At 40.5% G+C, this 57,671-nt stretch carries 63 protein-coding genes, 2 tRNA genes and 1 other annotated feature (2 of these 66 only partly in view); of the genes, 7 read left to right on the top strand and 58 right to left on the bottom strand.

Translation table 11 applies throughout. The annotated features are described in order from the left end of the window. From AC0QUU_RS08615 to AC0QUU_RS08550, 14 genes are all read right to left on the bottom strand, one after another. Positions 1–5,006 carry the 5' portion of a phage tail tape measure protein gene (locus tag AC0QUU_RS08615; RefSeq protein WP_474542130.1) on the bottom strand. 2,920 nt of this gene lie to the left of the window's left edge, so only the first 5,006 of its 7,926 coding nucleotides appear in the window; the start codon lies at positions 5,004–5,006; the stop codon falls past the left edge of the window. Between the two features lie 10 nt (positions 5,007–5,016). Then, entirely contained in the window at positions 5,017–5,406 is a 390-nt protein-coding gene (locus AC0QUU_RS08610) for a hypothetical protein (protein ID WP_474542129.1), read from the bottom strand. 5 nt (positions 5,407–5,411) lie between these two features. Then, positions 5,412–6,020, bottom strand: coding sequence for a hypothetical protein (locus AC0QUU_RS08605; RefSeq protein ID WP_474542127.1), 609 nt, complete (start codon positions 6,018–6,020; stop codon positions 5,412–5,414). A 95-nt stretch (positions 6,021–6,115) separates the two neighbouring features. Beyond that, a complete protein-coding gene (locus tag AC0QUU_RS08600) occupies positions 6,116–6,271 on the bottom strand; it encodes a hypothetical protein (RefSeq protein ID WP_474542125.1) in 156 nt (51 codons plus the stop codon). Positions 6,272–6,275: 4 nt separating this feature from the next. After that, positions 6,276–6,500, bottom strand: a complete 225-nt coding sequence (locus AC0QUU_RS08595) for a hypothetical protein (protein ID WP_474542124.1) — start codon at positions 6,498–6,500, stop codon at positions 6,276–6,278. 164 nt (positions 6,501–6,664) lie between these two features. After that, complete coding sequence (locus AC0QUU_RS08590) at positions 6,665–9,784, bottom strand: hypothetical protein (RefSeq protein WP_474542123.1); 3,120 nt, start codon at positions 9,782–9,784, stop codon at positions 6,665–6,667. Positions 9,785–10,305: 521 nt separating this feature from the next. Then, complete coding sequence (locus AC0QUU_RS08585) at positions 10,306–10,494, bottom strand: hypothetical protein (RefSeq protein WP_474542122.1); 189 nt, start codon at positions 10,492–10,494, stop codon at positions 10,306–10,308. Between the two features lie 333 nt (positions 10,495–10,827). After that, the gene (locus AC0QUU_RS08580; RefSeq protein ID WP_474542121.1) at positions 10,828–12,621 is read right to left on the bottom strand and encodes a hypothetical protein; all 1,794 of its coding nucleotides are present in this window, start codon (positions 12,619–12,621) and stop codon (positions 10,828–10,830) included. Positions 12,622–12,831: 210 nt separating this feature from the next. Further along, complete coding sequence (locus AC0QUU_RS08575) at positions 12,832–13,344, bottom strand: hypothetical protein (RefSeq protein ID WP_474542120.1); 513 nt, start codon at positions 13,342–13,344, stop codon at positions 12,832–12,834. Between the two features lie 74 nt (positions 13,345–13,418). Then, positions 13,419–13,808, bottom strand: a complete 390-nt coding sequence (locus tag AC0QUU_RS08570) for a cold shock domain-containing protein (RefSeq protein WP_474542119.1) — start codon at positions 13,806–13,808, stop codon at positions 13,419–13,421. Positions 13,809–13,824: 16 nt separating this feature from the next. Continuing rightward, complete coding sequence (locus tag AC0QUU_RS08565; protein ID WP_474542118.1) at positions 13,825–14,328, bottom strand: hypothetical protein; 504 nt, start codon at positions 14,326–14,328, stop codon at positions 13,825–13,827. Positions 14,329–14,386: 58 nt separating this feature from the next. Then, complete coding sequence (locus tag AC0QUU_RS08560; protein WP_474542116.1) at positions 14,387–15,061, bottom strand: hypothetical protein; 675 nt, start codon at positions 15,059–15,061, stop codon at positions 14,387–14,389. Between the two features lie 97 nt (positions 15,062–15,158). Then, entirely contained in the window at positions 15,159–16,211 is a 1,053-nt protein-coding gene (locus tag AC0QUU_RS08555; RefSeq protein ID WP_474542115.1) for an FtsZ/tubulin family protein, read from the bottom strand. Beyond that, the gene (locus AC0QUU_RS08550; protein ID WP_474542114.1) at positions 16,204–16,470 is read right to left on the bottom strand and encodes a hypothetical protein; all 267 of its coding nucleotides are present in this window, start codon (positions 16,468–16,470) and stop codon (positions 16,204–16,206) included. Before AC0QUU_RS08550 ends, AC0QUU_RS08555 begins: the two co-directional genes overlap by 8 nt. 860 nt (positions 16,471–17,330) lie before the next feature. Here AC0QUU_RS08550 and AC0QUU_RS08545 point away from each other — a divergent pair. Then, positions 17,331–18,122, top strand: coding sequence for a hypothetical protein (locus AC0QUU_RS08545; RefSeq protein ID WP_474542113.1), 792 nt, complete (start codon positions 17,331–17,333; stop codon positions 18,120–18,122). A 60-nt stretch (positions 18,123–18,182) separates the two neighbouring features. On the opposite strand, the gene AC0QUU_RS08540 is transcribed toward AC0QUU_RS08545, so the two are convergent. The 5 genes from AC0QUU_RS08540 to AC0QUU_RS08520 all read right to left on the bottom strand — a co-directional run bounded on the left by AC0QUU_RS08540 (position 18,183) and on the right by AC0QUU_RS08520 (position 20,793). Next, complete coding sequence (locus tag AC0QUU_RS08540) at positions 18,183–18,713, bottom strand: hypothetical protein (RefSeq protein WP_474542111.1); 531 nt, start codon at positions 18,711–18,713, stop codon at positions 18,183–18,185. Beyond that, entirely contained in the window at positions 18,714–18,887 is a 174-nt protein-coding gene (locus AC0QUU_RS08535) for a hypothetical protein (protein WP_474542110.1), read from the bottom strand. A 58-nt stretch (positions 18,888–18,945) separates the two neighbouring features. After that, on the bottom strand, positions 18,946–19,335 hold the full coding sequence (locus AC0QUU_RS08530) for a hypothetical protein (protein ID WP_474542109.1): 390 nt from the start codon (positions 19,333–19,335) through the stop codon (positions 18,946–18,948). Between the two features lie 558 nt (positions 19,336–19,893). Beyond that, positions 19,894–20,082 carry a hypothetical protein gene (locus AC0QUU_RS08525; RefSeq protein WP_474542108.1) on the bottom strand — a complete coding sequence of 63 codons (189 nt, stop codon included), beginning with the start codon at positions 20,080–20,082 and terminating at the stop codon, positions 19,894–19,896. 132 nt (positions 20,083–20,214) lie between these two features. Then, on the bottom strand, positions 20,215–20,793 hold the full coding sequence (locus AC0QUU_RS08520; protein WP_474542106.1) for a tyrosine-type recombinase/integrase: 579 nt from the start codon (positions 20,791–20,793) through the stop codon (positions 20,215–20,217). A 232-nt stretch (positions 20,794–21,025) separates the two neighbouring features. Here AC0QUU_RS08520 and AC0QUU_RS08515 point away from each other — a divergent pair, with 232 nt between their 5' ends. Continuing rightward, positions 21,026–21,304 (top strand): hypothetical protein, encoded by a 279-nt coding sequence (locus tag AC0QUU_RS08515; protein ID WP_474542105.1) that lies wholly within the window; start codon positions 21,026–21,028, stop codon positions 21,302–21,304. A 37-nt stretch (positions 21,305–21,341) separates the two neighbouring features. On the opposite strand, the gene AC0QUU_RS08510 is transcribed toward AC0QUU_RS08515, so the two are convergent. The 9 genes from AC0QUU_RS08510 to AC0QUU_RS08470 all read right to left on the bottom strand — a co-directional run bounded on the left by AC0QUU_RS08510 (position 21,342) and on the right by AC0QUU_RS08470 (position 25,206). Then, positions 21,342–21,563, bottom strand: coding sequence for a type II toxin-antitoxin system MqsA family antitoxin (locus tag AC0QUU_RS08510; protein ID WP_474542103.1), 222 nt, complete (start codon positions 21,561–21,563; stop codon positions 21,342–21,344). An 8-nt stretch (positions 21,564–21,571) separates the two neighbouring features. Further along, positions 21,572–21,889, bottom strand: coding sequence for a DUF4258 domain-containing protein (locus AC0QUU_RS08505; protein ID WP_474542101.1), 318 nt, complete (start codon positions 21,887–21,889; stop codon positions 21,572–21,574). Between the two features lie 21 nt (positions 21,890–21,910). Continuing rightward, positions 21,911–22,270 (bottom strand): helix-turn-helix domain-containing protein, encoded by a 360-nt coding sequence (locus AC0QUU_RS08500; protein ID WP_474542099.1) that lies wholly within the window; start codon positions 22,268–22,270, stop codon positions 21,911–21,913. A 126-nt stretch (positions 22,271–22,396) separates the two neighbouring features. After that, positions 22,397–22,915: an HNH endonuclease gene (locus AC0QUU_RS08495; RefSeq protein ID WP_474542097.1), complete on the bottom strand. Its 519-nt coding sequence runs from the start codon at positions 22,913–22,915 to the stop codon at positions 22,397–22,399. Positions 22,916–22,935: 20 nt separating this feature from the next. After that, positions 22,936–23,433: a hypothetical protein gene (locus AC0QUU_RS08490; RefSeq protein WP_474542095.1), complete on the bottom strand. Its 498-nt coding sequence runs from the start codon at positions 23,431–23,433 to the stop codon at positions 22,936–22,938. A gap of 126 nt (positions 23,434–23,559) precedes the next feature. Then, the gene (locus AC0QUU_RS08485) at positions 23,560–23,973 is read right to left on the bottom strand and encodes a hypothetical protein (protein ID WP_474542093.1); all 414 of its coding nucleotides are present in this window, start codon (positions 23,971–23,973) and stop codon (positions 23,560–23,562) included. Between the two features lie 67 nt (positions 23,974–24,040). Further along, complete coding sequence (locus AC0QUU_RS08480) at positions 24,041–24,460, bottom strand: hypothetical protein (protein WP_474542091.1); 420 nt, start codon at positions 24,458–24,460, stop codon at positions 24,041–24,043. 99 nt (positions 24,461–24,559) lie between these two features. After that, positions 24,560–24,877, bottom strand: a complete 318-nt coding sequence (locus tag AC0QUU_RS08475; protein WP_474542089.1) for a hypothetical protein — start codon at positions 24,875–24,877, stop codon at positions 24,560–24,562. A 47-nt stretch (positions 24,878–24,924) separates the two neighbouring features. Next, positions 24,925–25,206 (bottom strand): hypothetical protein, encoded by a 282-nt coding sequence (locus tag AC0QUU_RS08470; protein ID WP_474542087.1) that lies wholly within the window; start codon positions 25,204–25,206, stop codon positions 24,925–24,927. Positions 25,207–25,521: 315 nt separating this feature from the next. On the opposite strand from AC0QUU_RS08470, the gene AC0QUU_RS08465 reads away from it, so the two are divergent. Next, positions 25,522–26,034, top strand: coding sequence for a J domain-containing protein (locus AC0QUU_RS08465; RefSeq protein ID WP_474542085.1), 513 nt, complete (start codon positions 25,522–25,524; stop codon positions 26,032–26,034). Positions 26,035–26,104: 70 nt separating this feature from the next. After that, positions 26,105–26,593, top strand: a complete 489-nt coding sequence (locus AC0QUU_RS08460; protein ID WP_474542083.1) for a hypothetical protein — start codon at positions 26,105–26,107, stop codon at positions 26,591–26,593. 330 nt (positions 26,594–26,923) lie between these two features. On the opposite strand, the gene AC0QUU_RS08455 is transcribed toward AC0QUU_RS08460, so the two are convergent. From AC0QUU_RS08455 to AC0QUU_RS08435, 5 genes are all read right to left on the bottom strand, one after another. After that, a complete protein-coding gene (locus AC0QUU_RS08455; RefSeq protein ID WP_474542081.1) occupies positions 26,924–27,412 on the bottom strand; it encodes a YbjQ family protein in 489 nt (162 codons plus the stop codon). Positions 27,413–27,460: 48 nt separating this feature from the next. Beyond that, a complete protein-coding gene (locus AC0QUU_RS08450) occupies positions 27,461–28,132 on the bottom strand; it encodes a YbjQ family protein (RefSeq protein ID WP_474542079.1) in 672 nt (223 codons plus the stop codon). An 18-nt stretch (positions 28,133–28,150) separates the two neighbouring features. Continuing rightward, complete coding sequence (locus AC0QUU_RS08445; RefSeq protein ID WP_474542077.1) at positions 28,151–28,888, bottom strand: hypothetical protein; 738 nt, start codon at positions 28,886–28,888, stop codon at positions 28,151–28,153. Positions 28,889–29,034: 146 nt separating this feature from the next. Next, on the bottom strand, positions 29,035–29,370 hold the full coding sequence (locus tag AC0QUU_RS08440; protein WP_474542075.1) for a hypothetical protein: 336 nt from the start codon (positions 29,368–29,370) through the stop codon (positions 29,035–29,037). Beyond that, on the bottom strand, positions 29,352–29,612 hold the full coding sequence (locus AC0QUU_RS08435) for a hypothetical protein (protein WP_474542074.1): 261 nt from the start codon (positions 29,610–29,612) through the stop codon (positions 29,352–29,354). Before AC0QUU_RS08435 ends, AC0QUU_RS08440 begins: the two co-directional genes overlap by 19 nt. A gap of 102 nt (positions 29,613–29,714) precedes the next feature. On the opposite strand from AC0QUU_RS08435, the gene AC0QUU_RS08430 reads away from it, so the two are divergent. Beyond that, entirely contained in the window at positions 29,715–29,933 is a 219-nt protein-coding gene (locus AC0QUU_RS08430) for a helix-turn-helix domain-containing protein (protein WP_474542072.1), read from the top strand. A gap of 514 nt (positions 29,934–30,447) precedes the next feature. Here AC0QUU_RS08430 and dtd read toward each other — a convergent pair. The 14 genes from dtd to AC0QUU_RS08360 all read right to left on the bottom strand — a co-directional run bounded on the left by dtd (position 30,448) and on the right by AC0QUU_RS08360 (position 43,570). Then, positions 30,448–30,894 (bottom strand): D-aminoacyl-tRNA deacylase, encoded by a 447-nt coding sequence (gene dtd, locus AC0QUU_RS08425; RefSeq protein ID WP_474542070.1) that lies wholly within the window; start codon positions 30,892–30,894, stop codon positions 30,448–30,450. Between the two features lie 74 nt (positions 30,895–30,968). Further along, positions 30,969–31,589, bottom strand: a complete 621-nt coding sequence (locus AC0QUU_RS08420; protein ID WP_474542068.1) for a sigma-70 family RNA polymerase sigma factor — start codon at positions 31,587–31,589, stop codon at positions 30,969–30,971. A gap of 14 nt (positions 31,590–31,603) precedes the next feature. Continuing rightward, positions 31,604–32,386: a 23S rRNA (guanosine(2251)-2'-O)-methyltransferase RlmB gene (gene rlmB / locus AC0QUU_RS08415; RefSeq protein ID WP_474542066.1), complete on the bottom strand. Its 783-nt coding sequence runs from the start codon at positions 32,384–32,386 to the stop codon at positions 31,604–31,606. 2 nt (positions 32,387–32,388) lie between these two features. Then, positions 32,389–32,883: a Mini-ribonuclease 3 gene (locus AC0QUU_RS08410; RefSeq protein WP_474542064.1), complete on the bottom strand. Its 495-nt coding sequence runs from the start codon at positions 32,881–32,883 to the stop codon at positions 32,389–32,391. Beyond that, complete coding sequence (cysS, locus tag AC0QUU_RS08405) at positions 32,868–34,274, bottom strand: cysteine--tRNA ligase (protein ID WP_474542062.1); 1,407 nt, start codon at positions 34,272–34,274, stop codon at positions 32,868–32,870. The genes AC0QUU_RS08410 and cysS overlap by 16 nt, the downstream gene beginning before the upstream one ends. Beyond that, positions 34,261–34,947, bottom strand: a complete 687-nt coding sequence (gene epsC / locus AC0QUU_RS08400; RefSeq protein WP_474542060.1) for a serine O-acetyltransferase EpsC — start codon at positions 34,945–34,947, stop codon at positions 34,261–34,263. Before epsC ends, cysS begins: the two co-directional genes overlap by 14 nt. 60 nt (positions 34,948–35,007) lie before the next feature. Further along, positions 35,008–35,228 (bottom strand) — a binding site (T-box leader). A gap of 90 nt (positions 35,229–35,318) precedes the next feature. Beyond that, positions 35,319–35,942: a hypothetical protein gene (locus AC0QUU_RS08395; RefSeq protein WP_474542058.1), complete on the bottom strand. Its 624-nt coding sequence runs from the start codon at positions 35,940–35,942 to the stop codon at positions 35,319–35,321. An 81-nt stretch (positions 35,943–36,023) separates the two neighbouring features. Then, positions 36,024–37,217, bottom strand: coding sequence for a GNAT family N-acetyltransferase (locus AC0QUU_RS08390; RefSeq protein ID WP_474542056.1), 1,194 nt, complete (start codon positions 37,215–37,217; stop codon positions 36,024–36,026). Beyond that, positions 37,214–37,762, bottom strand: coding sequence for a 2-C-methyl-D-erythritol 2,4-cyclodiphosphate synthase (ispF, locus tag AC0QUU_RS08385; protein ID WP_474542054.1), 549 nt, complete (start codon positions 37,760–37,762; stop codon positions 37,214–37,216). Before ispF ends, AC0QUU_RS08390 begins: the two co-directional genes overlap by 4 nt. 2 nt (positions 37,763–37,764) lie before the next feature. After that, positions 37,765–38,412, bottom strand: a complete 648-nt coding sequence (locus AC0QUU_RS08380) for a hypothetical protein (RefSeq protein ID WP_474542052.1) — start codon at positions 38,410–38,412, stop codon at positions 37,765–37,767. Positions 38,413–38,521: 109 nt separating this feature from the next. Then, positions 38,522–38,595 (bottom strand) — tRNA-Met (locus AC0QUU_RS08375). Between the two features lie 15 nt (positions 38,596–38,610). Then, a tRNA-Val gene (locus tag AC0QUU_RS08370) sits at positions 38,611–38,683 on the bottom strand. 265 nt (positions 38,684–38,948) lie between these two features. Continuing rightward, positions 38,949–42,704 (bottom strand): phosphoribosylformylglycinamidine synthase, encoded by a 3,756-nt coding sequence (locus tag AC0QUU_RS08365; RefSeq protein WP_474542050.1) that lies wholly within the window; start codon positions 42,702–42,704, stop codon positions 38,949–38,951. A gap of 170 nt (positions 42,705–42,874) precedes the next feature. Then, positions 42,875–43,570 carry a TIGR01906 family membrane protein gene (locus AC0QUU_RS08360; protein WP_474542048.1) on the bottom strand — a complete coding sequence of 232 codons (696 nt, stop codon included), beginning with the start codon at positions 43,568–43,570 and terminating at the stop codon, positions 42,875–42,877. A 91-nt stretch (positions 43,571–43,661) separates the two neighbouring features. On the opposite strand from AC0QUU_RS08360, the gene AC0QUU_RS08355 reads away from it, so the two are divergent. Beyond that, the gene (locus tag AC0QUU_RS08355; protein ID WP_474542046.1) at positions 43,662–44,552 is read left to right on the top strand and encodes a LysR family transcriptional regulator; all 891 of its coding nucleotides are present in this window, start codon (positions 43,662–43,664) and stop codon (positions 44,550–44,552) included. Here AC0QUU_RS08355 and AC0QUU_RS08350 read toward each other — a convergent pair. The 9 genes from AC0QUU_RS08350 to cysK all read right to left on the bottom strand — a co-directional run bounded on the left by AC0QUU_RS08350 (position 44,528) and on the right by cysK (position 56,159). Continuing rightward, the gene (locus tag AC0QUU_RS08350) at positions 44,528–46,894 is read right to left on the bottom strand and encodes an ATP-dependent DNA helicase (RefSeq protein WP_474542044.1); all 2,367 of its coding nucleotides are present in this window, start codon (positions 46,892–46,894) and stop codon (positions 44,528–44,530) included. The two genes, AC0QUU_RS08355 and AC0QUU_RS08350, sit on opposite strands and share 25 nt — an antisense overlap. 162 nt (positions 46,895–47,056) lie before the next feature. Continuing rightward, positions 47,057–47,821, bottom strand: coding sequence for a TIGR03915 family putative DNA repair protein (locus AC0QUU_RS08345; protein WP_474542042.1), 765 nt, complete (start codon positions 47,819–47,821; stop codon positions 47,057–47,059). Next, a complete protein-coding gene (locus tag AC0QUU_RS08340; RefSeq protein ID WP_474542040.1) occupies positions 47,818–49,143 on the bottom strand; it encodes a putative DNA modification/repair radical SAM protein in 1,326 nt (441 codons plus the stop codon). The genes AC0QUU_RS08345 and AC0QUU_RS08340 overlap by 4 nt, the downstream gene beginning before the upstream one ends. Before the next feature lie 180 nt (positions 49,144–49,323). After that, positions 49,324–50,946 carry a phosphoenolpyruvate--protein phosphotransferase gene (gene ptsP / locus AC0QUU_RS08335; protein WP_474542038.1) on the bottom strand — a complete coding sequence of 541 codons (1,623 nt, stop codon included), beginning with the start codon at positions 50,944–50,946 and terminating at the stop codon, positions 49,324–49,326. A 1-nt stretch (position 50,947) separates the two neighbouring features. Further along, positions 50,948–51,205 carry an HPr family phosphocarrier protein gene (locus AC0QUU_RS08330; protein ID WP_474542036.1) on the bottom strand — a complete coding sequence of 86 codons (258 nt, stop codon included), beginning with the start codon at positions 51,203–51,205 and terminating at the stop codon, positions 50,948–50,950. A 77-nt stretch (positions 51,206–51,282) separates the two neighbouring features. Continuing rightward, positions 51,283–53,208: a PTS fructose transporter subunit IIABC gene (locus AC0QUU_RS08325; RefSeq protein ID WP_474542034.1), complete on the bottom strand. Its 1,926-nt coding sequence runs from the start codon at positions 53,206–53,208 to the stop codon at positions 51,283–51,285. Further along, positions 53,205–54,140, bottom strand: a complete 936-nt coding sequence (gene pfkB, locus AC0QUU_RS08320; RefSeq protein ID WP_474542032.1) for a 1-phosphofructokinase — start codon at positions 54,138–54,140, stop codon at positions 53,205–53,207. The genes AC0QUU_RS08325 and pfkB overlap by 4 nt, the downstream gene beginning before the upstream one ends. Next, positions 54,137–54,886 carry a DeoR/GlpR family DNA-binding transcription regulator gene (locus AC0QUU_RS08315; RefSeq protein ID WP_474542030.1) on the bottom strand — a complete coding sequence of 250 codons (750 nt, stop codon included), beginning with the start codon at positions 54,884–54,886 and terminating at the stop codon, positions 54,137–54,139. The genes pfkB and AC0QUU_RS08315 overlap by 4 nt, the downstream gene beginning before the upstream one ends. 331 nt (positions 54,887–55,217) lie before the next feature. After that, the gene (gene cysK / locus AC0QUU_RS08310) at positions 55,218–56,159 is read right to left on the bottom strand and encodes a cysteine synthase A (protein ID WP_474542028.1); all 942 of its coding nucleotides are present in this window, start codon (positions 56,157–56,159) and stop codon (positions 55,218–55,220) included. A 233-nt stretch (positions 56,160–56,392) separates the two neighbouring features. Here cysK and AC0QUU_RS08305 point away from each other — a divergent pair, with 233 nt between their 5' ends. Beyond that, entirely contained in the window at positions 56,393–56,590 is a 198-nt protein-coding gene (locus tag AC0QUU_RS08305) for a cold-shock protein (RefSeq protein ID WP_005609555.1), read from the top strand. A gap of 208 nt (positions 56,591–56,798) precedes the next feature. Here the strand turns inward: AC0QUU_RS08305 and AC0QUU_RS08300 are convergent, their stop codons facing one another. Together AC0QUU_RS08300 and AC0QUU_RS08295 are read right to left on the bottom strand one after the other, a co-directional pair. Continuing rightward, entirely contained in the window at positions 56,799–57,026 is a 228-nt protein-coding gene (locus AC0QUU_RS08300; RefSeq protein ID WP_474542026.1) for a DUF2712 domain-containing protein, read from the bottom strand. A gap of 268 nt (positions 57,027–57,294) precedes the next feature. Then, positions 57,295–57,671 carry the final stretch of an IS110 family RNA-guided transposase gene (locus AC0QUU_RS08295; protein ID WP_474542024.1) on the bottom strand. The gene runs 1,054 nt beyond the window's last position, so 377 of the gene's 1,431 nt are visible here — the last part of the coding sequence; the start codon falls outside the window, past its right edge — the gene reads right to left on this strand; the stop codon is at positions 57,295–57,297.

Here is a 57,671-nt window from a genome sequence, read left to right as displayed (position 1 = left end):
TTGGATGCATAAGAATCGTCCATACCATATGAAGGTCTGCTTGGTCTGCCAAGTCCACCGCTACCAGAAGAGTACGCAGAACCATTTACATTGGCATTACTGCCAATCATCTTGCCACGACTTGTTACATATCCATTCTTTAACAATGCTTCAGTTTGTTTGTGATTGAAGATAATATCCCCAGGCCGAGTCTGGATAAATTCAGCTCCGTTATCTCCAATTGTATGGAATTCTGAGCCTCTTACAAGAATTTCCTGACCGAGTTCTCCGACAAGAGAAGTGCCGCCTTCCCTTATTCCCCAATTTCCAGAAGCATTCGCCTGACCATGCCAGTTATTAAAGCGATAAGATTTTACTGTAGATCCATTTGCATGTGCAGTACCATTAACTTCTGGAACGTTGCCATTAGTCCTAATATTATAAGTAAGTGTCCGCTCTCTATTTCCAGGCAAAGTACCAATAGTAGTAATTGTATACTCTAATTTAGCTGTTCTGTCTGGCGGATCCCATGCATCTACCGCACTTGAGTCAACCTTAAATCTTACCTTTGACTCTTTCTCTGCTGGTGTATAGTTAGCAATCGCCGTAGAATCTACTCCAGCTTTTACAAGTATTTCTGGCGTCATTCCCTGCAGAGAAGCGTTAATGGTTTGCACACTTGTGGTATCGATATTAAGCTTCGCTGTTATATCCGGATTAATTCCGCGTATTTCTTCAGCAAGAGTATTCACCTTTTCCTGCGCAGCGGAAGTGTCAATAGATACTCCCTGTAATTTCAATTCGTTTTGTACAGAAAGTTCTTGTACTGCAGATTGATATTCTTGTATTTTTGACAGGGCATCGCCAAGCTCACCATCCACTTTCGACGTGTCAACAGCCATTACGGCAGGAGAATTCAGTTGTTCTTTCTGCATGAGCAGAGTTTGAAGATTAGTGATAGCCTCTTCGGTATTATCATTTATAGTAATGCTTCCATCTTCGTTTCTCAGTTCATCCAACGCTGCTTTTGCATCCGATATTTTCTGATCAAGCTCTTCTTCGCTTATATTAATTTCAATGCTATTATTCCCTGCTTCATTCTGTAATTGTACAAGGTATTCAAGAATGGCATTTGCATTTTCTAATTTCTCAGTCTTTACCTCTGGATCAAGGTCAGAATCACTTATTTCATCTATATAATTTTCAACTTGTGCAATATCATCAGTAATCTCTGTAAATGAAGTGGATTCGAGATTAATATCCCCTAGTGACGTATCCTTCATGTTTGCCAGTGCTTCCTGTGCTGACTGAGCAGAAGTTTTCAGCTCTTCCATGGATGCGATAGGTTGATCCAAATTAACTTCAAAACCTGCTTCACTTGCAGCACGTAAAATAGATTGCACTGCCTCGACATCCATACCAAGTTTGTCCGCCACTATCTGATCTCGTCCATCACCAAAATCAAAAGTATATTGTCCGTCTTCTAATTTTGCATATTCTTCTCCGAGAACACTATTGACTGTATCGAAAAAGTTGTAAATACCATCCGTTGTTGTATTTCCGTCTTCGTCTACAGTAAAGAAGTCCAGAATACTATAACCGCTATTTCCAATTGTTTTTCCTAACCTGTCATATGCATCTATAACTTCTTCGACACTCGCAGTGCTTAAATCTGCGCTGGAAAGTAGATCGACATAAGTTCTTACTTCGTCCGATCCGCCCCATCCACGTTCAATTAGATCTGTAACTGTATCATATCCAGACTGGATATTATCATACATGTCCCGCTCATTACCATTTGACTGTGCGTTAATCCAATCCTGATATGCACTTGTTGCAGCCTCATACTGTAACTTAAGGTCTTCCAAGGAAGAAATTTGATCAAGGATTCCCTGACGGGTTGATTCAAGACCACTTGTATCTTCTCCCAGAAATTGTGCACGGGCAAGTTGCTCTGCATTTTCATACAGCAACTCATATTGATCACTAAGGGCGGTAAGATAGTCTGATTTTGTAAGTGTTTCCTGCTGTTTTCGTAAGTCACGTAAAGCATCTACGTTTAAATGATAGCCGTTGGCTGTTTTCTCCAATGCCTTTTCTGCATCGTCTCCGAACATATCACGGAATGCCTGTACATTATCGGCAGAAATTCCGGCACCAGAAGCAGACTCCGACATAATACTTTGTAATGCAGAAAGATCATCTTTTGCATTTGTGACTGCAGAAGAGAAGGTATCATATGAAGCTGCCGCCGTTTCAGCAGCACTTCCCACCTGTCCCGTAATTATACCAGCTTCTTCTAAGACAGACAGAAACTCATTTATTTCCTCTTCGGATGAATCAGCCGCAACTCCCCAGGCATCTGCCAAAGCAAGAATCTGCTCTTCCCCTGTTTGTACACCATCAGTAATTAAAGCATTTCTAACTTCCTGTACATCAAGATTTAATCCCTTAAGTCCATCAGAAGCCGCCTTTATATCATCTGCAGTATCTTTAAAAGTGTTATAATTTCCTGCCTTCCCCTGAAGTGCCTCATTAAAATCATTAAGTTTAATAGCTGCCTCATCCAAAGTCTCTTCTACGCCATCAAACAATGAAGCAAATTTTGCATTATCGTCTTTTTCTAGGACAGAATCTACCTCTTCACCTAACTTTTGAAATTCTGTACGGGTTTTATTAATTGCATTGCTATCACCGGAGGACAACGCTTCATTGTAATTCTGTACAGCTTCTGTATATTTATTGTATACATCTGCTACAGATCCTTCGCCTGTTCCCCGTGACAACATATCCATTTCAAGAAATTTGTTATATGATTCCTGATAATCATCAAGAATTTTCTGATTTTCTTTTAAGGCATCAGCGGCGTAATAATTAGAATCATCAATAAAACTGATTGCGCCAACATCATCACGATATTTCTCTTTAAGTTCTGATACACGGTTCATAAAGTCAGATACAACTTTATCGGCCTGGGTAGCATCGCCATCAAAATATATCTCAAAACTTGTGCCCTCTTGCTGGCCTGCTGCCTCAGATACATCTTTAATAGATATGCCCAACTCTTCATATTCTTTTGCAAGGTCATAGATATCTTTAGCATAAGCATTTTCGTCAATAAATGATGTTGCACCAACTAAATAAGAACGTTCCTTCTCCATTTGCCGTGAAACGTTCTTGTATTCATCCATTCCTTTATTGAGTTCTGTTTTAGCATTTTCGGCCGCTATCTGCTGTAAAATAGCAAGCTGTTGCTCAAGACTGCCATTAACAAGAGAAACACCTTCAGCCTGTTCGTCGTATTGTGATGTGATCTGCGTCTGGATATCAAGGATCTGCTGACGTGTCGAATAATCCTCATCCGGTGTGAGAGTACCGGAATCAAGCTGAGACTTTAGTTCTTTGTATTTTGATATCTGTTCGTTTAACGATGAGTTGGACTCGTCCCAGGCGGATGTTATATCCTTTGCTCTCTGGATACTTTCTTCAACGGCTTGATTATACGCTGACCATGCTGCCGTCGCCAAGCCAATTACTGTAGATACCGTAGCAATAGGATTTGCTTTCAAAGCGGAAAAAGCTTTTTTCGCCGCATCACCAAAACTTGTAATACCTACTGTTGCTTTCGCAATTCCTGCGCTAATAAGGGAAAAACCTTTGATCACTGCACCTGCAGCCAATCCGGCAAGCGCACCTTTAACAAGGCTTGTCTTATCCAGAAATTCGACAAGTGCTTGTGTTGCTTCTAAAATTCCATTTATCGTATCACGGGAAATTAAATTGGAAGATAAGCCTTCGAATGCAGCTTGTAAAGATTTTGTTTTTGCTTCTATAGAATTAAGATATGCATCTTCGAATTTTTCCATTGCAGTGCCGGAAGAATTTTCCGCAATCTGCTCATATTCAAGTGCTTTATCATAGTTCTCCATAAGTAGCTTGAAACGATTGGCTTGAAAAGTGCCTGCTGCCACCTGGCTTACTGCTGATTTTTGTACCGAACTCAGAGAACTCCATTTAGCAGCCACTTCATCAAGGACATCACCAAAATTTCGGAATTCATTCATAGAATTTCTTAACGGAACGCCAATATTGTCGAAAACTGCTTCAACATCACTTAATGTTTGTGTCGTTCCATCCTCATCAACTAACTCAAGATTGCCAGCTTTAATTGAAGAAAGCCTTGTCAAAATCGTCTTCAAACTGTTTCCCACAACAGACATAGATTCCTGAGACGCTTCGCCAATCGCCGCCTCATAACCAAGAAGACGCTCTAAAGAGACTCCTGCCAGATCAGCGCTTGCCGCTACACGACTGGTAGCTTCCGCTAAACCTGCAGCATCTACGGCACTTGACATGTCAATCGAACTAATAGCGTCATTGAGACTTGATACCTCATCTGTAGCAACATGGAAACCATTAATCATTGCGGTCAGATATGTACTGGCATCATCGGAGTCAATCTGCCCCAACTTTGACAAAACCATTGACTGCTGTATGAGTTCATTTGCTTCGGAAACAGATTTCCCCTGCCTTAGCCAAGTGTCAGCAGCACTCGTAACTTCTGTCGTGGTTGCGCCCAAACTTTTGGCCATTTCATTATATCCAGTAACCATCTGTCGTACAGTTTCATAACTCTCGCCAGATGCAACCTGTAAATCAACAATAGCATCATCAATTTCTTTAATTGCCTGATAAGCCTCTTGTGCCGCCTTTGTAAGCAATTGAAATCCCTGAAGATATGCTCCAAACTTAGCAAATGATTTTACTGTGCTCCCGAAACCAGATGCACTCTTTGTAGCATTATTCAAACTTTTCGCAGTAGAATCAATAGTTTCCTTTCCGGTAACTTTCGCATCTACTTGTATATCTTTATTCTTTAACCCATCGACCTTTTTAGACGCTTGATCAATATCGGATGTATCAACATCTATATCGATCTTTCGCTCTTTTTTAGTAAGGTCATTCAGTTTCTTTTGTGCTTCGCTATCATCAAGATTAACCTTGACATTTATTTCATGATCACTCATAACTCACCCCCTATATATTGTTGAATTCACTGTCCAAAATCTTCTGAGCAGCTTCTTCCGTTCTCTGAAAATATCCATGATTACCTATTGTTCCGGCTCCGCCACGCTCCGTTGCATCAATAACCTGTGCGCCAGAAAATGTGCCAGTCGAGTATGAAATACCATCGTTCATATAAACGGAAAATTCCAAATGCTTACCGCTCCCTTGTACCGGAGTCGAGTCTGGAGAAGTCAACAATGTACCTGTCCTCTGATATCTCTGCGGAGTAGAGCCGTCATAATATCCGTTGACGTTCATAAAAAGTTCCATCTCAATCCGGTCTTTTGATCTATTGGCCGCACTCTGCATATCTTTCATAATCTGCCACTCAAGGGCGGCAAAACTATTAAATGTAGCCATAGCAATCACCGCCCGAATCCACAGACATCAAAAATAAGCGCATCAAGGATTTTGTCGTATCCTTTGGGCATAAACGCTTTTATCTCATTTCTGAATTTGATATATTTTTCAAGGGATTCTTTTTGATTATCAAGAACTTTAAGATATTTGTCGTTTAACTCAGCATTATTCTTTTTGGATTCTGCATAAGCTGTTATTAGATCAATGAGGACGTCCGTAGTAACGGCATGAGAAAATTTACATACAAGGTCTTTTCGCATATCGGGATCATAACATTCCCAGTTATTAATCATAAGTGAGATGATATCTTTTACACTTGTGCCTCGCTCAATATTGTATTCGTCCAGTGCCGGATTGAATACCTCTGCATCGATATACTCTTCATTGTCTCTGTTGAAATGATAATAGTTTTTAATCGAATCAAGCGATATATATATTGGACTTTTATTAAGTATATTTCTAATAATTATAAAATCAGATTGAGCATCCTCAAGTTGCATATGATTATACCCTGTCACACAGCCTTTTATCTCTTCAGATTCTCCCTGATCATTACTGATAATAAAACCATATACCTCGCCGATTTTAAAATCATCTAATTTTATATCATTCATGTCATACCTCCAGTTGTGTTTTCATCAATATTCAGTTGTAAAAATATTTTTGGAATAGTTGGCTGAGATAGCCAGTAAGAAATTTGAAATAGAAATTATAATTCAAGTATCCATGATTCAGTTTCAACATTTAAAATCTTAAAAAGTTGATTTATTTTACACAGTTCTTGAATATCAGTACTTTGATAATACTTATCCTGTAATAAATCAATAAGATATTTTTTGTTAGTTTCATCTAACTCAATTGTCACATACTCACGCTCCTTTGCTTTCTTTTACAATCTGATCTATAGTTTTGATGTGATCGCCATTCAAAAAGCTATGTACTTTGCAGATCTGCTCTTTACTCAGTCTTCGTTGCGTACCTCTAAGCCACTTGACACATGTACCATATTCACACCCAATATAACTGGCAAAAAAATTCATCTTTATTCCATTCTCTTTTAGATACAGCTTTACAATCTGATTCAGTTTTTCCAATTTCGTTGACTCCTTCCTATATTTTTATGGACAGGGATGGACAAAAAATAATCTCTATCTCTCCCTTACTAAACCCCACTTTTAAAAAAAGAAGGCTGATATCCCTTGAAAACAGGGCGTTTTTTCAGCCTTCATAAATACATTAATTCTCTTAATAATATTAGTTACAATACCTTACCATTTTTATTGATTTTTTCTAACAATCTTGAGCATCTGCTACTACAAGTCTTTTTATCTTTTTCTGCGATAAATAATTCGTGACATATCTTGCATTCTTTGATCTTTTTTAATCCATTATGTTTATAGTAATCAATTAATGGATTATAGGTCTTAACTTCAAAAGAATCACTCGGATTTGCTTCTGCAAGGTCTGAGAATTTAGCACCCAATGAAAATTTATCATACTTCTTCAATCGTAATTGCTCCAGGTATCCATCATTTACAAGCTGCTTTATTGCAGAGTCAATCGACCTTTTGTTCTCTGAAATCCATGTACAAATTGTTTGTTTCGTAATATGTTTTCTACTACGCTTATAAATCTTCACGGAAGAATAACCATATCTATTTTCTGCTCTTTTAATTAGAACATAAACAATAAAAAGCACCAAACTGTTATAAGAATTCTTTCTAGTATTAGATTGATCAATTAAATCATACACTTCTTGAGTAATTGAAACAATATTTAGCTCTTGTTCCTTTTTTAATCGCTCCTCAGTCTCCTCAATAAGATTCTGTATCTTATTCATCTTTTCATCATTGGATTGATATGCTTTTCTCTTTACCCAAACTATAGATGAATTGTCATTCATTGCTTCTCCAAGCTGTCCTAAAAGATTGCTCACCGCAAGATTATCATATAAAATATCACCATAGCATCCCCATAATATTTCTTTATCGTCAGAATCCGTATTTTCTTCCTGAAAATATTCGATATCAACAAGATACTGTGCCGCTATCACTCTATTTTCTATTATTTTACTTATTTGCTGTTGGCAATCATAATAAAATAATTCATCTTCTTTCATATGGAAATCAGGATCATCACTTTTCATCTTCTTAGCAAGCCGCACATACCGTTTTTTTCCTTTTGCTTTTAACTCCGCAAGCAAATATTGTAGCTGCTCATATTCGGTTGATTTTCTGTCTACATCAATTTTCTTCCCGAAAATCAAAGGATTAAATATATTGTCCTGCAAAGTATATATACTTTTCGTTATTCCATTTTTGGTGTGTTCCTGTATATACTTGCTAATCCGATCCACATTACTATCTGGATTGTACTCCATACAAACATCCTTCTTTTTACCTTTTGCATATCTGAAAAAATATGGACATTTAGCAGAAGAATCTTTCATCTGCTCATATCTTTCAGCATATGCCCCTAAATCCATTTTCTTCTGAGTCTTAAAATAATCAATTACAAAATTATTGTAAGCGCATAAAACTCTGATAAAAGTCAAATCTGGATTGCCAGCAGAATTAAATTCTTTGGTAATCGCATTGGAAACATTGCCTATATTTTCATTTTCAAAACTTCTGTGCAAACAACTTATTTTATTTTCAACACTTATTTCTTCAGGCTCAGCTTTACTCATATCATAATACAGAGGTAATGCATCTCTATCCAGTACATCCAAGAATGCTTTATCATGTATCACAGCGATATGATCTCCGTCCCAGTCACATTGTAGAACTTTTGATATGAGATCACGACAACTTACGACAGTATCGTATCCAATAAACCACTTTTTGCATTCATCTGATTTTTTCAACTTTCGGATTGCATGTTCACAGTCTGATAGATGTGGATATCGGATACAGCACACTTCTTCTATAGCATCTTTATTATCATAAAATTTATTATAAACGTGACCAGAATCTAACAGCCCCTCCGGTTCACTTTCACCTAAAAACAACCACTGACAGAATGCATATAGGTCTGGACACACATAACTCCACAAACCATTTAATATAATTTTCCCACCCATTGCCTTTGTCCTTTCGGCCTTCAAAGCATTTTGCATAACCTTTTTCACATATGCGTCATTTAATAAATATGGGTATTGTAATATTGCTGCATGTAACGGATTTGTTACTTTTTCAGCATCCGTAATTCCCATTAGCTTCAGAGCGACATTCGGATCTGTCTTAGCATCATTAATAAACTTGATACTTTTTTCTGCTAATCGCGCTATTGCTCCATCAGTCATATTGCTTCGTGGAATTGTCTGTAATGGCTGATATGCAAGATGTATCTCCGGAGAAGAATCTTCTATATTCACATCATGCGCAATATTGTTAATTGTGATTTTGCATCCGGACTCTTTGAATTTTTTTCTGTAATCTCCAAGCGACTCATAATAATTTCGCATCTTCAATTGGCTGTCTGTCAGAATTATCTTTGCATTAAGAAAGTCGTCTAATGACACCGCCTTGCCCCAAGCGTCTTTCATATTTATATCAGAAAGTTTGTCCTCATGCTCACGAATAAACGCATGAAAATCAAATGGAAATACCGCTCCCTTTAACCAGCCGCCTCTAATCTGGCAACTACACTGGAATGTACCTGGAATAAATATTCCCGCTCCGTCCATATGTTCAATTTCAATATCTTTTTCTTTTTTCTCAATACTCAGATTGTTCACATCAAGATAATTGACAATACCACAAACCTTTGTTTTAAAATCCTGTACAATAATCACATCATCAATACTAACTTCATTCTCTGGATCGGGACATATACTATTGGACATATTCAATGCAAGCGCTGAAAAATATTTGCCTGTATTAATTCCATATTCATTAATTTTCTCTTCCGTCAATCCACACATAAGCGAACTTCTATTCTTATCCCAAAATTCTTGAGATAATAAAGCGATTTCCGCATTCTTCATCTGACTGGTAGAAGACGTATAAAAAATATAATGTGTACCGTCAATATCAATGCCATCTTTTATGATCTGATCCAGTATGCCAGACATCAAATCACTTTTACAACTCAGGATCACGATTTCTTTGATAAGAGGAACTGTATCTTTATCATCTTTTTCAATGCATCTTCTAATAATCTCATTCTCAAAGAGGACTATCTGCCTAGACAAATTCTCTGTATCCCCTTTATCACTGATATAATATAGATACTTCTTTTCTATAACTCTTTTACTGTTCTTTTTTATCTCATTTCGTAATCTTTGCTTTGCTTCTGTCGGATCATAACCCTTTTTGTTTCTGTTTTTTGCAATCTCATTGTATATTTTTCGCTCCTCTGAAGTCATAGCATCCATAATATTCAGCTTGTACACCCTGAAACGTCTGTATTCTATATTTGATATGCTTCCTATAGTCCATCACTCCTGTTTGTTTTAACTGATTTTTTACATGTATTACGTTATTTTTACATACAATTAAAGTTTTTGTTTTTATTTTTACATACTATTGCTTTTTATTTTATATACGATATAATAATTACATGGACAAGAATAGTAATACTGCTCCCCGTCCATAGCCAGCCGCCGTCGCCCGCACCCTTAAATGCCGCCAGCATTTATAGATTCTAGCCAATATCAAACTCCCGTTATTGAATTATTTCGTTTCCAATAATTTAGTAAGGGAGGTGAGATATTATGAAGCACTTAGCAGAGGTCATATGCCTCTTAATCGTATTCATTTTAGTGTTGACAATTTTACAGACTGTAATTTAGAATCAGTGGCGACGTGCTGGTTCCTTTCACACATCTTGAAATAGTAGTTTCATTCGCTCCCATATTTCTAATCCTTCATATTGAATGTTTAGAAAACTGCCCTGTCAATTCTCTATCGTCACATGAAAATCTCTTCTACACTCCTCCACCGGAAACACTTCATCTGCAGGAACATCATCTATGGGCGTATCACATGGAACAAGACTCATGGTCATATGAAAGAAACTTATCTCTTTTACTTGATACAACTTGTCATTAACGGTTACATATTTGATTTTTGTTGTATTGCTCAATATACTTTTCTCCTTTATGCTTAAAAATATTGCAATTATATCTTCTACATGGTAAAATAATATATGTAATTTTGTAGCATTTATATTGCTCTAATTTTTTTATTTTGCACAGTAAAAATGCCAGAATCCCTTGTAAAATCAAGGTTTTTTGCAAATCAAGGACGTTTAAAATCCCCCCTGGATTTCGTAATCAAAATGACATTTTTGACTTCAAAACGTCCCTTAACCATCGCTTATTTTTCAAATATTGAAATTCTAAAATCCCCCCTATTGTATACAAATGTATTATATGAACTGTAAGTGAATCAGTGGGAACCACACATATCTACACTGTCATGCCAACAGCTTTATATTTATCTCAAAGTCTCTTCGCTTATCGTCTTCGTCATCTTCTTCTACAACTTTAGGGTCAATTAATTTGTATTTATTCCACTCATACCCTTTATCTGTATATTGTTTTTCTATAATCAAACATCTCTCTTTACTTAACTTTCTTATATGCTTTCCAATCTCATTCGGAGTAAGCTCATCTAATCCAATGGTATCCGCCAATTCTTCGTAAGTTACCTTTTTTCTATCTTGCAGATTATTTACGAGTGCAATATATATAACATAATCCAGCTGAGATATTTTTCCATCTATCAATGCATTCGCAATCGAAAAATAAAACTCAATATATCCCTTTTGAAATTCGCTTAATTTGCGAGACAAGCGTAATTTGCTTTCTCTAAAATCATTTGGTTTCTTTTTATCAGCTGTTATTTCTATATATGATTTTTCCTTAAGACCAATTAGAAGTTCCTGTAACCGTCTTTCTCCTATACAATTTTTCTTTTGTATTGACGAATACAATAATTCTTGCAAGTTTCTGACTCTAAAGCCACGCCGTCCGTAACTGTTTTTATACACTTCCAATAACGTAATAATCAGAAATTCGTGTCCTTTTGTTTCGCGAAAATGCTTTTTAGTTAAAATCTTTTTATTCATTTTTGCCGCATTCCCCTTTGAGATCGAAACTTTAGCTCCGTTATGATATGTTCCACAATGTACTTTATCGCATTGCTCTTCTACATAATTTCGCTTTGGATCTTCCGGTTTAAAACTTTCATAGCATCCCAGCAGCTTATAATTTCCTTCCAGATACCGTTTTGTATCCTCTTCAATAATCCTGTCCGTTTTAGGAGGTCTGCAACGTTTATTATATTGATGGCACAGAGAATAGATTTTAGATTCGGTGTAGCCTTCCATTTGTAAGAGTTTTACAATCCTGCCATGCCAAAAATTTCGCTGTCCCTTATCAGCACCTTCATTCATTACTTTGCGGACACACAGATAACATGGATACTCATTCAAAATTTCATAGTTCCACGGCTCTTTTTCTAAAATCATTAAATTGTCCTGTTGCTCATTATACTTATTGATTAATCTTGAAATATACGAAAAGTCAAATGCTTTGAACTGATTTCCTACTTTATAACCATTATCAATCACTCTAACAAAAGACCAGTTTTCTTTATTTTCATAATCATATTTACCATTCTCCATCTTATGATTATAACTACACGGAGGACGTGAAATTTGAGCCGGTGATGCTGCCCTTGGATCTGCTCCGAGTATTGTCACAAGTTCTTTATTAACCTCTATTACATCCGATATTCTACAAGTTGGCTTAATACTTATGTAATAATGATATCCATGTCCGCTACTAATACATGCGTGAAGAAAAAGTTTAGGAATTTTTTCTTTTATTAACTGTGTGCATTCCATTGCATTTTTAATATCTGGATAATCTTTATTGTCAAAGTCTAAATATAGGACTCTTCTTTGTCTTTGATTATCAGCAGTGCCCCTACTATTTCCTCTATTTGTTGCAAGTTGGTTATAAACATCGTGTGTGCACCTGTATTTATATATAAAGTTGCAGTACGATTCAAAATCTTTTACATAATTTGTTATTCTATCGCCCTTTGCTGTACCAACCTGTCCAGATTCATCACGTCTCAAAGCAAGCATTCGAATATACTCATTATCTTTTAGCTTTTCCGGGTAGAGCATTTCGTAATATTGTTTCAGGAAACCCGTTTGATTGTTAATAGCACATCTCTCCTTTGCATTAGTATAGAGCATAGAGATGATTGTACTTATGATCTCTCTATGCTCTTGAGCATTAAGCTCTACTACTATATTCTGTTTTTCGTATTTGGAAATTTAAAAGAAATTGAAATGAAATAGATTGTTTACGAGTTACGATTTGATATTTTCTGTGTTCGGAAAAGAGGTCATTTGTTATATCACAGGGCAGTGCATAATGGCACCACCCCAAATTAACCTTGTCACTTAGCTCGGAATTTCTGTTGTTGGCTCTGAAAGTGCTAATCTAAAATTCATAGCATCGTTTTTTAAGTTTTTATTGAGATCATCCAGAGCATTCTGATAAGTTTCAATGGCCTTTCTCTTTGAATCCTTCCAGTAAGAAGATTCTCGCGCAAGAGAATTTGCAATCTCCCATATATTCGGCTCATAATGAAGATCTTCATAATCTCCACCACAGCTCACACAATCATCCATGACAAGATATTTGAAGGTTCCTTGTAACGGGGTCTCCACCACTTCACCCATATGTTCATCTTCATAATTGTCAATAAATTCGTCTACTGTAGTGCCTGACTTTTTTGCTTTATCAGTCCATTCACTGTCATAAATGTATCTAAAATATTCTGGCGTTACAAATATTCCTGTACGATTAATGAACTCTTCGCGGCTCACAAAACCATCATATACCGGCTCTTTCCATGATTTTTCGTTTTCAACCGGATGAATAAGTGTGTTGTTGTTATTTGTTTTCTGCATAATATATGTTCCTCCATTTTCATTTTTTCCTGGACGGCACTCAGCGCACCGTCCTATTATCACTATTCTCTTTGTTATGCACAAATTTCATCGACATCAAAGCCTACATACTTAGCCAGATCGCGGTAAGACATACCGTTGTTTCCTGTCTGGATAACATTGTTCTGATCAACGACCGCATATCCCTCGTTGCAATCGCCCTTATTTATTTCTTCAACGTATAAATCATCTTTTCTTAGTGCCTGCTTGATCATCTGCAATGTCAAAACAGGATTTACATTCAACGCCTGTTCCTTACCATTACCGCCAATGCCAACCTCAAATTCAACAATATCGCCTTCGTCAAGTTTCCTGAAGCCGCTCATTTGAATGTTTGACTGATGGACAAAATAATCTTTTCCATCATCTCCGTTGATAACTCCATAACCTTTTTTCGAATCAAACCATTTTACCGTACCCTTCATTTTTACATACCTCCTGTCATGCCTGTTCTTCTTTCAATTCGTTATAAGCGTTTTCCAGTTCCTCAAGTGTCATACCGCACCAAGACAAAAGCGGGATTTTTATATCAAACTCATATAATATTTTTAAAACCCATTCAAAGCGTGGATCATCGTCCTGAACACTTAACAGATCTTCAACAGAATTCATTGTACTTCCATCCTCGTTGTTCTTCTCCTTTGCCTTCCTATTTTCTATATTCTTTTTTCTGAACTTATTTTTATTCTTATTCTTCTTCACACGTTTTCTCTCTCGCTTAAGTTCATCACGTCCTCTAATACCTGCCTCCCATGCTGTTTCATGTAATGCATCAATAGGGATATTAAATGGTTTGTATTTGCTACGTTGCTTTGAACTTTTAGGTGAATTAATCACCTTTACCACTTTACTGTTTATTATTTCTAATACTTGAACACGATAACTTGTGTTCACATGATTTAGATCTGCTACATAATAATATTGTCCTACTTCTACTTTATCCATATATTCATCCTTTCAACTTTTCCAGTGGGCAGAATAACCTCCCCACTGGATTAATATTCTACAGTTCTACGATAAAACTCTCAGAATCAACTTCCGCTTCCGGCAAAAGTTCTTTTGTCTTTTTCACAATCATATTCAGCACTTCAAAAACATACTCTTCATCTCCAACAATAACGGATGGTCTTACATTTGTGAGATAATCTGCCAGCTCATATGCATGACTTACAACAAATCCTGCATATAAATCATCCACGGCATCCTCGTTTGGAAGTGGCTGCATAGGATATATCTCAGCGCCTTCCGGGACAGGCATAACAACATTAGTCTCCTTGTTTGCCTTCGCTTCATTAATTAGTTCCCGAATAGTTATATCCCGATCATCCCCACACAGTCCCAAGAAGTAATTGACTGCATTACAGATATGATACATAGTGTTGCGGACAAGGACTTTATCATCTGCCGGTGTTATATCAAATCTCAACGCACATAATGAATCCAGATATGAAACGCCTGTCATAATCAAGCCCCATGATACTTCATGCTTGATTGCATTTGTCTCTTTCCAGTCATATTCGTGCTGGCACAATTCGATAATTTCCTTGTCGGGTTCTTTTAAATTCGGATCGTGCTGAATTGCTTGTACCGGAATTTCTTTAATTCCGACATACTGATAGTTTTTCTTGCTGTTCCTTCTGTTTTCTCTTTCCTGTTTCCTTCTCTCTGCTCTGTTCATAATTCTCTGATCTCCTTTTCAACTTTTATTTATTTGTATTTAATAGTTACCGACTCAATATATTGTTCTACATTCTCGTATATACTTTTACGTTCTATTACAGAAACTCTTTCAAGACATCCCAACTGGACACCTTTTTCTCTTCTTTTACAGGTTTATCCTCTTCAAACATATTGAGAAAATCCATAGAATCGTCAAATAGCTCTGATTTAGCAGTCTCCATATTCTTTTTTATGGTATTGGCATTCGTCTGTGCCATTGACTTAATCTCATTCAATCGAGTCTTTGGCAATGTCATTCCTGCAAGCATACACACATTGGAAGTTGAATCTGTTCCTATATAAGTATCAATCGGCATCCCAACGGATAAATAGAGTTCATCAAGTGTCTGTTGTTTCCCTGTACTCATAATACCGATATATTTAACAACCTTATTCGGTTCGATCGGTGCGTATATGTTTTTATCAGTAATTGCAGATATTAACATCGCTGATTTATCCTTGCCAAGCTTAGCCAGTACAGCCATACCAGATGTAGAAAGCAACTGATTTATTTCACTACGATCCAAGCATCCATAATCAGATCCATTTACATTGGCAAGCAAAGCATCTAAATGAGTAAAAAATATATCATTGATCTTCAGCTTGTCATTATGTTTGGCGTTATCTAGTACGAACATTGCTCCCAAGCAGTCTAACTTTTCCAATTCCTGAAATAGTTCCACTGTATTTGCATATGACTGGAAATTTTCAGCATTACTCGGCAACACCGTTACGACGCAAACCGTGATATGTAGTATCTGACTCACAATCTTTGCTACGGCTGCCAACATTCCAGAGCCTGTACCGCCTGCCGATGATGCACATATAAATATAGTAGAAACTCCCGGCATTTTTGATTTGATCTCATTTAGCAATGCATCCAGATTCTGTTGTAGAAGCTGTTTCGATTTCTTCCTATTTTTATGGCATCCGCTCCCGTTCTTGAAATGAAACTTGTTTTTTGCATTCTTCACGGTCTGTAGATCTTCCTGTGAGCTATTAACCACAACACATGGATATCCAGCTTCTTCAAACTTTCTGGTAATGTTTCCACCAAACTGACCGATACCAAGAAAGCCATACATTTTAAGATATTCTTTATTACTCATAATTGATTCTCTCCTTTTTGTCTGGCAGCATATTGATTCCCTCTTTGGTCAAATAGTATGTCTTTGCTCTTCCTGCTTTGACACCTTCCGCAACATAACCAAATTTCTGCAACTTCTTTACTTCCTTATATATAGTACCTATTTTGCTGATTTTTTCGGATTCTTTAATCTCATAGATGCTTTGGCCATACATCATCTTAGTTGCCCCCTTCGAATGAAGAATCCCCAAAATCACATAATCGCATCGGTTTAGTTCCACTCAATTCATCTCCTTCCTTTATGTTTTGTGTGTCAACTCAGCTAATTTCTTAATTTACAGGCATATACTTCTATATTCTTTTCCTTAATGGGTAAAAAATATAAGTTTTATACCTATTCTCTTACCACCTCATTCCATATATTCCACATTTTCTTGTAAAAAGAGCGCACTTTCCCTATGGAATCACAGTGTCTACTTTTTCAGACGGAATTAACAGGATCTAGGATGCTTGTTTCTCTCACTCAACGCAACGACTAGAATATATTCAAGCCTATCATCATTTCGCTTCACCGACTCTGCCCATAGGTACAGAGACTATATTCTATTTTCAAGGTACAATTTTTGAGTAAACGAAAGAAAACCTATACCATAGAGCATAGATATCAATCCTCCGCTCATTAAGTTGTAATCTTGAAATTTGGGAAATTAAATAACAGATACCGCAAGAACAAACGTTCTGGGTTGTCATAAGACGAATCATAGTTTATACTTTACTTGTTCAAGGTATAGTATAGGTGATCATCTCATCTGTACATTCAGGAGCCGAGTTGCTTTGCCGAGCATCTCAGGCTTCTTTTTTATTTCCACTGTTGATAGGTGCGTAACGATGTATCATCATCGTTGTGATATGAGTATAGCACAAGCATTTATGTCAGTCAATCCTTTTATACAATATTTTTGTTTTTTATTGTATTTTTTATTTAATATTGTATTTTATAAATTGTATATAATAACAAAGTGCAAATTAATTTTTTATGATTTACATATCATTCTTGATTTATTGTATAATCTCATTTAATATTGTATATATATTGTTGTATATAAAGACAAAGTGCAAATTTCCAGAAAGGATTGATACAATGAAAGTTGCTACAACAATGCCAAGATACGATAAATTTCAAAGGTTACTCATTAACGACCAAGAAATTACATTAATAGATCATCTAAAACAACTTAGAGAAGCAAATAAAATAACCAAAAAGAAAATATCTAATCTTATAAAAAACAATGATTCATGGTATTCCCAAGTCGAGCGTAATGGAAAAAATGGAGATGATCATCGACAACGTACCATCTATCGTAACGATTTAATTGATATAATATCTATAGTAAAATATGGTGCTCAATCCACAGCGGACTTGCAAACGTTTCTTTCTAAAAGTGAAGCGTATTTAGATAAAATTATAAAAGCAATTCCTATAACTGGATCAGAAAAGAAATTAGAGCTTTATCAATTATATCCACTACGAACTGATGAAGAACAGCAACGTTTTTTTGCTTCTCTACTTTCTTCCATTAATAAACAAATTAAAATTATATTTAATAGCGGTACTAGAAGAGATCGTGATATACTACTAAATTGTATGAAAAACATTAATGCCTCTGTTAAAATTGATCCTGTCTTTTTATTAATGTTATGCGGGCAGCCGTTTGCTAATTTTTTATACGAATCAACACAAAAGGAAATACAGGATTTATTATCTTCGATTTCTAAAAAATTAGAGGAAATAGATATAAGAAATGAAAACGAATGTTCAATTACTAAAGAGCAATTATTTGATGAATTACGTGCTGGAATAAAAGAAGCATTACCCATTGAACGCAATAAAGAACATATCTCTATCCTCCCGCCTGATCAAGTAGAATTTTGAATAAACATACTAAAAGCCTTCTGGGAACTATTCCGGAAGGCTTCTTTGTCATATATAAGTCTACGGCATATTGAGGATTAGTGTGCTGTCATCAGGAAAAGTTATTGTTATGCCATCATCAATAGTATCTTTCTCGATCTGCATATTATATGTTCTGTTTTCAGAATGATATTCTAATTGCAAAGATTCTTTTTTAACGCAGTCCTCATTATTATTTTGAACTGACCACATAATACTTGTAGCGATAAGATCAATTAAAACGCCCACTATAATATCACGTATTATCGGATGCTTACCGAAAAATGCTTTTATTGGTTTCTTATATCTACGTCTATATGATGATAATTTTTTCTCATATTGATCGTCAAATATGCAAGTATCTTTTGGTATAGCGCTTAAAAGTCTAGATAATTCGAGAAAGTTGTTACTCGTAATATTGGGCATTTCCAACATAATTTCATGAGCAATTGTAGCTATGGCAATAATACTTTGGCTTATTTGTTTATGTATGTCACAAAGTAACTCTTTCGCAATCCGAGCTATTTCGCTAATCATATTGCATATGTTCTCTAAATAATCTTTATTCTCCACTTACTTTTCCTTCCGAACTCCTTTGAATGGAGTACCATCTGATTTTACGTTCATGAATTTACCTGTTTCTGTGTCTCGTTTTACCCATCTGTTATTTTGAGGATTGAATGTTTGAGAGCGCCTTTTTACTGCTCCGTTCCTTCTTCCGTCTCCGCTAGGTGGATTTGTTGCCATTACAGCACCTTCTTTCTTGCTCGTTCTGGCATTAATAATAATGAATTATTAACAACAATTATTCTCCAGAATTATTTTGTGATTGTTTCATACTCTGGACAATCGTTTCATTTAATTGTTCCATAATAGGACTATTTGCCGAAAACAGTCCGCTAAACATACCAGTAATAACATTTGCTGCCAACTGATTTTTTATCTCTTCTTCTCCTTTTTTGGTTTCTCTATCATATTGCTTTTCTAACAGTTCAATTTCCTGAGTATGTTTCTTTTCTAAAGTTTCTAATTCTAATTTATGCTCTTGAACTATTTTTTCTATATCAGCTTTATTCTGCTCTTGTATAGAATCAATTTGAGTTTTTGCATTTTTTCTAGCTGCTAAATACGATAATATCCCTGCAATCAAGGATGGTACTGCTGCTATCAAAAGAGTCTGAACAAATTCATTCATACGCTATAACCTCTTTTCTATATTTCGTAAGATATAATATACGTTACTACTACATATAGCGTTTGTCAAGATGTATTAGTATTTTTCAGCTTGAATATCTATATCTTGTATTTTTTGTATTATTTTTAATCTTCCACTCACACACCATGCCATGAAAAAATCATCGAACTATCTCACTTTTTACACCATATAATCTCCAGATTTCCCCTTAACTACTGACTATTTCCAAAATTATAATGATACGCCCTTTTTAATTGATAATAATTATCATTTATCAAGAAACTATTTTATTTCTCATTAGTTCTACCGAATCACAATACGAACCCCTGAATTTTCCGCATAAATCATGCAATCAAATCGAAATTCCTACTATTTCGCTGGGTTTTCTTTTAAATCATCTTCTTCCACCGAACGAACATAAAAAGCAGAAAAGACCATGCATCTCTGCACAGTCTCCCTGCCAAACAAATAAATCAAATACACAACTATGAGGTAGTTGCCACCGTCTTTATAATACATTCATTGACCTAGCATTGTCAAATAGAAGTAATATCCATCTTACTTCCGTTCTATCTCTGCAAATATCTCCTTCAGATGATCCATATCATTTTTCACAAAATAAGCTCTTCCTTCTACATTAATGGGTGTTCCGCTCTCTGCAGCTAATAACATTCTCTGTTCCATTAGCCGAACACCTTCTGCAAATCCTTTTTTATATGCTTTCTTTATGAGCCGATCTTCTCCCATATTTCACAGCCTCCTGATTCTGTTTCTTCTATATATAAAGTGCTACATTGTATTTTCTTTCCTCACATAATGTGAGATCAGATTGCCCCCGCGTCAAATCTGACACACCCCTGCACCAAATCCGCTGCACCTCTATAACAGCTTTATATGCTTTTGCAATGCATTCTCAATTTGATCTTGTGCAATACCTATATACCGCTGGGTTGTAGTCACGCTTGAATGCTGCAACAAGACTCTAACAAGGTTGATATCATGATTATTTTCCTCATATATGTTAGTTCCAAAGTATTTCCGAAACGAATGTGTTGAAATATTCTCATATCCTAGATAATCACAAGCCAGTTTTAATAACTTCTGTACTGCTCTCTCACTGATCGGGAACAGTCTGGCAGTAGGACTGATATTATTTTCCAGTGCATAGTTCTGGATGTATGAATATATTTCCAGTGGCACAGTAAACTCTCTCTTCTTTTTGGTTTTCTTCTCCACGATGTCCAAGCGGTAACGGTTCCCGTCATGGATAATTGAATTCAGACTCAACTTTACAATATCCGAAATCCTGATTCCTAAATTGGCTTCAAGCACTAAAGTTGTTGCAATTCTTTGATTGCCTTTTACAATATGCCCATCTGCACAAATAAATCCGGTCAAAATAGTTTTTATGATCCTTTCATACTGCTGTTCGTTTAGTGCAACTGTTTTCTTGTTCATTCCACTAACTCCTTCCTCGATTGTATTTAGTTCGTATTTTCGATTGATTCAGTTCGTATTTTGAATAATATTTTTTCCCGACTCTCACAAACCTCGAAAATAAGGGAAAGTTCGTATTATGTATGAGAATACGAACCAGAAAACTAATTGCCGATTTTTCCGCTATCCCTTATATTATATATAGTGCTACATCGTCAAAATTAAGTTGTAGCATTTAAAGGAGTTAGTTTGTATGAACTATGAAATCACACCCCGAAACAGGGCAAAGGATTTTTCCAGACAGATCCATGATAAATTAGAAGACTTCCTTTTCTGGATTCTTCAGAAGATTCCGGAAAGATTGATTCCTGCTGCACTAATACACTGGGCTGACCGCTATCTTGATAATCGCATTCATCAGCTTAAGCAGGAAACAATCCGTCAGAACTGGGATAAGGCTCATCTTGACCAGGCATTAAAAGAAATCCGATACAGGCAACAGGAAAAAGAAAAAGCACCTTCAGAAGAGTAATTTTCCTCCAGTTGGTGCTCTTATCTACAAAAATTTATTATGCTACCTTTGAATAATCAATAACTGAAATTTCCTGTAATAACTTCTTGGCATCATTAACCATCTCTTCCAAATGTTCTGCTACTTCATCGGTATAAAAGATTTCGCCGCACTGTTCACATTCTTCACACGGAACGTTTTTGATGATAATAACAGATCCATTGTAATTAACCACATGAGTAGTGGTACTCTGCTTAACCGTGTCACATTTACATAACATACACATATTTAACGCCCCTTTCTTGTTTTTAAATTAGCTTCAAATTTATCTGTGTTTGGAAAATATACCGTTATAATTCCAATAGAATCATTTCCGATATCCAAACTTACTACAGTATGAATCACCTTTTCATTTACAGTATAACCAAAAATCAAACAACTAGGATGCGGGAAATCATCCGGATAGTCCTCTATTATCTCTCCATGCATAATACAATTTATTACATCTGCACGGCTGATATCTCTTTCCTGCATTCTTTCCAAAGCGTGTTTATACCACTTAATTTTAGATTGTGTACAATAATATTGTATATCCTCTATTCTCACTTTATCACTCCCAGCTTATGATTATTCCGGTTTTGTTTCCATAGGCACTTTTTTAGGTAAGTCCTCTTTCGGACAGTCGAAAATTTTACATAACCGTTCAGCATTATCCCATGTATTAGGTATCACTTCCATTATACTATTAGGTTGACACTTTAACCATGTACATAGAGATTCTATTGATTTTGTATCGACCGATATTTCTCTTGTCTTTTTTTCTATTTCTTTAGTATCTGGTTTTCTATAATCATATTCTTCAAGAATTCCTGTGCCCTTTTTTAATTTTCTAAGAGTTTCCTGTCCTATAATTTTTTGTTCTCTTATTTGAGTAGTGGTTTTCCCCTGTTTCTTCATTAATTCAAACAATTTTTCATAAGATATCATAAAAGTACAACCTTCCTTAAACATATTTTATACGGTAATTAGTTTATACACTAATATTATAGCAGGAATTTAATACTGTCACAATCAGCACCGATAGAAAAATTCCACCGATGCTGATCAGGTTTCCTATATTAAGTTTTCCAGTAACCTATGTACAATCTTCCACCGGATTTTCCCACTATACTTCTTTCCCATCTGATAAAGGAAGATTGCCGTGATACGTTCCATGAAATCTTCCGGTAAAATATTAGCCTTAAATTGATTACATGCATAACATGCGCACTGCAAATTGTTTGTGCTGTTTTCTCCATTCCGATTTAATGGAACAATATGATCAATCGTCATATCTGATAAAGTTATTTTCCGCCCACATAGAGCACACCTTCCGTCCGCCTTATCATAAATCATTTTCCTCACTTCTGGCGAATAGTGTTTGCGTCTTCTCTGAGATTTCCAACAAATTTTGTTTGTTTCCGTATCATACACATGATAATGCCTAGTTTTGTTTCCGCCACCCTTGATAAACTGTATAGCCTTTGAGACAGAAGCAAACTGTCTTGCTTTACTTTCCTCTTCTACTTTTTCAATACTCCCACTGTTCGATTCTGCGATATAGAAAAATCCATTAGTTACAACTAATCCCATAACTATTACCTCTTTATGTATTATCTGTTCAATAAATTTTCCAGTGCATCTTTGATTTCTTCCATGTCAGATCGATATATTTTACGTCCGATACTGAGAAACTTATAGATTTCTCTTTCTTTATATCCATCCATCAGATAAAGAACAATCTTTCCTTGGCGCTCCGGTAACAGCAACAGGACATTTTCTATGAAATGTTCGTCCTGTTCAGTTTGGGCTATTCTTTCCAGTACATCCAAATTATCTGATGCAGGCTCGTTTCCCGTCCCAACATCCGGATCACTTAACTGTTCTATACTTACCGTTCCATGCGCCGACTTTCTACACTGGCAATTCTTTCCTTTAAAGTGATTAGATATTGCTGAATTCATCCGCATATATGCAATTATCGGGAAAGCATATTTTTCCTGTAAATCTTCTCGCTCAAGATAAATCTGGCAAGCCATGACATAATCCAGAATCACAACATTGTAATATTCCTCTATACTGTAATTTTTCCGGTGAAGAAACTGATACACAAGATTATGATTAATTTCCGCGAATGCTTTCTGTTCTTCTGTCAGCGGATGAAGTACGTGCTTTTTTGCTCTCATTGTTTACATCTCCTTCTATATGCAGGGAGTAAAATTTTACTCCCTGAAATGCTATTTGATTATTCCGCTGAACGCATCAACGACTACATTTTTTAGTTCTTCTGTTGTATGTAACCCGATATCAATGCGCACAGTATCAAAGAGGCTTTTATCTCCTGCATCGATGAAAAAGATATTCAATGCATACTCAATCTTTTTATCGTTTCCAGAATTCGTGAAGTCTGGAATGTACACCCATAACTGTGGCTCAATGATCTGCTTGTCGCTCCATTTCTGTCCGTATTTTTCCATTGTGTTCTTCCACTCCACACAATATTCTTTTATTTTTTCCGCTACTGCCTTATTTACTGTATCTGTTAATTCTTCCGGTAACTCTTTAATAGAAATATACATTTCTGTACCCCACATACAATTTGCCTTTGCCGTGTCGAATACGATACCATTCACAACTCTATTCTTATTCATTTTCCTTATCTCCTTTTCTTTCTGGTTATGTAAGGGACGAAATTTCGTCCCCCTTCTACTTATGTAATTACTCTGTCAACCCGTTTTCCATCAGCTTTTTAACAATGATCCGCTTCACTGCCTGCTTTGCGTCCTCTGTCAGAGTTACAGGGATTTCTTCGTAATCCTCACTCTGATCTTCAGGCCATCCGCAATCATTCTTTGCTTTCAGCCAAATGATTACTTCTGCCGAAAACTCCGGCTCTCCTGAAAAACCTATAGAATGAATCAAGCGGAAATCGCAGTAAACGTCTTTATTGATATTCACATCCGGATATTTCGATTTGTACTTCTCCATGCATTCATCAACAATACTTTCTGCATCTCCTTTAATGCGATCAAGCGGAATGTGTAGGCTAAAATTTGCCGTTGTGTCAACGCAAAAATCTGACAGTCCGATCTCTTTCACGCTTGTAATGTTGTTCGCGTTTCTTCTTGTAATCTCCATACTCTTCTACCTCTTCTTTCTGATATGTATTTGATTTGTTTGTTACTGGCTTTATAGCCAAAGGAAGAGCGGGCAACTGAATGCCCCACGGCTAAACCGTCACTTTCCAGATCTTGACACCTTGCATAAAATCTGCATTCTGACCATTTCATAGAACCAAGATTCTGCATCTCCGAAATTCTCTTTGTCTCCGTTTTGTTCGAACCATTCAAGCCATGCTTGTTTAGTTTTTATTACTGGCTCCCCCTCTTCTCTGTAGATGTATCGCACAAGAAGAGAATCATCAAACCATTTAACAGATTTAAAAGAACCGCCTTTAAAATTGGTTTTCGGCTGATCAATAACACTCTTACCGATTTTTTGAACCACTCCATGCTTATCTGTCTGCACCGCAAAACTAACTGTCTGCTTCTTCATATTGCTTTACCTCCTGCCCGTATAGCCGATAGCACAGCTACTACAAACTATTTGACTCTCAGCACATTGTAAGTTGTTGTTTTCTCGAACGGCTTCAGATCATCCCCGAGAATCTCTGTCAACTTCTCTTTGTCTAATGTAGTTCGGCTCTGCGGTTTGTAAGTTATCTTTGCCGTGTCCGTAATCTCGGTGTCAATCCCGTTTTCTACCATATAAGAAATGATTTCTCTTTCGATGGCTTTCAGTTCGTTTTCCGTCTCTTCCTTTAAAGCTTTGAGACTCCTTAACTCCTGTACCTTGCTTTCAAGTTCTACTTTCTTAATACACATATCTTCCTACCTCCGTTTTGTATTTGATTTATTACAACCTCTAAAGAATCTTCCTGACTATTGGTTCACTTCTGTTAGTTACTTCTCACAGGTATATTGCTTTAGATTTGTGAGGGCTTTCGGCTCGCTCGGTTGTTTTTGTTTATGGCTTAATTATACACTAGCGTTAGTGTTTTGTATATTGATATTTTCACTAATATTTGTGTATTGCAATACACTAACATTTGTGTATTTTGTCAATTGAAATATCACCAGCATTAGTGTATTATTATATCAACAAATAAATCAAAGACCCATTAAAAGGAGGTTTTCACAATGACGTATTTCAAAAATGTCAATACATTAGAGGAACTCAGGAAACAGTACAAAGAATTATTAAAGAGGTATCACCCAGATAACCCGAATGGCTCAACAGAAGCCACGCAGGAGATCAATCAGGAATATGAACAACTTTTCAAGCTCCTGAAAGACAGACATGACAGCAAGCGGACATCTGATAAGGAAGAAAAGACTTCCTTTTATAACAATATGAAGTATGATTTCTCCGAAGATGCAAAGCTCCGTGAAGTGCTGAACAAAGTAATCAATTTCACAGGTGTAACAATCGAGATCATAGGCGAGTGGATCTGGGTATCTGGAAATACATACCAGTACAAGAAAGAACTAAAAGAAATCGGTTTTAGATGGGCTTCAAATAAAAAAGCATGGTACTGGCACTCCGAAGCATTTCGCAAGAGAAGCAAAAGAAAACTTACAATGAACGACATCCGCAATTATTACGGATCAACAGAAGTTCAGACGGAACAGGGATTATATATTGAAGCATAGGACAGTTAATAAGGGCGTGGCTATAGAGGTTACGCCCTTACAATATACCAAAATAAAGGAGATAAGAGAAATGAAAAAGAGATTTGTTAAAGCATTATTAGCAATGTTGGTTAGTGTGTCAATTATAGGATGTATTCATATTAAGACAGCAGACAGCACGGCAGAGACTGACAGCTATATTGATATGATGAATACAGTCATAAGCTACAGCGGTACGGCTAACGGCTTACAACTCAACTTTGAAGCTGGTACAGGTTATTATTTGGAGATACCGCAAGAGTCGGACAGCCTGACAAAAGTTTTTTATATTTGCTCTGAAAGCGACCACGAAAAACTACTTGACGCATTGGAAACTAGAGACGGGAAGATTATTATTGAAGTGTCAAGCGGTACTGTTTTGGACAATGAGGGGAACGGACAGGACATCTGCGGATATTATGTAAAATATGATTCAGAAAGATTTTCAGCCGGTGATCAAGTTCGATCCGTTTTTGTATACAATCCGAAGACAAATTATATAGATGATATCATCTCTCGGACTGATACACTGATTAAGTAAAAAATAGGCTGATAGCATATCTTATCGATACACTGTCAGCCTATATGATTTTATTTGTACTTGTGTTTTTGGTGGCAAATTTCTATTTTATACTATAAAGTTAGAAAGTACAGGGGGGCAGGTTTCTAAACGCTGAAATTGGCCTGTATTTTTTAAGATAAGACTGTATTTCTGAGTCTTCCAGGTACTGGCAACCGGAACAATCCGGACAGTACCCCCGGGTGATTTACATTTATTTTGTAAACTATTTTGTTACTCGCAGTGGGATGGGTTCCAAACTCACATTAAAAGCAAATTTCAGTCTATCGAACTACAGTTTGTTTACGAATTTTAATCAATTTTCTCTACAACAACAGAAGTGCCCATAGATGAGATAACCAGCATATTGTTTCGCAATGTAGTAATGCTTATACTTATACCTATTAATGCATTTCCTCCTGTTTTAATGCTTCGTTTGATTAATTGCCGTTGTGCGCGATATTTCGCCTCCGATAATTTGTTTTCCATTGTCGCAGACGCCATTCCAAACACATCACTTACACCTGCACTGAATTCGCTTAAAAAACCTGTACCTAAGACAACTTCACTTTGTACTACAGTAATATACTTTTTAATAAAATATCCTTCAAAATTATATCCTGTAGTGACCATATGCTTTTTAATCAATTCTTCCATTTTAGAATCAAGTGTATCAGATTCAAGATATTGTTCAGATTTATTCTGTTTTGCTTGGTTGTGAATGTCTTCAAGTGTCTCTTTATCAAGCAAAGATTCATCCAATATTTTACCGCACTCCCAGCACATATTAGCTTCTATCATTTCATCTGTTAGTTCAGTTCCACATTCCGGACATTTCGACAACATCATTTATTCCTTTTCTACCTTTACTATTTTTACGGATGTTCCATTTATTGAAATTCCAATCATATTTTTACCCGAAAATGTTATATGATCATATTGAATACCAATAATAGCATTTCCGCCGAGTTCAATAGAATCTTCAATCATTTCATTAAGAGCAGCCTGTTTTACTTCTTTCATTTTATTTGAGAATGCACTGGATTTTGAACCTGTTAAATCTGAGAAATCCGAAAATAAATCTGCCATAATGCCAGTGCCTATTACGCATTCTCCACTCACTAACCCTACATAATCTTTTATTTCGTATCCATGAAATTCATATCCAGTAGTAAGCATATGAGAGTCAAATTCTGCTTGAAAAATGCTATTTGCACTATTAGAATTATTTTTTATTTTTTCTTCTTTGTTCTGCAGAGTACTATAATATAAGTTACTCATATCCATAACATATTTATTTAATACCGTTAGTTTATCTTCCGAAAATTTACTCTCTAATTTTTTTAATATAAGTTCTTTCGTTTTTATAATGTCATCTTTAGTACGACAAGTTGCTAAGACATTATTGACATCCTCTCTGATCATACTATCACAAGAAGAGCACGTTGGCATTTTTTCGATATAAGAGCATCCATCAAACATACCTATTTTTTTACCACAAAAGAAACAATTGGCCATCATTTACACCTCTTTCATATACTACCAGCATTTACTACAAGCATCATATCCCTGTGCTTCAGCCGATGATCTTGACACTTGTCTTGCATTGTTCGGATTCATATTACCGCAGTCAGGAATACTATGGTATTTTGATCCGGTAGCTGATAACCATACCATCCCTCCACCAGAATTATCACTACTTCCACTTGAGACTCCAGTAATAGAAAGCGTACCATATCCAGATCCCGTACCGCCTCCTGCACCTGAATTATCTTCTGTTTCTGATATTTTTTGTTTTAACTCTTCATTTTCTTCGGATAACGTATCATACTTTTCCCATAGTTCGCTCAGTTGAGTATTTAAATCGTCAATAACCTTCTGCTGATCCTGATAATTTGTAATTTCAATTTCTAGGTCAGTATAACTGCTTTGCAGTCTATTATATTTTACAGATAATGTATCATTTTTGCTTTGTAAATCTTCATATTGGATCATCTGATCCTGAAGCTGTTCTTCAAGATGATCCTTTTCATTTACAGCAGATGACACAGTACCGCTCATTGCCAGTACACAGATAACAAGACAGGCAGCAATAGAAACCAGTACCTTATTCTTAAGGACATATTGTTTCATTTTTTGCCATCTTGACTCTTTCTCCTGATACTCATTCAGCGATTTTCCACAATAAGGGCATGTATAATCCGTTCCCTCAATATGTGTTACATCTTTTTGACAATGCGGACATTTGATCATTTCATACTTTTCTTTCTCTTCCATGGCATAAAATCCCCCTGTATTTATTATGCCTGTCCCAGATAACACCACATCATCTAATAGTCATATTTTACCATACAATATATGGAATTATGAGAAAATATAAGCGCCAGTAAAAACCGACGCTCTATATGGATTATATTCCAAAATTATTCTATTGGATCTGGTTCTGGATTTTCCAAATTTGTTTTCTCTTCTTTATTTTGTGTCGATAAAACAGCCGCTGCTATACCTGTAATTGTTGAGATAATTAATGAACCTGTTCCCATTACGGCATACGCAGTAAAATATGTTCCGTTGATAATATAATTATACGCATCTCCGCCAACATAAGAATTAACATGTTCCGTGTAAAAAGAATAATCCGAATCAGGATTTTCGTAACTTGTAATCTTATAAAATCCGATGCCAATTAAAATTACCCCTAAAATAGCAAATATCGCACAAATTGTTCCCAATCTTGAAATTACTTTCTTCTTTTCCATTTCCTTTTTCCTCCCTCATACTCTTTGATTTTTCTCAAAATCCCCCGAAACACCACATCTCTCAATAAATATATTTTATCACGGCTAATAGGATATTGCGACATAAAATCTGGATTATTATCAAAAAATTCTTGTTGCTCTTCATCCGATAGATTTATCGTGTATTCCTCATAAAAATCCAGATCGTCTCCCGATATAAACTTCCAGAATTTCTGCTCAGGAGTCAATTTTACACTATGCATTGCTCATATGCTCCTTGTTTCACATTCTCATTATAGTCTTTTTAACGACTATAGTCAATAAAACAACCACATACTAATCTGTAAATATACAGGAGGTACGGCATGATTGACTATAGTCCATTCTGGAAAACATTAAAGCAATCAAAAGAATCAACATATACTTTGATTAACACTTATCATATTTCCAGTTCCACTATAGATAAATTGCGCAAGAATAAGCCTTTAAACACTACTACAATTAACGATCTCTGTCGTATTTTAGACTGTGATGTTCAAGATATTTGTCATTACATTCCAAGTGATGAAGATCAGCCTTTATAAAATCAATTCTATTTGTTCTCTGCTTATTATGGTAATTGATTTTGACACCAACCTTCACTTAGACAATAAAAGTATCGTCTGGCAGCAGTTGTCTGTAAAAATCTTTAATACAACTTAAAATAGAACACATGGCAGCAGGCGTAAAAAAATAGGCATACCAGATAGTTTGTTCTATCCGGTATGCCTATAGTTATTATATATACTCTGTCGCTTTGTATTTGCCCTTATAAGCGGCTTTTGATTATTTGTTGGTCAACTTTCCAGTAAGGGAATCAAACACTAAAATAAGCCCATTATAAGCTATTACTCAATTACTCATCTCATCATATAAATAATAGGCTTATTTCAATATTTAATTTCAAATTGCATATGTGCGAGATAGCCTCCTTTTCTATGCTATTTTATCAATGGTCACTATATGGTCACCTTTTCATGCATTGAACAAAATGATTCTCACAAATACAGCTATTTGAAAAACAATTGCGGTTCAAGTCCCCTAGACAGCTTTATTTTTTTACATTTTTTCAGAATCAAGCAGAATGGTAAAGGGGCCGTCATTGATCAGGCTGACTTTCATATCTGCTCCGAAGATCCCTGTCTGTACCTCCGGTACAGATTTTTTGCATTCAGCGATAATATATTCATAGAGCTGTTCTGCAAGTTCCGGTGAGCCTGCTTCAATAAAACTGGGTCTGTTGCCTTTTTTGCAGTTTGCATAAAGGGTAAACTGGGAAACCAGAAGAAGACTTCCTCCCACATCTCCAAGAGAGAGATTGGTCTTTCCGTTCTCATCCTCAAAAATCCGCAGGCCGTTCATTTTCCGTATCATTTTATCAGCTACAGCTTCTGTATCCGTATCGCATACGCCAATCAGTACAAGAAATCCTTTTCCGATGTTTCCCACACATTGCCCGTCTACATGTACTGCCGCCTCCGTCACTCTCTGTATTACAAACTTCATCTTCTGCCTCCTGTTCTCTCCGACCGGCGCTTATGTGCCATTTTACGGCGCCGGTCAATTTTCTTTTTAGCCGGTCAGCCGGTTTTATCAAGCATTTTTCCCGCCTTCGTCCGAATCCTCTGCAGTGCATTATCTATGGATTTCGGGCTTTTTTCCAGAATTTCCGCAATGGTTCTGTAGTCTGTTCCCACAAGATGCAGATAAAGCACATGGTTTTCAAGCGGGCTTAACTGTTCTTTCAGTTGCTCCACAAACGCTTCCGTATATTCTCTGCTGAAATACAATGTTTCCGGATCATTTTCCCGGACCGGCTCAATCATATCGATCAAAGGCGTCTTCTTATCGTTTCCTTCGGCATCTCCCGACTCATATAGAGACACATAAGAATTCAGCGGCAAATGCTTTTTCCTTTTAGACGCCTCTATGGCACTGTACATCTGGCGCGATACGCACAGTTCGGCAAAACTCTGAAATGACGCTCCCTGTTCCGGATTGTAATCGCGAACTGCTTTGATAAGTCCAATCATTCCTTCCTGAATCAGGTCCTCATTTTCTCCACCCAGAAGATACATGGCTCTGGCTTTTTTTCTGACCATGGATTTATATTTCACCATAACAAAATCCATCACGCCCTGATCTCCCCCACGGAGTTCACCGATAAGCTGCTCATCCGTCATTCTTTCATATTTTTTCATGTCCGTCACCCTGCTTACTTTGCAGACATGCGCTGGCGGACAATCTCATATGCCAGCACTCCCGCCGCCACCGATGCATTCAACGAATCAATCTCACCCTTCATTGGCACAGCTGCCGTAAAATCACAGTTTTCTCTAACAAGCCGACTTACACCTTCTCCTTCGTTTCCGATCACAAGTCCGATAGGTCCTGTCATATTCATGTCATACATCAGCCTTCCGCCCATATCGGCGCAGACAAACCACAAACCTTTCTTTTTCAGTTCTTTCATGGTATTAACAAGGTTTGTCACCTTTGCCACAGGGGTGTAGTTCAGAGCTCCTGCAGACGTCTTGGCAACAGTTGCTGTAAGGCCGGATGCTCTGCGCTTCGGAATAATTACTCCGTGTGCCCCGGCGAGATTGGCGGTCCGGATAATCGCGCCCAGATTATGGGGATCCTCTATCCCGTCCAGCAGAATTAAAAACGGATCCTCCCCCTTCTTTTCGGCCAGTTCAAGCATACAGTCGATATCACTGTATTCATAGGCGGCCGCAAAAGCAACCACCCCCTGATGTTTTCCGGTTTCCGACAAGTGGGAAAGCCTCTCCCGGTCCACAAAACTTAAAACAATTCTCCGTTTTTTGGCCTCCCTGACAATCGTCCGGACAGGTCCGTCCTGGCAGCCGTCAAGGATAAACAGTTTGTCGATCGGCTTTCCCGCGCGTATAGCCTCCAGCACCGCATTTCTGCCCTCTATAACAAGCGTGCGCGCTGATTCTTCATTTCTGTCTGTTTCATTATATTTTTCCTGCATTTTTATTCCTTTCCCGTCCCTTTATCCTGTGCCGGGCGTTTTTCTCCGGCTTCTTCCGGACTCTCCATACTTGCAAGCCCGATAGAGATAAGCCGGGTCAGTCTCTCATACTGATGTTCCAGGTACAGGTAACCGATCAAAGCTTCAAATCCGGTAGCCCGCCGGTAATCTGTTATTGACTGATTCTTTGCCGCGGAAACACTCTTTACATTTCGTCCCCGCCGGTAAACGGCATGCTCTTCTGCTGTCAGATGCTCCTGTATCGCGCGCATCATAAAAGACTGGGCAGACGCCTGAACAAAATGACTTGTCTCTTCATGGAGCTTGTGCACCTGCCGGTTGCCCCGGCCCACAACCCTGGTTTTAATTACCAGATCAAAGACACAGTCGCCGACATACGCCAGCACCAGGGGGGAACAGCTCTTTGCATCTGTTTCTTCCGCCCCCGGCATCTGACTGATATAGTAATCCAATCCGTATACTATGCTCTTTTCCATTTTACTCCTTCTCTTGTATCTTCCAGTATGATACCTTTTTCAAGAAGTTCCTCGCGGATCGCGTCTGCTCTTGCAAAGTTCTTCTCTTTTCTTGCTGCCTGGCGTTCCTCGATCAGAGCTTCAATGTCAGCGTCCAGCATTTCTTCTTTCCTGTCAATAATAATTCCAAGTACATCTGTCAGCTCTGCCAGACGGCTGTAAAGCTTCTCCAGATATTCTTTTGAATTGTCTGTTCCTGTGTTCGTATTAATGAATTTTACATATTCGAATACAGCGGCGATTGCATCTGCTGTATTAAAATCATCATCCATAGCCTTCTCAAATCCGGCCGCGAACCGTGCGGAGGCTTCATATTTCTGCATTTCCTCCTCTGTGATGGCTTCTGTCCCGGCACTTTCCATGAGGAATTTCAGATTATCTGCGGCAGTTATAATTCTCTCCAGTCCGTTTTTCGCCGCCTCCATCAGTTCTGCACTGAAATTAAGAGGACTTCTGTAGTGGGCGCTGAGCATGAAGAAACGAAGGACCTGGAGATCGTATTTTTCACCGATTTCTCTTACCGTAAAGAAGTTGCCCAGAGATTTTGACATTTTCCGATTATCAATATTAAGGAATCCGTTATGCATCCAGTATCTGGCAAACTCTTTTCCGTTTGCAGCTTCACTCTGGGCGATTTCGTTCTCATGATGCGGGAAGATCAGATCCTCTCCGCCGGCATGGATGTCGATCTGCTCTCCAAGATATTTTTTGGACATCTCTGAACACTCAATATGCCATCCCGGACGGCCTTCGCTCCATGGTGACTGCCATGCAGGCTCCCCTTCTTTTTTCGGCTTCCAGAGCACGAAATCCAGCGGATCTTCCTTCTCATCCTCACCGGTTACCAGCAGGGCTCTGCCCCCGGACTGCAAATCATCCAGATTTTTATGGGAAAGCTTGCCGTAATCTTTGAACTTTCTTGTCCGGTAGTAAACCGTGCCATTCTTTTCATAGGCATAGCCTTTATCGATCAGCGTCTGGATCATATCCACCATACCGCAGATTTCCTCCGTAGCCAACGGATTTTTTGTGGCCGGCTTTACATTCATTCCTTCCATGTCCTTTTTGCATTCTTCGATGTACCGCCTGGATATCTCGTCTGCAGTAACGCCTTCCTCAATTGCTTTTTTGATAATCTTATCGTCCACGTCTGTAAAATTTGAAACATAATTCACGTTGTATCCCTTATATTCAAAGTATCTTCTAACGGTGTCAAAAACAATCATGGGGCGGGCATTTCCGATATGGATATAATTATACACTGTAGGACCGCATACATACATTTTGACTTTGCCCTCTTCCAGGGGGACAAACTCTTCTTTTGTCTTTGACATTGTGTTATAAATCTTCATCTGTTTCTCCTTCCTTTTCCAAACATCTCATATTTTTTATAAGTTTTCTGAGCTGACTGTGGAGTCTGATATTCTCCTGCTGCAGTTTTTTAATATCATTGAGCACCGGATCCGGCAGGTGAATCTGATCCAGATCCGAACGGGGGATCTTTTTATTGTCCATGCGGACAATACGGCCCGGCACACCGACTACTGTACAGTTCGGAGGCACCTCCTCCAGCACAACGGAACCCGCTCCGATTTTTGAATTCTCTCCGATTGTAAAAGAACCGAGAATCTTGGCCCCAGCGCTTACCATTACATTATCTTCCAGCGTGGGATGACGCTTTCCATGCTCCTTTCCTGTACCTCCCAGCGTCACGCCCTGGTAAAGAGTCACATTGTCTCCAATCACTGTGGTCTCTCCGATAATAACGCCGCTGCCATGATCAATAAACAGTCCTTTTCCGATCGTTGCGCCCGGATGAATCTCTATCCCCGTTTTTCTTGCGGCTCTCTGGGATATCCAGCGTGCAAGGAAATAATGTTTTTTCAGATATAATTTATGGGCAAGTCTGTACCGGAGTATAACCCGGAAGCTGGGATACAGGAAAACTTCCAGATTGGATTTGATTGCCGGATCTCTCTCTCTTACTACCTGTATCTCTTCTTGTATATATGATATAATTCCCATAGTTTTCTCCTTACGCCAGTCTTACTCTGCTTTCCGGCAGAACAAAAAACTCCGCCTCTGTCTAGAGACGAAGTTATTTCCGCGGTTCCACTCTAATAAAAGAATTTCTTCTTTCACTCAATCTGCATGTAACGTATGCCGGACGTCCTCCGCTACTTTTTCACGGAGGCAGCTCCCGGGCGCACTTCACAACATCTCCCCTTCTCGGGAAAGCTTACAGCCGACGGCTTTCCCTCTCTGTGAGCGGCAGATCTGCTACTCTTCCCTTTCATCGCCTTTTTCTAACACACCCTATCTTATGCAACTTTTTCATTTTTGTCAACCTGTTTTATTTCAGAGACAAAGCAGGCTGTTCCGATATTTCCGGATTGCTACACTACTCCGGGAAATAAAGCTTCTTCCACCTTAAGCAGATCATTTTCCGAAATCTGACAGACTCCGTCACCGTCAATTGTCACAGTAACTTCAATTTCTGTTTTTTCGCCATACTCATTATCTGCAAGCGCCTCATTCAGATATTCCGTTACATAAGAAACTGCTTTATTCTCAGTATATGTCCCGTTTTCAAGAGCCAGAGTCATTTTCTCCGTCACACCGGCTTCCAGATTTTCAAACACAGTACACGGTTCTGCACAGACCGTCACCAGAAAGCCTTCTTCTGTTTCTTTGCTGTCTGTCACTTCATATCTGGCCAGCTTATATACCTCTCTGACAGCATCAATATAAGCTTCTTTATCCGCATCGCTGGTAACGGTATCACCGGAAAACGCTGTCTCCATATTCTCCTGAAATGTTTTTTCAATCTCTTCTTCAGCCTGATTTTCACTGATATGGAGCAGCTCCGCATACGCCCCGCATTCCCTGTGATAAATTGCATCCAGGGCGGCCCTGACATAAGCCTTCTCATCCGGCTTTTCTGAACACCCCGTACACAAAACCGATACAGCAACTGCCAGCGCGGCCAGCAGGGCCGGCTTTCTCATTCCCTTTCTCATTTTTCCTTTTCCTCCTGCTCTGCCGTCCGCTGCTTCTGCAGACCGGAACCGGAAACCTTCCGTCCTGTACTCACCCTGTACTCAGACAATCTCGTTGAAAAATACACGTTCCAACTTTACAATCTTCTCCAGCTCCTCTTTCAGATGTTCTGTCAGAATTACATCCGGCCTTTTTTCTATCTCTTCTATCGGCGTTCTGCCAAATAAAAGGTCTGTCAGTTCTGCAACAGGCAGTACTCCTTCCGAATCTTCTGTCTCGCAGACGTGAATTTCCTGCTCATCCGGACCGCTGTACAGCTTCCATATGCGACTGTTTTGTGTAACAAGCGGATCAATCACGGCAAATGAACACTCCATCTCCATTTCCTCCGGCACTGTAAGGGCAGGCAGAAACTGCTTAAGACAGATAATTCTTGCCATAATTACAGGCCGGAAATCAGTGCGTACTGACGGAGGAGCAGCATAGACACGTACTGGCTTCCCAGAGTCCTTCTGAAGCAGCCGGATCTGCCGGACGATTTCTTCTTCATATCCCTGAAGAAACAAAGGTTCCCGGACCTCCGGCGCTCCTTCTCCGGCGTAGGCAAACATGCCGGTAATGGTTTCTCCGCTTTTTATTAGCCTTACCCCGCCCCGCTCGCTTTGCTGTTCGAGTATCATTGTTCTGTAGTACTCACTGCTTCGCTCTGCATACACCTGCCATTTTCCTTCAAAATTTTCTTTAAAGAAATCTGCCATCTGTTCTGCATCCCACAGCATGGCATCGGTACATTCCAGTTTCTCCTTCTGGCAGTCCGTCCGTTTTTCTCCCGGCAGCACATCATTTTCCCGCAGGATATTTTTCTGTTTTTCAGCTGTTTCGTCCTTCTCTATTTTCCCCACAGCCTGATTATAAATATAACGGAAATCGTAAGGCAAATAAATTGCCTCCGCCGCAGGCATCAGAAACGTAAACGGAACTTTTTTGCTGTACATCTCCTGCATACATTCCCGCAGAAGAGCCCCCATATATCCCCTCCCCCGGTACTCCTTCTGTGTGGCAACAGCAATAATGTAAAAGGAGGGAAAGACCCTGTTCTCAATCCGTATCTCATAAGGATTGAGCTGAAGCATAGAACGTATCTCCCCTTCCTCCTCTATGACATAAATCTGATTATCACGGGCTTTTACAAAATAATAGTAATCCAGAAATTCTTTTGTATCCTCAGGAAAAACCTGTTCCCACAATTCTCTTGTTTTCCCGTGTTCGTTCTGTTCAAGTTTCCGGATAATCATACGCCTTTTCTCCCCGCGCAGCATCCTCCGCAAACGCCGCCGGACTCTGTCACATCCACGCTGGCATAATTCATATATTTTTCAAGCAGACATATCGCCTGAGCAGATATTCCTTCGCCGGATCCAGTAAATCCCAGTCCTTCTTCTGTCGTAGCCTTAATATTTACCTGTTCTGTTTCCAGTTTCAGCGCCTTCGCAATGTTTTCAACCATCTGGTCAATATAAGGACGCATTTTCGGTCTCTGAGCAATAATTGTGGCATCGATATTCTCAACCACATATCCTTCCCCGTCAAGAAGACTGCCTACTGTTTCCAGGAGCTTCATGCTCGAAATACCTTCATACGCCGGATCTGTATCCGGAAAATGCTTTCCGATATCTCCGAGTCCCGCCGCTCCAAGAAGCGCGTCCATAACCGCATGCAGCAGAACATCCGCATCAGAGTGACCTAAAAGTCCCTTTTCATAAGGAATCTCCACACCGCCTATGATCAATTTTCTGTTGTCTGCCAATCTGTGAACATCATATCCCATGCCTACCCGCATTTTTATTTCTCCTCGTAATCTTTTTCGATTTCTTCCGCCTTTTCCGTTTCTTCTTTCTCTGCCTTTTTCTTTTCGTCCGTAGTTTCTATATTTTCAGTTTCTGATCTGGTCTCCTCTTTTTTATCTTTTAAGCTTGTTTCATCTTCTGCCTTATCACTTTCAGGCTGCGCTTTCCCGCTTTCTCCTTTTTGTTCGCTTTCGTGTATTTTTCTGATATCCTCAATACTTCCGATAACTTTTGTTTCTTTACAGGCATATGCTTTCCCGTTATTCAGATCTTTAGAAGCGGCATTACTTTCCGTTTTTTCATCTTTTTTCCGGTCAGCGTCTTCTGACGGAATATTTATCAATTCTACGTTTTTCATAATATGCTTTTTCTGACGGATTCCGGCGCTATTTTCAACCTGCAATTCTTTTTCTTCTGTCTGTGACTGTTTGTCCTTTTTCAACCGGAAAGGAAAACCTGTAATCCTACTTAATGAAAAAGCAGCATATACCAGTCCTATAATAATCATCAATAATGCGATTACTGTCATCAGCTGCTCATCACTCGGTTTTTTACCTGACACCTCAATCCAGAGACACACTCCCAAAAATATAAGATAACATCCTAATACCGTCCTGAAGATATCTCCGCCCTTTTTTTTCATGTCTCTTTTATCCTCCGTAAATCTCTCTGTTTTTCATTTTATCACAGACCATATACGAAAATCCACCCTTGTAAAAGAAAAACGCCGGACAAATCCGACGTTAAAAAAATAGCGGAAACTGGATTCGAACCAGCGACACTACGGGTATGAACCGTATGCTCTAGCCAACTGAGCTATTCCGCCATATTTAGTTTGTGATGGGGCCTACAGGGCTCGAACCTGTGACCCTCTGCTTGTAAGGCAGATGCTCTCCCAGCTGAGCTAAGACCCCATACTTTCTGCCGGTTAAAAACTGTTCTGTCCTCAACCCGCTTTGCTATTATACTATCATCTTCCGCCAAATGTCAACACTTTTTTTATTTATTTTTTATTACATATTTTTTTATGTTTTTTTCAAGAGTTTCACGGTTGTTTTATTCCGGAACAGCCAGGTTATACAGATTCTTCGGCGGTTCTGCCGGGAAACAGATGAGACAGCTGCTTCATCTCAGTCAGCTGTCTCATTTTTTCTGTCCCTCATTCCCACGGCAAATCAATTATCTAAAATATTTAACTCCGGACTCAAATATTTTCATATCCTGTTCCCCGTATATATTAATGGCCACTGAATCATCCCGGCGTTCTGAATGAGCCATTTTCCCGAGAATACGTCCGTCCGGACTTGTAATTCCTTCTATAGCACAGTAGGATCCGTTTACATTCCACTCTTCATTCATGCTGATATTTCCTTCCGGATCGCAATACTGCGTCGCCACCTGTCCGTTGGCAAACAGACGGTCAAGCCATTCCTTATCCGCAACAAAGCGTCCTTCTCCGTGGGACGCGGGATTCGTGTACACACCGCCCAGCTGCGCCTCCATAAGCCATGGAGATTTGTCCGTGACAACTTTGGTATATACCATTTTGGAAATATGCCGTCCGATAGTATTATACGTCAGCGTCGGAGAATCCTCTGTCTGACCTGTAATTTTTCCATAAGGAACAAGCCCGAGTTTTATCAGTGCCTGGAATCCGTTGCAAATACCGAGAGCAAGTCCGTCTCTTTCATTCAGAAGCTTCTCCACAGCTTCCTTGATCTTTGCGTTCTGGAAAGCCGTAGCAAAGAATTTTGCAGATCCATCGGGTTCATCACCTGCACTGAATCCTCCCGGGAACATAATCATCTGTGCCTGAGAAATACTCCGTTCGAATTCTTCTACAGAAGACCGGATATCTTCGGCATTCAGATTGCGGAATACTTTTGTAATTACCTTTGCGCCTGCGCGCTCAAAAGCCCGTGCACTGTCATATTCACAGTTTGTACCCGGAAAGACCGGAATAAATACACTGGGCTGCCCGATTTTATGGCTGCAGATATGTATATCCGATGTGTGGAACAGTTTTTCCTCCACCGGTTCGTCAGAATCTGCCGCTGACTTTGTCGCAAAGACTTTTTCCAGTGTTCCAGTCCATGCATTCAGGGCCTCATCCATGCGGATTTCCACATTGCCGTATTCAAAACAGTCTCTGTCTGTAACTTCACCGATTACGGTATAGCTGATCTGCAGGTTTCCCACCTGTCCGTCTTCCACTTCTGCAATCAGATCACCAAACGCCGGAGCAAACAGATCTCTCGGATCCATATTATGTTCAATTTTCACGCCCATCTTATTTCCAAACGCCATCTTGCTGACTCCGGCAATCACACCATGACGGTCAAGAGCGTATGCGGAAACAATACGTCCTGCACGAATGTCTTCCGTAAACTTTCCGTACTGTTCCATAATCTTATCGTAAACAGGAAGGTCATAGCTGTCTCTGTCAATACGCAGCCAGATCAGCTTATTACCCGGCTTCTTCAGTTCCGGTGTAATAATCTCCTGCTGAAGAGCCATATCCACAGCAAAGGAAACCAGAGTCGGCGGTACATCAATATCCTGGAATGTTCCGGACATACTGTCTTTTCCTCCAATAGACGGGAGGCCGAAACCGATCTGTGCCGCATATGCTCCGAGTAAGGCTGCAAAAGGCTGGCTCCAGCGTTTCGGATCCTCTGTCATCCTGCGGAAGTACTCCTGGAATGTGAAACGGATCTTTCTATAATCCCCGCCGGCGGCAACAATCTTCGCCACTGATTCAACCACAGCATAAACTGCTCCATGGTACGGACTCCAGCTTGAAAGGTAAGGATCAAATCCATAACTCATCATGGACACACTATCTGTTGTTCCATTCTGAACCGGAATCTTGGCTGTCATGGCCTGGATCTCCGTCAACTGGTACTTTCCGCCGTGGGGCATAAATACAGAGCCCGCGCCGATAGAACCGTCAAACATCTCCACAAGTCCTTTCTGGGAGCATACGTTAAGATCCTTCAGGACTGCAAGCCATTTTCCCTTCACATCCGGAATTTCTTCCCGCTTAAACAGACTGCCCTCATGCTCCGGAATTTCTACTTCCACAGAAGTCTCCTGATGAGCGCCATTTGTATCAAGAAATGCCCGGGAAATATTAACAATCTCTTTCCCCCGCCATACAAGCACAAGTCTGGGATCTTGTGTCACTACCGCCACTTCTGTTGCTTCCAGATTTTCTTCCTTCGCATATTTCATAAACTGATCTGCATCTTTCGGGTCAACGACAACAGCCATTCTCTCCTGGGATTCGGAAATCGCAATTTCCGTACCGTCAAGTCCTGCATATTTCTTCGGCACTTTATCCAGCTCTACACGAAGCCCCGGAGCAAGTTCGCCGATTGCGACAGAGACTCCGCCTGCACCGAAATCATTGCACTTCTTAATCAGACGGCTGACTTCCTCTCTCCGGAAAAGGCGCTGAATCTTTCTCTCTGTCGGAGGATTTCCCTTTTGAACTTCTGCACCGCAGGTTTCAATCGACTCCTCTGTATGAACTTTGGAAGAACCTGTTGCGCCGCCGCATCCGTCACGTCCTGTCCGTCCGCCCAGAAGAATAATAAGATCTCCCGGATCTGAATTTTCACGGATAACCGCACGTCTGGGCGCCGCTCCCAGAACTGCGCCGATTTCCATGCGCTTTGCCACATAATCCGGATGATAAATCTCTTTAACAAGCCCGGTGGCCAGTCCGATCTGGTTCCCATAGGAACTGTATCCATGAGCCGCGCCGCGGACAAGTTTTTTCTGCGGGAGTTTTCCCTTCAGAGTATCTTTGACTGATCCTGTGGGATCTGCCGCGCCGGTTACACGCATTGCCTGGTATACATATGTTCGGCCGGAAAGCGGGTCGCGGATCGCGCCTCCAAGACAGGTCGCAGCCCCTCCGAAAGGCTCAATCTCTGTAGGATGATTGTGGGTTTCATTTTTAAAGTTAATCAGCCACTCTTCTTCTTTGCCGTCAACGCGGATCGGCACAACAATGCTGCATGCGTTAATCTCATCCGACTCTTCCTGATCTTCCAGCTTTCCTTCTTTTTTCAGTCTGCGCATGGCCATCAGGGCAAGATCCATCAGGCAGACAAACTTGTCCTCTCTCCCTGCAAAAATCTCACTGTGATCTTTCAAATATTCTTTATAAGTGTTCTCGATAGGTTCCCGATAATCTCCTTCATCAAAAACTATATCCTTCAATTCTGTAGAAAAAGTCGTGTGACGACAGTGATCGGACCAGTAAGTATCCAGCACTCTGATCTCGGTCATTGTCGGATCTCTGTGTTCCTCTCCGAAAAAGTATTTCTGGATATGAAGAAAATCCTGAAACGTCATCGCCAGGCCAAGTGAATTGTAAAGTTCTCGCAGCTCTGTTTCCGGCATATCTTTGAATCCGTCAAAAGTCCGGATATCTTCCGGTTCCTCAAATACTGTCACAAGCGTTTCCGGTTTTTCCGGCGCGGCCTCTCTGGAGTCTACCGGATTAATGCAGTGATTTTTAATCGCCGCAAACTCCTCATCGGAAATATTTCCCTCAATCACATAAGTTGTAGCTGTACGGACTACCGGTTCTTCATCTTCTTTAATGAAACGGATGCACTGTTCCGCAGAATCAGCCCGCTGGTCAAACTGTCCCGGAAGAAACTCCACGGAAAATACTCTCTCATTTTCTCCTGCCGGAAATTCTTCCCTGTAAAGGACATCCACCGGCGGCTCTGCGAACACGCCTCTGCATGCCTTCTCGAAGGTATCATCGGAAATATTCTCCACATCATACCGGATCAGCACCCGTACTTCCTCTGTGGCTGTAATTCCCAGATAATGTCTGATCTCATGCCTCAGCTCTTTTGCCGCAACGGCATATTCCGGCTTTTTTTCCACATATACCCGCTTTACACTGCTCATCTTATCTCTCCTTTACCTGTTTTTCTTCTGGCTTTGCTGTCTTCTCTTAATCTTAAAGTCTATGGACAATGTTTTATCTGTTTTCTGCCCAAATGTGTCTCTGTCTGTATCGTATCACACTTTTCTTCATTAGTATAATTAATATAACTTAAATAGTCTGATAAGCAGAACTAATCAGATTTCATCTTTTTTTGGAAACGTCCGGCTGCAATACTGATAATAAGCAGAATCAGAAGGCCTGCTATAAAAAGAACTCCGATTCTTAGAACCATATCGGCAAACAACCCCTCCGGCAGCATGCGTATCATATAATCCTCAGCAGGATCAAAAAGCCACAAATCATTGTCGAAGAAAATGTGATGGAACTGTACAAACACTGCGTTAAAATCAATGATCGCGGCGGCACCGATGAAAAGGACTGCAGCTCCTGTTATACCCAGGGCAATCTGATAAGACCTGGCAAGGATTTTTTTCAGGCGGGCTTTTGATGCTATCAGAAAAACCAGACAAATCAGCGAAACAATAGCTGCACCCGTCCGGATATTCAAGCCGCCGATAAACAGATCTCTGACTTCTCCCATATGAAATCTGTCCTGTTTATTAAAGAAATCCTGTTCCTTTCCCTCGACAGTTGTCACAACAGACAGAGTATCTCTGTCTCCTCTCAGATAAGCCATCATTTCTTCTGTAACATACATAACATCTTCCATGTCCATGTCCAGCTCATCCAGCACATCATATTTCTCATATTCTTTTTGATATACGCTGAAATCCGCATACATGACAATCTCAAAGCTGGAGATCAGCAAAATAGCTATTACCGAAAAAGACAGAAGTAATCCTGCCGCCCACTGCAGTTTTTTCATAAAGCAGCTTTCTCCTTCCTCAATGTATTCTCCTTGTATTTTAATTAAATTCCGCTTATAATACAAGCAATATTTATTAGGGGGTCTAATAATGATTGATATTAACTACGAACTTTACAAAGTTTTTTATCATGTTGCTTCAACATTAAACTTTTCAGAAGCGTCAAAACAGCTTTTTATCTCTCAGTCCGCAGTCAGTCAGTCCATCAAAACACTGGAAAGGAAACTGGATCAGGTTCTGTTTATCCGGAGCACAAAAAAAGTTCAGCTTACTCCCGAGGGAGAAATTCTCATGCGCCACATCGAGCCGGCCATGAACCTTATCCAAAGAGGAGAGGCCCAGCTTCTGGACGCTGTTTCCACCGGCGGTCAGATACGGATCGGTGCAAGCGATACAATCTGCCGCTATTTTCTAATTCCGTATTTGGAACGTTTCCACAAAGCTTTTCCCAATGCGCACATAAAGGTAATCAATCAGACTTCTCTCAAATGTGCGGAACTTTTAAAAAGCGGCCTTGTAGATCTTATTGTTGTCAATCATCCCAACCGCTATCTCGGAACCGGAGCATCATCGGTGAGAATCAAAAAATTCCGGGATGTCTTTATCGCAGGCGAACCGTTCACAGAGCTGAAAGGCCAAAAACTGTCCTTCCGCCAGCTGACCCGGTATCCGATCCTGATGCTGGATAAAAACAGCACAACAAATGAATTTCTGCATCAGGTCTTCCAGCAGCATCACCTTGATCTTGTCCCGGAAATCGAACTGACAAGCAATGATCTCCTCGTGGATCTGGCCCGCATCGGACTGGGTATTGCCTTTGTGCCGGATTACTGTATAAAAAACACAGAAAAAGACATCTTTCTCCTTGAGACAAAAGAAGAAATACCCGATCGCGAACTTGTCATTGCATACAATGAGCTTCTCCCGTTGTCCCGGGTTGCCCTGGAGTTTTTGAGCTACTTCCAGAAGTCCTCCAGCTGACACTGCAGGGTCGGTATACTGCAGGTATGCACACCGGTCCACTCCCGCGGGAAAATCTCCCGGTATCTCTGGTCCTGAAACCGTTCATCCAACAGCAGAATAACTCCCCTGTCACGCTCTGTCCGGATCACGCGCCCTGCAGACTGAAGCACCTTGTTCATACCGGGATACAGGTATGAATAAGAAAAGCCCTCCATATTCTTTTTGTCAAAAAAGCTCCGGATAATCTCTCTGTCACTGCACACCTGCGGAAGTCCCGTCCCGACAATCACAGCTCCGATCAGCCGTTCTTCCGCCAGGTCAATTCCTTCGGAAAATATTCCTCCCATCACACAGAATCCTACAAAACTCTCTCTTCTTTCTGTTTCAAATAATTCCAGGAATTCTTCACGCTCTTTTTCACTCATATACTGTGTCTGGGCCGCCGATTCCATATCCCCCTTTTCCTGACGGAAATACTCATAAACTTCCTCCAGCATCCTGTAGGATGGGAAAAAGGCAATGTAATTCCCCCGCCTGCTCTTTGCAGTACAGAGAATATATTCTGCAATTCTGCGATACATTTCAGGTCCGCGTCTGGTATACTTTGTACTCACATCTCTCCCCAAAAGAATCAGACGGTTCTCACGGGAAAAAGAAGATTCGACATATATGGCATAATCATCCTCTTCCACTGACAGAAGGCTTTTATAATACCGGACAGGAAGCAGCGTGGCGGAGAAAAAAATTGTACCGTTTCCCTGTTCCAGATAATTCTGAAGATTGACCGCAGGATTAATGCAGAACAACTTCACCTTGAATCTCCCATCTGCTTCCAGTTCGCTGTATATCACATAATTTTCATCCATTATGTCATGAATATAAAGAAATGCCCGGACCTGAAAATACAGCTCAAGAACTTTTTCTCTTTCTTCTCCTCCCTCCCGTTCCTCCAGAAACCGCTCCATTTCAGTAAGAAGATGCAAAAGTTTCAGAGAAATATGGGAAACGCTCTCCAGTACCCGGTAAGTTTCACACTCCCGCTTCAGCGCCAGGAAAAGCCTGTTGATTCCGTCTAGCAGGGCTGCCAGTTTCTTATCCGTCTCTCTCACACATCGTTTTAAATCCAGGAAATCCTCTTTATACAGTACGGCACTGTACATTTCCCGTCCCCGCTCTACCAGATTATGAGCCTCATCCACAAGAAAAATATATCCTTTACTGCTTCCTTCTGAAAAAAAGCGTTTTAAATGAGCGTTCGGATCAAATACATAATTATAATCACAGATGACCGCATCCGCCCAGACAGAAAGATCCAGAGACATTTCAAAAGGGCACACCCTGTGTTTCTTCGCATAATCTTCAACAATCCGGCGGCTGATGCCGTTTTCACTGATAAGGAGATCATATACTGCATCATTCACCCGGTCATAGTGCCCTTTTGCATACGGACATTTTTCCGGATTGCATTCTGTCTCATCACAGAAACAGATCTTTTCCTTTGCAGTCAGGGTAATTACCTTCATCTGCAGCCCGTTGTCTTCAAGCGTCCGGAACGCCTGTTCCGCCACTGTCCGCGTAATCGTCTTTGCCGTCAGATAAAAGATCTTTTCGCCGATTTCTTCTCCAAGTGCTTTGACAGACGGAAAAACAGTAGAAATTGTCTTCCCTACTCCTGTAGAAGCCTGGATAAAAAGTTTTTTCTTTCTCAGTATAGTCCGGTAAACTGCTGCGGCCATATCCCGCTGACCGGCCCTATAGGAAAAAGGGAATTCTGTTTTATGGATTGAAGTATTGCGTGCCTTCTTCCATTCAACTTCAAATCTGGCCCACTTTTCATATTCGCCCACAAGACCGTAAAACCACTCCTTCAGTTCTCCGGCATCGAAAGACTGTACAAAACGGCAGATTTCCTCACTTTCCATCTGACAGTAGGTAACCTGCACATCGATCTTTTTCAAACCCTTCTGTTCGGCATAGATAGCCGCGTAACATTTTGCCTGAGCAACATGAAGAGCTTCAGGCTTTTCTATAAAACGAAGTTCTCTCAGTACGCCTTTAATCTCGTCAATCGTAATCTTCTGCTCTTTTCCGATCTGTTCTGTAATAATTCCGTCTGCACGCCCCTCTACAAGAATGCGGAATCCTTCAAAACGAACCTCTTTTCTCAGTGAAACTTCAGCATGGTAATCCGGTCCCATTCTTCGCTGAATCTTTCGGTGAATCCTGCCGCCCATCAGCATAGCGTCTCTGTCTAATCCTCGGGATATGCGGTCATCAATATCCCCTTTTCTCAGAATAAATTCCACCAGATTTCTGACCGAAATACGTATTACAGGCAATTCTTCATTCTCCGAACTCATTTCATCTCTCCCTCTGAAGTAAAGCAGTCAAAAGGCAGCTTTTCCTTCATCCTCTCTGTTACTGAAAACTGACCGTTTCCTGTTCTATTCTAGTCCTGTTTTCAGGTTTCTACAACCTTTTTCAGGAAAGCATATGTCGTTCAGATATTGGAAATCTGCAGATTAATCTGAAAACTCGGGCATTCCTTCTCTGTATCTGACCGGCAGATGTGTTTTCTGCAGACGGAGATTTTTTCTTTCCTGTATTGCTATGGAGTCAAAGAATCCTTTCCACAGAGTCTCATACTCTTTCTCCTTATCCGAAAGTCTTTCTGCCGCCTGCTGATCCAGTTCTTTTCCCCATACCAGTCTCCACTTTTCCCTTGCACGGTGCATTAAAAACACCTGATGTGTCTTATCGTATATTACCCAGTTTTCCAGCGGGAAGCGATCGGAAAAATGTTCGGCTATGCATGTAAGAACCCGGGATTTCGGAGAAATCTCAGAAAAAAGGATACCGTTGTCCAGTTCACGGAAACGGATAAATTCCTGGTACAGATGCGCTTCGTTTGACACGCTTCTGCTCAGCTGAAATACTTTTGCCACGTCCGGATTGCTCAGATGCTCCATGATTCTCCTGCTGTCCCGCACTCTTCTGGCCTCCTGCATCACCCGGAATACCGCCTCGACCTTTCGTTCGTCATCCGAAAGAAGAGCATGGTATATATCCCAATAGGCATTGTACCCCAAATATTTTTTTACCATCCGTTCCAGCTGAAATGCCTTCCTTTCATTCTCCTCCACAACGGTATACTCGCAAAAAAGCCGCTGCTGTGTTTTTCCGCGGAAGTCAATTCCCGCCTCTTTATCCCGACTTTCTTTCCATGCGTCGTAGAGAGCAGAATAAATGCCGGTTATTGTATCATTGCATATATAAATCTGTTTCATTCCATATTTCCTCCTGAGCCCGGCATTCCGTCATCATCAAAAAGGGAAAGCTGTTTATAAGTCATGCCGCAGGAGCCTTCCGGCAACCGCTCTTTTGTATTCAGAAGATTTCTTGTAATATAATCCTGATCCATCTTTGTCCGGTACATCATCCTGCCGCCGCAGGTTATAAAATAAAGTGCCCTCTTCAGCACAACCCCCATCTTCTTCAGATCTTCAAATCCCAGACTGCCCATTCTCCTGGCCTTCACAATACGGGATGCGGACCTGCATCCGATCCCCGGAACCCTAAGAAGCATGCGGTAATCCGCACGGTTTATCTCCACCGGAAAACTCTCCAGGTGATTCAAAGCCCAGCAGCATTTGGGATCCAGAAGTAAATTGAAGTTCGGATTATTTTCGTCCAGCAGTTCTGCCGCTTCAAAATGATAAAACCTAAGCAGCCAGTCTGCCTGGTAAAGCCTGTGCTCTCTAAGCAGAGGCGGCCCTTTTCCTGTCAGATCCGGCAGAGCAAGATCATCGTTCACCGGAACAAAAGCAGAATAGAAAACACGTTTCAGATCAAACTTCCTGTAAAGCGCTTCAGCCACATTCAGAATCTGAAAATCCGTCTCCGGAGTGGCTCCGATAATCATCTGCGTACTCTGTCCTGCCGGAACAAATCTGGGGGCGGATCTGTACAGCGCGATCTCATGCCGGTTTTCTTTGGACTTTTCCTGAACAAAACGCATAGGCGCAAGAATATTTTTTCTTGATTTGTGAGGAGCCAGAAGACGCAGACCTTCAGCTGTAGGAAGCTCCATATTCACACTCATGCGATCCGCAAGAAATCCGGTCATCTGAATCAGTCTCTGGTCTGCGCCGGGTATGGCCTTAACGTGAATATATCCCTGAAAATTGCATACGTGTCGAAGCCGGTACAATGTCGCATACAGCAGTTCCATTGTATAGTCCGGATTTTTCAGCACCCCTGAGCTCAAAAATAAACCTTCAATATAATTTCTGCGGTAAAACTCCATTGTAAGCGTACACACTTCGTCTGGAGTAAAAGAGACCCTCTCTACGTCATTGGAGGAACGGTTGACACAATACTTACAGTCATAAATACACTCGTTTGTAAAGAGGATTTTCAAAAGGGAAATGCACCTGCCGTCAGCAGAAAAACTATGGCATATTCCCGCTCTGCTACAGTTTCCCATGCCTGTGCCGTCTCCTTTTCTGTCCACCCCGCTGGAAGTACATGCCACATCGTACTTGGCTGCATCTGACAATATTTCCAGCTTTTCGTACAGACTCTTCTCCGTCTGAATCCGATTCTTCACACTGCTCCCCCCTTCCAGAGTATTATACTATCCGATACGGTTTTATGCGCCCACGCTTATCGAACATCTGTTCTCTCCATATGATAGCACATACGTTCTGTTTAATCAAGAAAAAAAGATGTCTTTTTATGATTCTAAAAGATTCATAAAAAGACATCTTCCTATATGTTCTGTTTCTCCTTATTCACATTCTCTGATGCGCTTTCTGAGCGGAAGCACCATGGAAGGCGAAACAGACAGCTCATCCAGTCCCATATTAAGGAACTCCTGTGTAAGCTCGAGATCTGCTCCCAGTTCGCCGCAGATTCCAATCCAGGCTCCCTCTGCGTGTGCATTTTCCGCAGCCATCTTTATCATGGCAAGAATTGCCGGATGGTGGGGATCATAGAACCGGTCAAGTTTTGCATTCTGACGATCGATCGCCAGTGTATACTGGGTGAGATCGTTGGTTCCCACACTGAAGAAATCAACTTCTTTCGCAAGATCGCGGCTGATCATAACCGAAGCCGGAGTTTCAATCATAACTCCCAGTTCCACATCTTCTTTAAAAGGAATTCCCTCTGCCTTCAGCTCCTCTTTCACCTCTTTGATTATTTCTTTAATCTGATGTATTTCATCAACAGAAATAATCATGGGGAACATAATGGAAATATTTCCGAACACAGCTGCTCTGTAGAGCGCTCTAAGCTGAGTTTTGAATATTTCTGGTCTGGTCAGGCAGATACGGATTGCCCGGTATCCGAGCGCCGGGTTTTCCTCTTTGTCCAGTCCGAAATAATCTACCTGCTTGTCCGCGCCAATATCCAGAGTACGGATAATGACCTTCTTTCCGGCCATGTTCTCCGCAACCTGTTTGTAAACCGAAAACTGCTGCTCCTCCGTGGGGAAATCTGTATTTTCCAGATAGAGGAACTCACTCCTGAACAGACCGATTCCGCCTGCATCATTTTTCAGCACAGTACCTACATCAGAAACATTTCCGATATTTGCATATACATTGATCTTCCGTCCGTTCTTTGTGATATTTTCCTTACCTTTCAGCTGTTCAAGAAGCGCCTTCTGTTCCAGATCTTTTGCGCGCTTCTCCTTCATCTCAGCCATTGTCTCATCGTCCGGCTCAATATAGAGCTTTCCGGTAAACCCGTCAATTGCGGCAATCTTACCGTCATAGTCCGGAAGAAGCGCCTCGCCCAGCCCGATAACAGCCGGTATATTCATTGTCCTTGCAAGAATCGCTGTATGGGAATTAGATGAACCGTACATAGTGGCAAAGCCAAGCACTTTACTTTTATCAAGCTGTACCGTTTCGCTCGGCGCCAGATCATCCGCAGCAATAATACAGGGTTCGTCCATAGCTTTCATGCCTTCATTCACGCCACAAAGGATATCCAGGACGCGTTCAGAGACATCTTTCACATCCGCAGCACGTCCCTGCATGTATGCATCGTCCATAGCTGCAAACATCTTCTGGAAATTGTCTGATGTAGTCGCTACCGCAAATTCTGCATTGACTTCCTGGGTACGGATAATGTTCTCAATAGACTCAAGATAGTCAAGATCCTCCAGCATCATCTGATGAATCTCAAAAATCATGGCGTTTGCTTCGCCTACATCTTCAAGTGCTTTATCATACAGACCTTTCAGCTGGGATACAGCAGTCTCTTTCGCCTGCTGAAAGCGTACCCACTCTGCGTCCACATCATCGACATGTGTCCTCTTAATCACTTTTTCATTTCTTTTATAAAACATAAGCTTTCCGATAGACACGCCGCCAAAAACACTTTTACCGCTTATTGTAATCATTTTATAAATTCTCCTTGAAGAATGCCTCTAATTCGGCAATTGCCTTCTCCTCATCTGCTCCCTCAACTGTGATGGTCACTTCTTCCCCGGTCTTAACTCCAAGACCCATAACGCCAAAGATTCTTTTAGCGTCGGCTGACTTTTCTCCTTTGGCAATTTTTACAGTGCTCTGATATCCAGCTGCCTGTTTTACAAGAATCCCTGCCGGTCTTGCGTGAATTCCTTCCGGATCTGTAATCACATATTTGAATTCTTTCATTGGTCTTATCCTCCTTTTACCATATGGTGATTCTTTTATAAGTATATTACACATTGCCTGAATTTTCAATCAAGTATTCAGGCCTTTTTTGTTCTTCCTGCTGTTGTTTTTTTCAGCAGAACAATCCCTGCCATTCCCACAACTGCTCCGACAAAAACCGCAGCCAAAAACATAGGCGCATTATCCATAATTCCCACTACGAAAATTCCTCCGTGAGGAGCCCGTGAACCGCATCCGAATGCCATGGACAATGCCCCGGCCACGGCAGAACCGATGATGCAGGGCGGAATAATACGAAGAGGATCAGATGCAGCAAACGGTATGGCTCCCTCTGTAATAAAGGACAGCCCCATAATATAGTTAGTAACGGTTGTCTGTCGTTCACTCTCCGTAAAACATTTCCTGAAAAATGTGGTTGCAAGAGCAATCGCAATAGGCGGAACCATGCCGCCCGCCATTACTGCGGCCATAATATCAAACTGACCGCTTGCAATCGACGCAGTGCCGAATACATACGCCGCTTTATTGAACGGACCGCCGAAATCAACCGCCATCATGCCGCCGAGGACACTGCCCAGAAGAATCTTGCTTCCCTCACCCATGCCGGCAAGTGTATTGTTAAGCCATTCATTAAATGCACCCATAGGCGGATTAACAAGAAATATCATAATAGCTCCCATCAGGACAATACCTGCAAAAGGATACAGCAGCACCGGTTTTGTTCCCTCCAGAGCCCGGGGCAGACGCTCCAGCGCTTTTTTGATAAGCAGCATCAGATATCCCGCTATAAATCCGGCGATTAAAGCGCCGAAAAATCCGGAAGAAATCCACTCCTCTTCCGGGAGAAACACACTTGTTCCCGCTTTGGCCAGAAGTCCGCCTACAATACCGGGCATAAGAGCCGGCCTGTCCCCGATGGCCATGGCAATATATCCTGCAAGGACAGGAAACATCATACCAAAAGCAGTATTTCCGGTCAGATTAAAAAATCTTGCGAGAGGCGTACCGTTTCCAAAAATATCTGTTCCTGCATTTGCGCCATCGCAGAGATAGGACAGCGCCATCAGGATGCCGCCGCCGATTACAAATGGAAGCATATGAGATACGCCGTTCATCAGTGCTTTATAGATTTTTCTTCCCAGACCTTCTTCTGAAGCTGAAACTTCAGCATCTCCGGCCTTCCCGGAACTGTGATAAATTTTCACATTACCGCTCACCGCTTCACGGATCAGTTCTTCCGGCTTGTGAATCCCGTCTGCCACTTTTGTTACAATCACCGGCTTTCCGTCAAAACGTGCCATTCTTACTTCTTTATCCGCCGCTACAATGATACAGTCACATTTTTCAATTTCCTCAGATGTAAGGACATTTTTATCTCCTCCGGATCCATTTGTCTCCACTTTAATTGAATATCCCATCTGAGCCGCCGTCTTTTCCAGGCTTTCTGCCGCCATATACGTATGCGCAATTCCCGTGGGGCATGCTGTCACAGCAAGAATGCGGTATCCCGCTTCCGGGGTTTCCCGCGGCTTTTCTTCCTCGAATTTGGCTTTCTCTGCCCGGTCCACGCAGGCAAGAAATTCCTCTACCGACTGCACTTTCAGCAAATCATCTTTAAACGATTCATCCATCAGAAGCATGGACAGCCTGCTGAGCACTTCCAGGTGTACATTTTCTTCCGTATTCGGCGCAGCAATCAGAAAAACAAGTTTTACCGGTTCACCGTCCATAGAATCATAATCCACGCCGTTTCTAATGACCATTGCCGCCAGCCCCGGAGCGCGGACAGCATCATTCTTTGCATGGGGTATGGCAATTCCCTCCCCGATTCCTGTCGTCCCTTCTTCTTCTCTGGCAAATACTCCTTCCATGTATTCATCCTGATCGGCAATATTCCCTGCTTTTACCATAAGGCTGACCATTTCCCGGATAGTCTCTTCTTTTGTACCCGGAGTCCCGTTCAGTTCTATACTGCAGGCTTTCAGCATATCTGTAATTCTCATTTTTCTTCCTCCTCTATTCCATATACTGAAACAGGTTTCTCAAGCTTCTCTGTAATCTCTTCTTTTGTGGCCAGCCATGAGACAAAGGCCGTAGCACTTCCGGCTGCCGTCCCCAGTTCAAGAGCCCTGTCATAATTACCTGTATTCAGATAGCCGGCTACAAATCCGGCCACCATAGAATCACCGGCACCAACTGAATTTACTACTGTCCCTTTTGGAGGCAGCTTTTTGCTTACTTTCCCATCTGCTTTCACAAGAATTGCTCCGTCTCCCGCCATGGAGACAAGCACATTTACCGCCCCCATTTTCTGAAGCCGCTTCGCGTATTCTACTATTTCCTCCTCTGTTTCCAGCTTTTTGCCAAATATTTCTCCCAGTTCATGATTATTCGGCTTTATAAGAAACGGCCTGTATTTAAGAACATTGACCAGGAGATCTTTTGTCGCGTCTACGACAATCCTAACTCCCTTGTTCTGCTGTTTTTCCATAATTTTTTCGTAAATGTCTTCCGGTAGTGTATTCGGAATGCTGCCTGCCAGTACAAGGACATCATCTTTTTCCAGATACTCCAGTTTCCGGAACAACTCCTCTAAAGCCCTGCCGGTAATAACCGGTCCCTGTCCGTTAATCTCGCTTTCCTCTTTTCCTTTCACTTTCACATTAATCCGTGTCAGACCTTTTTCCAGACGGATAAAATCAGTGTAACAGCCATATTGCCGCAGCATCTGTTCCATCTGTTCCCCTGTGAATCCTGCCTTAAACCCCAGAGCTTTGCTTTTGTGTCCCAGATTTGACAGAATTACCGATACGTTATTTCCTTTCCCGCCCGGATAAATATGCTCCTCTGTAGTCCGATTCACCTGTCCCGGCTTTAGCTCATCAAGCTGCACGACATAATCCAGAGAAGGATTAAATGTTACTGTATAAATCATTTTCTCACCTCAATAATATTTTTCTCTTTTTTCAGTTCCTTATCCTTCACTTTTGTCGTGATCAGCCAGGCATCAGAAAACTCTGCAAATTTTACCGGCGCAGTTTGACTGATTTTGGTTGAATCTGCCAGGACGTAAGATTTTCTGCATTTTTTCATCGCATTTTCTTTAATCATAGCTTCTGCGGGATCCGGGGTTGTAAATCCGTGTTCTCTGTCAGCGCCATTTGTTCCAAAAAACCCTTTTGTAAAATGATATCTCTCCAGACTTTCTGCCGCCTGAAGGCCAATCACTGCCTCTGTAGTCGGTTTCAGCATACCGCCAAGAAGATAAACCGTAATTCCCTTCCGCGACAGTGTCTGTGCATGAGAAATGCCGTTCGTTACAAACACGGCATCTTTGGTTGTAATATATTCCAGCATATGAGAAACGGTTGTACCGGCATCCAGATATACAAAATCATCCTGCTCAATCAATTTTGCCGCATATTTCCCGATTTCTGTTTTTTCTCCGGTATTGTGATTCATCCTGGACGTAACAGCAATGTCTTTTGTTGCATAATCCATCTCAAGAGCAGTGGCACCCCCGTGAACTTTGACAAGAAGCTGTTTCCGGTCAAGGACTGTCAGATCTCTGCGTATTGTAGACTCAGAAGTATGAAGCCTTTCTTTCAGCTCCTGTACTGTTACCGATTTTTCTTCATTAACGATCTGAAGGATCTGCGCAAATCGTTCTTCTGTCAGCATTCGTTTCACTCCTTTCGTATTCTCTCTTTTTTATAGTCCTATATTACATTCATTTTCATTCATAGTCAATCATTTTCAGTCATATTCATCCAATAAAGTTCACTTTCAGCACACTTAATAAAAAAAGGCACATAAAATTGTGCATCCTGACCGAAAAAGAAGCCGGCTCTTCTGCTCTGTATGCTATTTCGGGTACATAGGATGCTCCTGTAAACTCTTTTCGGTTTCCCGCGAAATAAACAGCAGCCTTCTGCACAGAACACCACTGCCTGCAGGCAGGCATTTCCGTACAAAAAGCTGCTGTTTATCTTATTTATGGAATATTCTGACGCTATAATCCCCTTACACTCTCAAAAAGCGGCGTGGACAAATAACGTTCGCCTGTATCGGAAAGAAGCGCCACAATGGTTTTTCCCTCGTTTTCAGGCAACTCAGCCTCTCTTATCGCCGCATTGAATGCAGCTCCGGATGTAATTCCCGTTAAAATTCCCTCGCTGCGGGCCAAAAGTCTGGCAGCCTCATATGCTTCTTCTTCCGTAACCGTGCAGATTCGGTCATATATTTCCGTATCCAGAATTTCCGGCACGAAACCGGCTCCGATGCCCATCAGGCCATGAGGACCTGCTTTTCCCCCTGACAGAACCGGTGAGCCTGCCGGTTCCACGGCGATTACTTTAAGATCCGGTTTCTGTTCTTTCAGATACCTTCCGGTTCCGGTGATGGTTCCGCCGGTTCCCACACCAGCAACAAACAGATCAATCTCTCCCTCTGTATCTTCCCAGATCTCAGGACCTGTCGTTCTGTAATGTGCTTCCGGATTTGCGGGATTAACAAACTGTCCCAGAACAATTGCATTGTCATTTTCTGCTGCCAGCTCTCCCGCCCTGGCTATGGCTCCGCTCATCCCTTTGCTGCCTTCTGTCAGTACAATCCGGGCGCCATAACCGGCCAGAAGTTTTCTTCGCTCCACACTCATGGTCTCCGGCATGACAAACACCGTCCGATATCCTCTTGACGCGGCCACCGCCGCCAGACCGATCCCCGTGTTTCCGCTGGTCGGCTCAATGATCAGCGCACCCGGGCGGATCTTTCCCTGTTTCTCCGCCTCCTGAATCATGCTGAGCGCAGCACGGTCCTTTACGCTTCCTGCCGGATTGAAATATTCCAGCTTTATCAGTATTCTGGCCTTAAGCTGTTTTTCCTGTTCAATATTGGTTACCTCCAGCAGAGGAGTTCTTCCAATCAGTTCAGTTATGTTTTTATAAATCTTCAATGCTGTGCCTCTCCTTTCGTCTCTGTCTGATGCCTCTTTCTGCAAGGCAGATAGATACGCCTCTATTTTAATTTACCCTCTTCTCAATTACAACATTCACATTCTTTTTGTATATTTTTACGAAACCGACAAGTTTTTCATTGACTTTTATTGTTAAACATGCTACACTGACACAGTATCAGGTCAGAAAGATCTGGACAGTAACTTTTTATTTTCTTATGGAGGTATGCACAATGACAGGTACAGTGAAATGGTTTAACAACCAGAAGGGGTACGGATTCATCTCCGATTCCGAGGGCAACGATATTTTCGTCCACTACTCAGGACTGGTAATGGATGGATTCAAATCCTTAGAAGAAGGCCAGGCTGTCGAATTTGACGTGACAGAAGGCGCAAAAGGACCACAGGCAACAAACGTAGTAAAACTTTAATCAGAATTTTTAATGTACCTTTTAATTATATAAATCAGACAGCATTTAGATTAAAAGCAATACAGAAAAACGAGATTAAAAAGGCTGTCGCACCGATAATTCGATGCGGCAGCATTTCTCTTGTTAAAGTGCATTTTCATGCATCGAGTTTAAAAACAAAGATGCCTATACCAACTATACAATATAAAGTTCTTATTTTGTGATTATTTTACCAAGTTTCCTCATCCCAATATCCTGAGACGTTATAAGCTGAACCATTAAAATTATTGTTTTCAGCTGTTAAGTAAACAGTTGTTCCGTTTGCAGAAGAATAAGCATTTTCATAATAATATCCTTTTCCCTGCGTCACAGAAACAGTCGGTGTAACATTCGTTGTTGCCGAATTTTCCATCCAATAATTCGTTATCGTATTTGATCCCTCTCCTGTATAAGTCATTTTAACTTTCTAAGCTTTCTAACAGGGTCTATGCCCTATGGAGGATACTCCTGCCGGCTACAGCTCTTGTTTGTGTTTTGATTATTTACTGACCTGACCGGTTCCGCACAGCACTGATTCAGTGGACGCTTCGCTGTGTCTCACCTCGGTTGGTCTTCTGCTGACAGGGATTCTCTCCCTGTCTCCTTCGGGTTCCTTTCCAGAACCCTGCCCAGCTCCAGATGCTTCTGGAACTCAGCAGGATCCTGGAATCTTTCTTTCCGGCTGTTTATGCTGCCGCACTCTGCACACTCTCCGGATACCGGATATCCTTCAGCAGTTTCTCCGGGTCATACTTCTTCCCTGTCTTCAGTATCGTATAGATCACCCGTAAGAGCTTACATGCAATCACAATCAGCGACTGCATCTTCTGGAGTGGATTCCCTGCTCTCGTTGTATAATGACCATGGATCCATTTGTATTCTTCTCCATGCGATACCGCTGACCGCGCCGCCTGGAACAGCCAGTACCTCAGCCTTTTGCGCCCTCTGTGGCTGATCCTGGTCTCCCCTTTGTGTTTCCCGGAACTGCAGGACACCAGCCCGAGCCCGCTTAATTTCTGAATCTCTTTCACATCGTCAAAACGGGTAATATCTCCCATCTCTG

The organism is Mediterraneibacter sp. HA8405, from assembly GCF_056148955.1.
The sequence above is the reverse complement of the archived record's forward strand: the minus strand, read 5'-3'. Positions and strand labels throughout refer to the sequence as shown.

Bases quoted from the DNA above. Each gene is read 5' to 3' on its own strand.
- AC0QUU_RS08610 (WP_474542129.1), bottom strand. From the start codon at position 5,406: ATGGCTACATTTAATAGTTTTGCCGCCCTTGAGTGGCAGATTATGAAA.
- AC0QUU_RS08605 (WP_474542127.1), bottom strand. From the start codon at position 6,020: ATGAATGATATAAAATTAGATGATTTTAAAATCGGCGAGGTATATGGT.
- AC0QUU_RS08590 (WP_474542123.1), bottom strand. From the start codon at position 9,784: ATGGATGCTATGACTTCAGAGGAGCGAAAAATATACAATGAGATTGCA.
- AC0QUU_RS08580 (WP_474542121.1), bottom strand. From the start codon at position 12,621: ATGCTCTATACTAATGCAAAGGAGAGATGTGCTATTAACAATCAAACG.
- AC0QUU_RS08575 (WP_474542120.1), bottom strand. From the start codon at position 13,344: ATGCAGAAAACAAATAACAACAACACACTTATTCATCCGGTTGAAAAC.
- AC0QUU_RS08570 (WP_474542119.1), bottom strand. From the start codon at position 13,808: ATGAAGGGTACGGTAAAATGGTTTGATTCGAAAAAAGGTTATGGAGTT.
- AC0QUU_RS08565 (WP_474542118.1), bottom strand. From the start codon at position 14,328: ATGGATAAAGTAGAAGTAGGACAATATTATTATGTAGCAGATCTAAAT.
- AC0QUU_RS08560 (WP_474542116.1), bottom strand. From the start codon at position 15,061: ATGAACAGAGCAGAGAGAAGGAAACAGGAAAGAGAAAACAGAAGGAAC.
- AC0QUU_RS08555 (WP_474542115.1), bottom strand. From the start codon at position 16,211: ATGAGTAATAAAGAATATCTTAAAATGTATGGCTTTCTTGGTATCGGT.
- AC0QUU_RS08545 (WP_474542113.1), top strand. From the start codon at position 17,331: ATGAAAGTTGCTACAACAATGCCAAGATACGATAAATTTCAAAGGTTA.
- AC0QUU_RS08535 (WP_474542110.1), bottom strand. From the start codon at position 18,887: ATGGCAACAAATCCACCTAGCGGAGACGGAAGAAGGAACGGAGCAGTA.
- AC0QUU_RS08530 (WP_474542109.1), bottom strand. From the start codon at position 19,335: ATGAATGAATTTGTTCAGACTCTTTTGATAGCAGCAGTACCATCCTTG.
- AC0QUU_RS08525 (WP_474542108.1), bottom strand. From the start codon at position 20,082: ATGGGAGAAGATCGGCTCATAAAGAAAGCATATAAAAAAGGATTTGCA.
- AC0QUU_RS08520 (WP_474542106.1), bottom strand. From the start codon at position 20,793: ATGAACAAGAAAACAGTTGCACTAAACGAACAGCAGTATGAAAGGATC.
- AC0QUU_RS08515 (WP_474542105.1), top strand. From the start codon at position 21,026: ATGAACTATGAAATCACACCCCGAAACAGGGCAAAGGATTTTTCCAGA.
- AC0QUU_RS08510 (WP_474542103.1), bottom strand. From the start codon at position 21,563: ATGTTATGTAAATGTGACACGGTTAAGCAGAGTACCACTACTCATGTG.
- AC0QUU_RS08500 (WP_474542099.1), bottom strand. From the start codon at position 22,270: ATGATATCTTATGAAAAATTGTTTGAATTAATGAAGAAACAGGGGAAA.
- AC0QUU_RS08495 (WP_474542097.1), bottom strand. From the start codon at position 22,915: ATGGGATTAGTTGTAACTAATGGATTTTTCTATATCGCAGAATCGAAC.
- AC0QUU_RS08485 (WP_474542093.1), bottom strand. From the start codon at position 23,973: ATGAATAAGAATAGAGTTGTGAATGGTATCGTATTCGACACGGCAAAG.
- AC0QUU_RS08480 (WP_474542091.1), bottom strand. From the start codon at position 24,460: ATGGAGATTACAAGAAGAAACGCGAACAACATTACAAGCGTGAAAGAG.
- AC0QUU_RS08475 (WP_474542089.1), bottom strand. From the start codon at position 24,877: ATGAAGAAGCAGACAGTTAGTTTTGCGGTGCAGACAGATAAGCATGGA.
- AC0QUU_RS08470 (WP_474542087.1), bottom strand. From the start codon at position 25,206: ATGTGTATTAAGAAAGTAGAACTTGAAAGCAAGGTACAGGAGTTAAGG.
- AC0QUU_RS08465 (WP_474542085.1), top strand. From the start codon at position 25,522: ATGACGTATTTCAAAAATGTCAATACATTAGAGGAACTCAGGAAACAG.
- AC0QUU_RS08460 (WP_474542083.1), top strand. From the start codon at position 26,105: ATGAAAAAGAGATTTGTTAAAGCATTATTAGCAATGTTGGTTAGTGTG.
- AC0QUU_RS08455 (WP_474542081.1), bottom strand. From the start codon at position 27,412: ATGATAGAAGCTAATATGTGCTGGGAGTGCGGTAAAATATTGGATGAA.
- AC0QUU_RS08450 (WP_474542079.1), bottom strand. From the start codon at position 28,132: ATGATGGCCAATTGTTTCTTTTGTGGTAAAAAAATAGGTATGTTTGAT.
- AC0QUU_RS08445 (WP_474542077.1), bottom strand. From the start codon at position 28,888: ATGGAAGAGAAAGAAAAGTATGAAATGATCAAATGTCCGCATTGTCAA.
- AC0QUU_RS08440 (WP_474542075.1), bottom strand. From the start codon at position 29,370: ATGGAAAAGAAGAAAGTAATTTCAAGATTGGGAACAATTTGTGCGATA.
- AC0QUU_RS08435 (WP_474542074.1), bottom strand. From the start codon at position 29,612: ATGCATAGTGTAAAATTGACTCCTGAGCAGAAATTCTGGAAGTTTATA.
- AC0QUU_RS08430 (WP_474542072.1), top strand. From the start codon at position 29,715: ATGATTGACTATAGTCCATTCTGGAAAACATTAAAGCAATCAAAAGAA.
- dtd (WP_474542070.1), bottom strand. From the start codon at position 30,894: ATGAAGTTTGTAATACAGAGAGTGACGGAGGCGGCAGTACATGTAGAC.
- AC0QUU_RS08420 (WP_474542068.1), bottom strand. From the start codon at position 31,589: ATGAAAAAATATGAAAGAATGACGGATGAGCAGCTTATCGGTGAACTC.
- rlmB (WP_474542066.1), bottom strand. From the start codon at position 32,386: ATGCAGGAAAAATATAATGAAACAGACAGAAATGAAGAATCAGCGCGC.
- AC0QUU_RS08410 (WP_474542064.1), bottom strand. From the start codon at position 32,883: ATGGAAAAGAGCATAGTATACGGATTGGATTACTATATCAGTCAGATG.
- cysS (WP_474542062.1), bottom strand. From the start codon at position 34,274: ATGAAGATTTATAACACAATGTCAAAGACAAAAGAAGAGTTTGTCCCC.
- epsC (WP_474542060.1), bottom strand. From the start codon at position 34,947: ATGGGAATTATATCATATATACAAGAAGAGATACAGGTAGTAAGAGAG.
- AC0QUU_RS08395 (WP_474542058.1), bottom strand. From the start codon at position 35,942: ATGAGAAAGGGAATGAGAAAGCCGGCCCTGCTGGCCGCGCTGGCAGTT.
- AC0QUU_RS08390 (WP_474542056.1), bottom strand. From the start codon at position 37,217: ATGATTATCCGGAAACTTGAACAGAACGAACACGGGAAAACAAGAGAA.
- ispF (WP_474542054.1), bottom strand. From the start codon at position 37,762: ATGCGGGTAGGCATGGGATATGATGTTCACAGATTGGCAGACAACAGA.
- AC0QUU_RS08380 (WP_474542052.1), bottom strand. From the start codon at position 38,412: ATGAAAAAAAAGGGCGGAGATATCTTCAGGACGGTATTAGGATGTTAT.
- AC0QUU_RS08365 (WP_474542050.1), bottom strand. From the start codon at position 42,704: ATGAGCAGTGTAAAGCGGGTATATGTGGAAAAAAAGCCGGAATATGCC.
- AC0QUU_RS08360 (WP_474542048.1), bottom strand. From the start codon at position 43,570: ATGAAAAAACTGCAGTGGGCGGCAGGATTACTTCTGTCTTTTTCGGTA.
- AC0QUU_RS08355 (WP_474542046.1), top strand. From the start codon at position 43,662: ATGATTGATATTAACTACGAACTTTACAAAGTTTTTTATCATGTTGCT.
- AC0QUU_RS08350 (WP_474542044.1), bottom strand. From the start codon at position 46,894: ATGAGTTCGGAGAATGAAGAATTGCCTGTAATACGTATTTCGGTCAGA.
- AC0QUU_RS08345 (WP_474542042.1), bottom strand. From the start codon at position 47,821: ATGAAACAGATTTATATATGCAATGATACAATAACCGGCATTTATTCT.
- ptsP (WP_474542038.1), bottom strand. From the start codon at position 50,946: ATGATTACAATAAGCGGTAAAAGTGTTTTTGGCGGCGTGTCTATCGGA.
- AC0QUU_RS08330 (WP_474542036.1), bottom strand. From the start codon at position 51,205: ATGAAAGAATTCAAATATGTGATTACAGATCCGGAAGGAATTCACGCA.
- AC0QUU_RS08325 (WP_474542034.1), bottom strand. From the start codon at position 53,208: ATGAGAATTACAGATATGCTGAAAGCCTGCAGTATAGAACTGAACGGG.
- pfkB (WP_474542032.1), bottom strand. From the start codon at position 54,140: ATGATTTATACAGTAACATTTAATCCTTCTCTGGATTATGTCGTGCAG.
- AC0QUU_RS08315 (WP_474542030.1), bottom strand. From the start codon at position 54,886: ATGCTGACAGAAGAACGATTTGCGCAGATCCTTCAGATCGTTAATGAA.
- AC0QUU_RS08305 (WP_005609555.1), top strand. From the start codon at position 56,393: ATGACAGGTACAGTGAAATGGTTTAACAACCAGAAGGGGTACGGATTC.
- AC0QUU_RS08300 (WP_474542026.1), bottom strand. From the start codon at position 57,026: ATGACTTATACAGGAGAGGGATCAAATACGATAACGAATTATTGGATG.